Below are 57,671 nucleotides of genomic sequence, written 5' to 3'. Positions count from 1 at the left end.
ATCGCAAATATAGGAATATCAAAACTCTTACTCAATGTACCTGCCACAAAATATGCTATATTGTAATCCACAAAACTATGAACGAATCCACCAATTCCCATTAGAACAAAAACTGTATAGAAATAACCATCTGTGTAATAAGTATCTGGCATATTGCCTAACAAAAAGAATAGACTAACGACTAACATTTCGACTAGAGAGTGAATGATGCCAATAAATAAGTTAAAGGTCTGAAAACGTAGATTGGTCAATGAAAATTTTCCATTTACAAGTGTTATATCAGGCCGTCTTTGAAGAAAATATGCACCAATCAAAGCAAAAACAATATGAGAAAGGGCACGAAACGCAATAATGACTGGTGCGGATAAAAAGAAACCAAACGCTGCCCCTAATGCTACTGCAACGGCAACCCCTGGTGAAAAAAACATTGCGATAAATAATGGGACATGACTAGCCAGTGTAAATGAAGCTGGCGGAATCATAATTTTCGGCATAACCAATGGAATGATTATCCCCATCGCAATTAGTAGAGCTGTAATGGTTAACTGTCGAACTGACTTTTTTTTCATAAGCAAAACTCCTCCTATCAAAGTGTCAAGACACCTGATTTAAATTCATTTTACTCCGCATGACCACGAACTGTCAAGACACATACTTCCGCTCTTGATTCACCTAAAAATGACAACTAAAAAAGGCCCTTCTATTGTCTGTTACCGACTTTAATAGACAGGACTCTCTTTTTTGTGTTTACTTGCTACTCCTTTTCTCATAAAAAATTTCTTATTAACCTTTTGACACTAATTACACCCCTAGCTGAACAAACGACAGACAATAAAGATGGCTAGTCTCGTTAAATACTCGTTAAAATCTATTGCTGATTTTAATGAGAAACTTTATTTTCTATAGCCAACTGATTACTTTAGCGGAACAACCATTTGTTTCTCACCATCAAAATCTAAAACAACATTTGGCAATTCTGCCGCCTTGACCTCTGTTCTATTTGGCCGAATAAAGACATCTCCTTTTTTCGTATAAGTTAAATGTATGCCCGTAGACTTTTCCCATGGGAAATTACGTAGAGCTTGCACCGTATACGTATCAGAATCTGAAATTTCAGTACCTACGCTCCAACTTTTATCCTTATAGTCAATTGCAATATCTGTCACCCCATTATTATCTGTTACCACTTTCACTACCGCATCCTCATAGGAACAAACTTCACTTTTGGAATAACAATTCAAAAATACATATCCCCCAGAAATAACAAGAACTATACTTCCAAATAGATAAATAACTCTTTTTTTTGTACTCATTTGTCCATCCTTTTCTTATTTGAGATTTTCAATCAATTTTTTCTTTTTGACACTGGTTACGCCCCATAAGGTTGACAACAGACAGGTAACCAGAATAGCGCCCAGTAACATCAACTGAGTATCAGAATCAAATAGTCCTGTGAAATAGGTGCCATAAGAACTTGTTGACAGATACAGCTTATTAAAAAGTGCCACCACACCCAATGAAGACAGGTAAATAGCTGCTAACTGGAGGGTGATTTCCCAACCAATAATAAATTTTACTGCCCGTTTGGAATAACCTAAGCTAAACAAGATGGCCAATTCTTTTTTCTTATGATGAATATTCTGTTTATTCAAAAATACAAATATCAACACCATTAGGATAACCATTCCTAATAAGCCAGCAAACATCACCCATAATAACTGATGGTAAATAAGAGCAAAATCCCCTTGAGTTAATGCATATCTAGATCTTAGCTGATAGTATGGAAATAATTTTTGAATCTTTTCTGACAACTTGGGCATATCTTTTTTGTCCTTAGCAACGATTAACAGGCCGCCTATCCCTGTGCCAACACTTTTTTTATAGGAATCGTAATCTTTATATATATCTGCCAAATATTTAGTCGTCTCCTCATTGTCTCCACTGAAATTTTTGGCATCTTCATAAGTATTTTTACTAAGCTGATTTGATAATCCCGTATCTTTTATTTTTCTAGTGTACACAGCAAATGCATTCGTACCGGATAATCGCATGGTAGGAATCAAGGTTCTTCTATAGTCTGTCACGTAACTTCCCGAAATAACGTAAGATTTTTTTGTGAATTTGTCTTGGTCATTTTTGACGTCCAGTGATACCCTACCATCACGCCCAAACTCATTTTTCGCCTGCAAATACACCAAATAGAAGTCAGGAACCAAGAGCTCATCCTTTTTTTGGGGTAAAGAACCTGACGCTAATTTTATGTGATTTGGGTTGTAGTAATCAATATTTTCACTTGACAAAAATAGACTTTGAAAAGTAAAATTCACCACATCTGGCGCACTGGAATAACTAGATAATTTCTTTAATTCATCAGGAAAATCTGCTGCTGAAATGTGCTGTTGCAGCTCGTTACTCTCCTCATCTACAATCGATGATGATGAATCAAAGGGAATCGTTTTTTTTACCTCGGTGATGTGTTCGATGTCATTGATATCAGCCTCTGAAAAAAAAAGTCTATGACCATCTGTTGAACTATTAATCTGCTGCTTATTCAATTTGTTTGCATAATCGTTGGTTAAAGTATTCGTTTCAACATAAATCACCGTTTCATCCAAACCTTTAAATAGTTGAGTAAATGAATCTAACGATAGTTGTTTATAGCCTGTAAAAAGAAGCATAAAAATTGATAAAATGACTAGTAGAGGAATGCCCGTTAAAAACAGTTCTCCAACTGTTTTTCTTAAATCAGTAAAGACATACTTAAATAAAACAGATATTGGCGTTTTCTTTTCTGTATGCTGTTGTGAGATACAATCATCGAAAGGCGAATTCGGTTGACTCTTTTCCTCTATTAGTTGTTGATTGGCTAGCCGATAAATATTGTCTGAATAAGGTAAAACACGGTCATCATGAGTAATGATATAAATGCTAATCCCTTGATCCTTGATTGTCTGTAAGTAGTCCATTAACTCTGTCGTATTCTCAGAGTCCAAATTTCCTGTAGGCTCATCCAACAAAATAACCTTTGGTCGATTCAACAGTGCTCGAGCAATCGCCACACGTTGTTTTTGCCCACCACTACAGTTCTTTACCACAGTATCCTTAACCGAATTCAAGTTGAGAAGGTTTAAAAGTTGATCTTTTCGTGCCTCATAGTCAGAGTCAAATAAACGATTGGCAAAATAAAGATTCGCATCCACAGAAAAATTCTCAAGAAGTTTAAAATCTTGGTAGACCATCTGGATCTCCCGACTTCTTAAATCATCCCACTGGCTATCATCAAATTTTCTCGTATCTTTTCCGTCAATCAAGTAGGTTCCTTCATATTTTTGGTCAATCCCAAACAATATATTAAGTAAAGTCGACTTACCTGTTCCACTCTCCCCAACTATCGCCGTTATCTCTCCATGGTGATTAAATACATTTGAAACGCGGGAAAAAATTGGATTCGTCCCATACGATTTTGAAAGTTCTTTAAACTCTAGTTTCATTTTTTATCCTCTCTTTTGCCTTAATTTACTTGAAAAAGAATTCTTTTATTCTATTTGGCTTATATTTTTAGCCAAATTTCTTCAATCATATGCTATGGGTATAGTTAACGCTTTCACATGAACGGTAACACACTACTTGTTCTTTCTCATGACAATCTGATTAGATAACACACATTTTTAAGGCTATTTTGAGAACAAAATAATTAATAGTCAACTAATGGGAAAATTCCTTATTAATTAGCTTTAAAACAAAAAAAACGAGCGTGGCACAGAAGCAACTCCTTCTGTCCTCACCTCGTTTAATTTTTTTATTTTTGACTAAAATTTAGTCTTTTTTCATTAGAGTAGCTACTGCCTGACTTATCGATTCCGCTCGAGTAATTGCTGAGATAACGGAAATGCCAGAGACAGCGGTGGCTAAAACTTCTTGGCAGTTGTCTAGGCTAATTCCACCAATCGCCACGACCGGTTTCAGAGCTTTTCGCGCATAAGTATCTAATGTTTTTACACCAATCGGCTGCACCGCATCTGCTTTAGAGATTGTGCCAAACACCGGCCCCACGCCATAATAAGTAATCTCTGTTAATTGATTGGCTTTTTCGATATGTTCGGCTGTTTCACATGACAACCCTACAATCTTGCCTGCAAACAAACGAAGAACCTCTTGGATTTCTTGATCAGATTGACCGACATGGACCCCATCAGCACCAAGTTTCAAAGCTAATTCAACGTTATCATTAACCAAAAATGGAACATTATAGGCTTGACATAGTTCTTGACATTTTTTTGCCGTTTCTTCTATTTCTGTTGGGTCGTTTAAACTTCCTGCCCCTTTTTCACGAAATTGAAAACAAGTAATTCCGGCTTGAAGCGCCTCTTCCAAAACAGAAAAAAGCGTGCCTTGAACAATATCTTGGGTCCCTGCAATAAAATAAACCTGTAACATTTTTTCTATCTTATTCATGACCCTCAACCTTTCGATAGGCCCAGTGATTGGTCGGCCCATTGCCATGTCCAACAGAAATCCCATCTTCAATTGCTGCTTGAATATAAGCTTTGGCCGTTGTAACCGCATCTAATACACGTTCTCCTTTTGCTAATTCTGCAGTGATACAGGCAGAGAATGTACAGCCCGTGCCATGGGTATTTTTCGTATCAATTCGTTTTCCAGCGAGCCACTTCACTTGACCATTTTCAAGCAACAACATATCTTCTGAAATCGCCCCTTCAATATGGTGGCCCCCTTTAACTACAATATTTTTAGCGCCCATTCGTTGAATCAGCTTACCTGCTTCAACCATCTCTTCTCTTGTTGTTATCGTTTTGCCAATTAACACTTCGGCCTCTGGTACATTGGGGGTCACCACACAGGCCAATGGTAATAGTTGTTCTTTCACTGCCCGTACTGCCGTCTCCTTTAAAAGCGCATGCCCACTTTTCGCAATCATCACCGGATCAACTACTAGTGGACCAAACTCGGCCGTCTTCAGAAACTCTGCAACCACTGTTGTGATTTCGGCGGTGAATAACATACCCGTTTTGACAGCGGAAATTTTGAAATCCTCTTTAATACTAACCAATTGTTCCTTTAACGCCTCAATTGGCAAATCAAAAACATTGGTTACGCCCTTCGTATTTTGAATAGGTAAAGCAGTCAAAACGGAGGTTCCAAAGACTCGACGCTCTTGAAAAGTCTTCAAATCAGCTTGCATTCCTGCACCGCCACCACCATCAAAACCGGCAATTGTTAATGCTTGTGTTGTTTCGTTCATCTTAGTCAACCCTTTCTATTCGAGCATTTATTTGAACTAACGCACTATCCATTTGACTCAACTGATCTAACAAACGCGTTCGAAATGTTCCAACAGACAGCACTGGCAATCGAGCTGCAACTAATTCACCAGCCAATGCATACATCGCACAAGCAATAACCACCTGTTCAATGACTGACGAGTCTGTCAAAGCAAGATACGCGCCGCAAATACAAGAATGAAGGCAGCCCGCACCTGTCATAAATGGAAAATAATCCGTCCCATTTTTAACCAAATACGTTTTCTTTCCATCCGTAACAATATCTTCTACGCCACTGACAACAACAAAGGTCTGATATTTAAGAGCCACTGTTTTAGCCATCTCAATAATATCGCCATCACCTGAACCAGCATCGACTCCCTTAGCCGACCATTCAGCCTCGGCCAAGGTGGCAATTTCTCCTGCATTGCCGCGAATTAATGTTGGTTTAATCAACTGAAGTAAACGAGTCCCTTGCTGTTTTCGATAAGTTGTGGCGCCAATTCCCACTGGATCAAACACAACTGGTTTTCCTAAACTCTTCGCTGTTTTCCCAGCAAGTTCCATCGCGGCAATCTGTTCATCATTTAGCGTCCCCATGTTCAAGACAACCACATCAGCAATTGTTGCAACCTCTATCATTTCAGGAACAGCACTAGACATAAACGGTGAAGCACCAATTGCCAAAAGTCCATTTGCAGAGTCATTGGCTACCACAATATTAGTAATGTTGTGAACTAACGGGTTTTGCTTTCTCATTTCATCAACTAATTGGTAAGGATACATGTTTGTTACTCCATTCTTCTTTTTGATAGCCCATTTCCCAAAAATATAATTCTTCATAGCTACTTATGAGAAAGGCTTGTTCCATGAGTTGAACTTCATCTTCTGAGGCGACTGCTGCCAATCGATTGGTTAAGTTTTTCTGCGCTTCAACAGTCGTTTTGTACGCCTCACTATCATAAGTTTCAATCCAACGCTGATACAAAGGAGTGGGTGAACCGTTTAAAATCAACTCCTCACCAATCTCTTGATAGAGCCAGTAACACGGGAGTAATGCCGCAACTATCCGGCCAACGCTTTTAGATTGCGCCTCTTTATACATATGAGCGATATAGTGATACGCAGCCGGCGCAACCATTGTCTGTTGAATTTCTTCTTCGGTAATCGCTAACTCCTTAAAAAACGTTTCGCGAACAGAAACCTCTGAGACTTCAATACCAGCAATATTATTCAAAAACAGCTCTTTAATTTCCGGGTTATCTGCACATTCAGCAGCTAACTTATGGATCTCTGTGAATGCATTTAAGTAAAAATGATCTTGAATCAAATAAAAACGAAACTTGTCCTCGGCCAATTCCCCACGCTGCAGCTCTTTAATAAATGGGTGCTGCATACTCTTTTGCCAAATGGGTTCAGCCTTTTTTCTAATTTTTTCTGTAAACAATTCAATCCCTCCTAAATTTTTTTAGGGAAAGATACCGCCAATCAGTTAGAGATTTAATGTGGTAAATGTTTGCGCGTGTGCCACTACGGGAAAATTGGCTGCTAAGGCTGGTTCAACAGTATCGAAATGTGCCGTTTCGTTTTATCGCCTTGCGCTTACCATCCCACTAAAAGGTCCTATAAAAGTGGGACTGGCTGCTAGAGCTATTTTAAAGGTTCGCGAACTGTTCCAGTTCGCCTTATCGCTCCGCGCATACCATCCCATTAGATGGTCTTACAAAAGTGGGACTGGCAAATAAAGACACTTCTTGCTGAGGGTTTCCTCACATGAAGTGTCTACAAATTACCTACTGATTTTTAGACTACTTCCCTACGCAAGTCTCAACTTACAGGTTCAAAGGGTCCGTTCAGATGAACATCTCAGTCAAAAATGACTCCCCTAGTAACTGGTTTCATTATAGCACAAAAAAAGAATCTAGCGTGAATAGTTGCTAGATTCCTATATCTAATAATCAATAAAAATACTCTATTATTTGAATTAATTTTGAAGAGGAAACATACTTAACAAACGTCCCTAATCATAAAACTTTCTGAATCGTTTATTTGGTAGCTTCCATTGCATTACTTAACGCTGCAAATTCAGCCAAAGAAAGTGTTTCGCCTCGACGGCCAGGATCGATTCCAGCGATTTCTAAGCTATTGGACAACCAAGCTTTGACTTCTTCTGTTTTGCCATATGTTTGTTGTAAATTATTCCATAACGTTTTTCGGCGAGACTGGAAGGAGGCCTTCGTTAGTTTGAAAAATTCTCTTTCATCCGTTACCTCTACTGCTGGCTTCTCACGTTTGGTTAATTTTAAAATGGCTGAATCCACATTAGGCTGTGGAATAAAGACTGTTTTTGGCACGATAAAGGCAATTGAAGCTTCCATATAATATTGGACAGCAATCGTTAACGAACCATAAGCTTTGGTTCCAGGCTGTGCAGAAATACGGTCAGCAACCTCTTTTTGCATCATTACAACCATTTCAGAGACAGCCAAATCAGATTCTAAAAAGTGCATCATGATGGGTGTCGTGATGTAGTATGGTAAGTTCGCCACAACTTTAATTGGCAGCTCTTCAGAAAAATTTTCTTTGGTCGTCTCAATCAAATTGGCCTTCAACACGTCTTGATGAATGACCTTGACATTCGGATAACGGTGGAGTGTATCTGCTAAAACCGGAATCAAGCGGTCATCAATTTCAAATGCTAAAACTTCTTTGGCATTTTTTGCCAGCTGTTCGGTCAATGCTCCGATTCCCGGTCCAACCTCAACCACATTTGTTTGTTCATCAATCTGTGCTGTCTCGACAATCTTGCGTAAGATATTCGGCTCTGTTAAGAAATTTTGACCCAAACTTTTCTTAAATTGAAAGCCATGTTCTTTTAAAATTTCTTTGGTTCTCGACGGTGTTGCGATTTCTTTATATTCAGTCAAATTGATTCCTCCACTATTTTCATTGCCGCTGACAGTTCAGTAGGCGTAATCCGAAACATATCTAATCGTTTTTCTAGCTGTTTGCCATTCGTATAACCAATCCGAAGCTCATCGCCTAATAGTTCTCTACGCAGCTTCGCTTTATTCCCTGCAATCAAACCATATCGAAGTAAATCTTCTCGCGTGATCCGAGTCTCAAGATTCTCTCTGTCCGAGTCCTCCACATCACAAGGTGTTACGACTTTTCGTAAAGCCTCCAAAATCGCTTCGTTACTTGCATGCTCAACACCTAAGCTATTGCCTCGCTTTTTCGGTGCCGCTTCTTTTCTCGGCAAAAACGCATGCTTGGCATCAGGAATCACTTCCATAATTTTCTTTCGGATTTTTTCACCAGAAAAATCTGGATCCGTAAAAACAATAACGCCACGAGTTTCTTGTGCATGTTCAATTTGCATTAAAATATCATCATTAATAGCTGATCCAATGGTTTCAATTGTGTCCGCTTGAACGACCTCTTGTAAACGCCGAGTATCATCTTTTCCTTCCACCACGATAATTTCTTCTATTTTTATTTTGCTCATTTGTTCTCCAATCGAAACAAACGATGCGCATTTTCTGTCGTTTTCTGCGCAAGCTCCTCTAAAGGAATATTTCGTAATTCTGCAATCTTTTCGGCTGTATAGCGAGTATAGCCAGGTTCATTACGTTTTCCACGATAAGGAACAGGTGCGAGATAAGGTGCATCCGTTTCAACCAAGAGCTTATCTAATGGAACGACCATTGCTGCTTCTTGGACCTCGACTGCTTTTTTAAAGGTCACGACGCCACTAAAGGATAGGTGCATGCCCAAATCTAAGAATCGTTTGGCCCACTCAGCATCGCCACTAAAACTATGCATAATCCCGCCAATGGTTTGAACCTTCTCGTCTTTAAGAATTCGATACGTATCTTCTAGCGCTTCACGAGTATGAATACTGATTGGCAAATTCATCTCTCTGGCAATCGCCATTTGCCTACGAAATACACGTTCTTGAACCTCTTTTGGATCCTCCATCCAATGATAATCCAAGCCAATTTCACCCAACGCCACAACTTTAGGTAACGTTAACTGCTGCTGCAAACGTTCTTCGATTTCTTTGGTGTAACTACCTGCCTCTGTAGGATGCCAGCCAATAATACTATAAATAAAATCATAGTCGCAACTCAGCTCTAACGATTTTTCAATAGTTGGCGTATCAAACCCGACGACAGCCATCTCCGTCACTCCTAGCTCAAGTGCCCGTTGAATCGTTTCTGGAATATCATCCGCAAATTGTTCTGCATTTAAATGTGTATGTGTATCAAAAATCATCCGATTCGTCTCCTCTATCAATGAGTTCCTTCCTACTTTATCATATTTCGTACAAAAGCTGAATGCTCGTCTGTTGATTTGATGAAAAAAAGTAAGGATCGAGGTAAAAATAAATACCACTGTACAGATTGTTCTCAAAAAATAGTAATGTAGTTATAGTAGCCACACAAAAAAGAGCAAGACACTTGTCCTACTCTTTTTGGCTCTATACATTTTGACTATTTATCTTTCTTTTATTCTTCCACTGAAACAGGAACAAATTCAAATTTGGTAACATCAACCAACCCTAAGTCAGTAATTTTAAGGCTAGGGATAACGGCTAACGACATAAAACCTAGTGTCATGATTGGATCCACCTCTTCGGCAATACCTAATACCTCATGTGCAAGTTTGTCGATAACTTCTTGCTGTTTCACAACCTCTTCCCCAGTTAAGTCACTCATTAAACCACCCACAGGTAAAGCAAATCGACCGATGACTTTTCCGTCGTTTACTAGAATTACGCCACCGTCTTGTTTTTTTAATTCTTCAATTGCCAAAGCCATATCTGCATCATTGGTTCCTGTCACTAATAAGTTGTGAGAATCATGCGCAATCGAAAGCCCAATAGCTCCTTGTTTGATTCCGTAATCTTTTAATAAGCCAACAAACACATTTCCTGTGTTGTGATGACGTTCGACAACCGCAATCTTTGCAACAGGCTGCGTCTCGTCGTACACAAAATTGCCCTGTTCATCGCGAGCCACCTGAACAATCGCTTCATTTGTTAAGGCTTCTGTTTGAATCACGCCGATTGCACGAGCAGTATTTGAAGTCAACGGTAGGACCAACTTTGCAACTGAAAAATCGCCAATATGAACGCTAGATTGAACAGCGGTTGTCGCTGCTCGTGTAACAGGCACCACATATTCTCCATTTACCGCTACTTGTTTGCCATCGATATATGTTTCTTCAACCGAAAATTCATGTAAATCAGAGAAAATAATGAGATCCGCTTTTAAGCCTGGCGCCACTGCACCACGGTCTGATAATTGACAACAGTCAGCTGTATAAATTGTCGCCATTTGAATCGCTTGGATAGGGTCTAGGCCTTCTTCAATACAAATTCGAATACTGTTGTCTAAATGTCCTTTTTCTAGAATCGTCTTTGCTTGAACGTCATCCCCACATAAAACACAGCGACGCGCATTTTTAGCAGTCACTCCTTTTAGTAAGGTACGTAGATTTTGAGTAACTGAGCCTTCACGTAAGAAGACATACATCCCTCGAGCAACCCGATCTTGAAGCTCCTCCACCGTTGAACATTCGTGATCATTTGCAATTCCAGCCGCCACATAAGCATTCAACTCTTTACCGTAAACCATTGGACTATGCCCATCAATACGTTTGTTCAAGTTTTTGGCTACTAATAGCTTCTCTATAACGGCCTCTTGTGCGTGAATGACTCCTGGGAAATCCATGAATTCGGCCAAACCTTCTGCTTTTCCTTCTATTAAGGGAGCTTTCATATCTGCCGCTGTTAACACAGCGCCAGCGTTCTCCATATTTGTTGCTGGAACACAAGAGGGTAACATATATTGAATGTCTAAAGCCGTATGTTGGGCAGCTTCAACCATATAATCTAGCCCTTTTAATCCTGCGACATTAACAATTTCATGCGGGTCAGCCATAACGGTAGTGGTGCCATGAGGGACTAACAAACGACCAAATTCTTCTGGGGTTACATAAGAAGATTCTACGTGGATATGTGGATCAATTAAGCCTGGCGCAATGTATTTTCCAGCTAAATCACGAACTTCTTGGCCTTCATAAGAGCCGCCAATTCCAGCAATCTTCCCTGCAACAATTGCCACATCTCCTTCTAAAGTGGTTCCTTGATAAACATCAATAATTACCCCGTTTTTCAGTACAAGATCAGCAGGCTTTCTTCCCGCAGCAACATCAATCAGCTGTGTCAATTCTTGTTTATCCATCCTTTTACCACATCTCCTTTATCAAATTCGTTCTCACTCGTTGTTCAAAAATCATTCTCGCTTGAAATAACACAATCCATTCTATTGATAGGTTGATTTACTAAATTTGAAATAAATGAATTCCGTCCACTTACACAAGAATTAGCGCCAAAGAACAATTGCTTATTTTTATTAGAATAAATTATAAACGCCCTTACAGAAGAAAACAATACACAACCAGTCTAGCAAAACGTTCGGATTTACTGATTAGCGATGAAAAACGCTTATTTTGTAAGACCTAGGCCTTCTTCCACTCATTTCAAGCCGTAAAAATAAGTTTTTTCTAATTTTTTGACACAAGAAATGAAAACGAATAAAACCCGAACAATCTTCTGAAAAAGAAATAATGTTCGGGTTTTACTGATAAACGAGGGACGTTTAACCCTCGACTTTTTCTACTTGACGTGTCGGACCTACACCCATGTGCTTGATGCCAATGCCTGTAAATGCACTGACCAAGGAAAAGACCGGTGAAAACAAACTAAAGAAAACAAAGGGTAAGTAAGTTAGGGTTGGTACGCCAAATGTGCTCGCCACAAAACTTCCGGCAATCCCCCAAGGAACTAAGTAATTAATCACGGTTCCACCATCTTCAAGCGTTCTTCCCAAAACAACTGGATCAAGGTTCGCTTTTTTGTATACCTCTTTAAAGGCATTTCCGGGAAGAATCACAGAGAGAAATTGTTCGCCGATAAAAATATTCACGCCAATACTTGCAAGTAAAGTTGTCGAGATGAGACGCGCTGGTGAAGTTAATTTCTTAGCAATCACTTCCATGACCGTTGTGACCAGGCCAGCTTCCATTAACAACCCGCCCAATGACAACGTTAAGATAATCAAAGAAACGGTTGGCATCATACTTTCAATTCCTCCACGAGAAAGAAGCAAATCAATTTCTTGATTTCCTGTAGTAGAGACAAACCCGGCATCAATCACTGAGCCTAGGCTTGCAATCGAAGTTTCTGGATGTTGAATAAAAATCATCACCACAGCGACACCAATATTCAATAAGATCGTTAAAATAGCTGGGATTTTCTTCCACGCACAGATAAACATTAGCGCAATTGGGATAAACGACCAAACAGAAATCGTGAAATTAGCATCCAATACTTGGATCACTTCATCAATTTTTGCTAAGCTAACCACTTGATTATTCACACCCAAAACGGCAAACAAAATCAATGAGACAAAGAAAGCCGGCACTGTGGACCACATCAAATTTTTAATGTGTTTGAACAGGTCTGCTTCAACAATAGCAGCAGAGAGATTGGTTGATTCTGATAATGGCGACATCTTATCACCGAATACGGAACCAGAAACAATCGCTCCGACAACTAAGGCAGGATTCAAACCAAGCGTCGTTCCTATACCAAAAAAGGCAATTCCGATAGTCGACATCACCGTAAAGGCGCTCCCGACTGCACTTCCAACAATCGCACAGACGATAAAGACAGAAGGGACAAACCACTTCACACTAATAATTTTAAACCCAACTACCATCAATGTTGGAATAATCCCTGCTTGTATCCAAACAGCAATTAATGAACCCACCAAAATAAAAATAAAGATTGGAATAATTCCAGGCTTTATGCCATCAATAATTCCTTCATGAATGCTTTCAAAGGGCAAGCGTTTAACCGTCATGTAAACCATCACTAAACCAATGGCAAAGAGAATGGCAATATTGGGCGATATTTTGAAACCAACGACACCGATTGCAATCGTTGCAACGATAATTATTAACATAATACTAGCCTCTAAAATAGATACGCTAGGTTGTTTGACTTTTTTCATTTATTTTTCCTCACAATCAATTTTCGTTATTTTTTCTATTTATTGATTGGTGGAACAATATCGAATAATCCCTCCGCAGCCCCCATCACAGGTCAGGCTGTTCCTACATGCAGCACTGCCTTTACAGTGATGATTCCACTCACAATTTCCAGTCCATTTCCGTTTGCCACACATGTTCACACACCCTCTCTTATCCATAAAAATTCGCCCTTAGCATTGATTAGCTAAGGGCGAATTTCTCCACGGTACCACCTTATTTTAAAGACAATCTCTTGTCCTTCTCTTCGTATTTAATTGTGATTAAAATTTTAGTGTACTTCGTTCAATAGATTTGATCGATTCACAGCAACCATCGACTTTCTGAACATTGAATCTATTTCCTACTGCGCTAAAAAGTTTTAAAGCTTACAAAGAAGAATATAACCAAATGATTCAATTGTCAATAGGATTGCTCAATTTATATTTTCGTTATTTTTTAATCGGATTACTATTCACGGCCGAATTAAGAAAGGAATACTCGTATATCAGGTTACCTTTAATAAAAATGAAGAATCGCATCCAAAATTCCTTCTTCTTTTTTATTCGTAAATCTTACGGCGAGAGGTAAAGGAATGGGACTAAGCACAGCCTTTTACCTCTCTTTAAGTTATGAAATCTGTAGAACTACTCAAAGCAACTGCGAATAGTAACTTAATCGCTTGCCTGTGTAGGATTTCTGTTAGTAGTCGTGCACCGATTTCAACGGTCTTTCATTCACTTACTACGTTTAACCTCAGGAAACACAAAACGTATGAAGCCTTGAAGCGCTCCATACGTTTTCAATACTATGTGCCTACTCTATCTTTTTTACCTAAGTTTCTGTTTGCTATTCACTTTCCACTTCTATTAACTGGTCTTTTAGCGCACTAAACTCTTCACGTAATGACTGAATTTCGCTGTACAAACATCGCAATTCTTTGGTCAGCTCTCCAGTCGTTTCAGCACTCATCATCAAATCTTCTGCATGAGTCATTAATAAAGACATCCAAACCGTTTCACCATTTGCTTCTTTTTGGACGAGTTGTCCATGAACCTGATGCGCTTCGCGATAAAACTCTTGTCCTTGCGTCAAAAGGTGTTGCCCTTCTTCTTCCTCTGCATTACGGAATTTTTGTAGTGCTTCAAAATAGCAGCTTCGTGCAGCTCCAGCATTGGAGATTAATTGAAAACAAACCAATTCTGTTTCTTCCATCCACTAACCTCCTATCAACGCCAATGCTTGATCTAATGTTTTGTTACCGTCCATCATGCCATATGAGCGCATGTCGATGGCTGCAACTGGACAAGATACTGCTGAAGTTACTTCTCCTTGTCGATACGATACTTGAGGTCCTAATAAAACACAGTCTGCATCATTTGCAACCGTTGCTGCAGCATCAATCGGATGAGCATCAATCGCTACCTCCAGCCCTCTTTGTGCTGCTGCTTTTTTCATATTGTTAACTAGTACACCTGTAGACATGCCACCTGCACATAATAAAATAATTTTTTTCATCTTCTCAACACTCCGCTCTTTAGGCTAATTCTTCGCCCATAACTGGGGAAAATTTTTCTTGTTTTGCTAATGCTTCTTGTTCTGCTAACGCTTTTTCTTCTGCCAATGCTGCCTTATCTTGTGAACGCATGAATGGAATATAAATAATCACACATAAGAAAAATTGGACTGCTTGAGCGACGATTCCTTGCCAACCGTTGATTAAAAACCCACCAAAGATTACAGGGAAACCTGTTGGAATTGAGACCCCATTATGATACGGTAAGAAACCAACAATTGTTAATAGATAGGCTGACAATACCGAAACAGCTGGTGTCACCATCAAAGGAACCAACATCCGCATATTCATAACCTGTGGAATCCCAAATTTGATTGGCTCAGAAATCCCAAACATCGAAGGAATCAAGCCGACTTTTCCGACTGCTTTTAACTGCTCTGATTTACAGCCGAAGATTGCTAATAGGGCGACCGCGAATGAACGAGCACCACGGTTATTTAAAATGAAGCCAATCGTGAATAAATGAGGTAAAGCAGCACCCGCACTGTAAGCCGCTAAGTTATCCAAGCCAGGCTGATAAAAGACTAACATTAAGACTGGATATACAGCCAACACACCATGAATCCCAAAGAACCATAAGAATTCGATGAACGCTACAATGATCATACAGGTAAAGACATTTGCCCCTAATGAAGTTAACGGCGCTTGCACCCATGTATAAATCATGCTAGTTAATGTGCCATAAGGAGTCATACTCATAATCACATAGATTGCACCCATAACAGTTGAAACAATCACTGCTGGCACAATTGCGGCAAAGGATTTGTTAACAATTGGTGGCACAGAGTCCGGCATTTTAATCACAAGGTTTTTCTTCACACATAAGATGTAAATACGTGCGCCTAATAATCCACCAAACATCGCTACAAACATCCCACCTGAGCCAAGTGTTTCCATTTTTAGAACTTTTGTTTCTTCTAACAATGAAATTGGACTCAAAATTAAGAAAGAGACCACACTCATAAGTCCTGCATTCAACTGATCGGCTTTTAATTGTTCTGCTAGCTTATACCCAACTAAAAATGCTACATATAAAGAAATTACATCAATCGTCATGGCATTAATCTGAGTTAATAAAGCTTTTAGCCCAATCTGCTCCATGACTTGTTGCGTTGGGCCGACATTGATGGCATTAATCAGTGAAGCAATCGAACTAATCATCATCACTGGCATTAAGCCCATCATTGCATTAGAAATTGATCGCATGTAAGTGTTATTTTGAATCTTTACTGCCCCGTTTAAAATAGCATCTTTTACGTTTTTCATTTGTTTCCCCTACCTTCCTTTACTTCTCAAGATATTTTTCTCTCAACTGTTCAATCTGTGTTTCAGTCATTCCCAGCTCGTTTTTAACGTATGCTTCAATCCCACCATATTCCTCAATCATCTCTAAGGCTGTTAGTAAAAATGAGGCATCTGCTTCCTTAAAATAGCGAACTGCTTGAACAAAATCAGGATTGTTGGTTTTTTCCATCAGCTCTTTTAAGCTACGTTCATTTTTTTCTTTCTTGTACACATTAGTGAGTAAATAATCGTGCATAATATCTTCTTTTGAGACACCCAATAATAAATGAATCAGTGCAACCCCGTATCCTGTTCGGTCTTTCCCACCTCGACAATGCTGAACGACACCTTCTTCACGATCATCCAAATAAATCTCCAACATTTCTTTATAGACTTCTTGGCTGCGTTTTGAACGAACAAATTCGCGATTCTGCTCAGTCATTAAAAATTTTGCCAATTCAGCTGTCATATTATCAAAATCAACTGGCTTATCTTCTCCATCCTCTGAAGAAGCCAGTGCCGCGATATCTGCAATCGGGTCAAGATACACCACGCGTGCATTGCCAATCGGTAAGTCCTCGTTATTCAAACGCTCCTTCTCATTGCGGTAATCAATGATTGTGGTTAAACCTAGCTCGGCTAACTGTTTTTGATCTTTCTCAGTCAGCTTACTAAGTTCATCCGCACGATATAATTTCCCTTTAATCACCTTTTTTCCAAAACGCGTAGGATAGCCGCCGAAATCGCGGAAATTATAGGCACCTTCTAATTGAATCTTCTCTTTATTCTCTGTCTTCATCATTTACTCCTTTATCACTGACATAAATTCATCAAAATTTCTTGCTTGAATCATCTGCTGCATCTTCACTGGAGATGAACATAACTGAATTAAATGTTCGGTTAGTGGTTTGCTTTTCAGATGATCTTTTTTACTTATCAATACTAGAAAGACAATGCGAACGGAATTCTTATACCAAAAAACAGGTTTTTTCAGCGTACATACGCAGACCGTTGTTTTGGGACTAATCAAGGCATTCGGATGTGGAAAGGCAGCATTTGGCAATAAATCGGTGCCAAAGTATTTTTCTCGCTCTTCCATCAACGCTTCAAAACTCTCTGGTAGGTCCATTTTTTTACGAACTTCATGAGATAAAAACGCTAACAATTCTTTTTTGGATTTGAATTGACGATTGGTGAAATACAACGCTTCACTAAAATAAGAATGCAGCTGTGAAGCCGTGACCTCTGTCGCCAAGACCTTCTCAATTTTACGGATTGTCTCTGGTTGTAAAAAGTATTCAAAGTTAAACATTGGAATACTTCCTTTGTAGTCGACAGAAGCTGTCGTAAAAATAAAATCATACTCGTTATTTTGCAAATATTCTTCATAATCTCGTTGTTCACAAATGGTGATGGAATCAATGTAATGATGAAAATATCGACCAAATTTAACTTTTAGTAACTCACCTGTTGAGCGACCTAACTCATTAATTACAAGAATGCGTTTCTTAGAAATTGAGCTTGCTTCTCTATTTAAAGAAACATCGAAATGCATCGCTAGATAACTTAACTCATGATCACTTAGCGTTTGATGATGTTTACGAAAAATTGTTTGTCCTGCAATAATAGCCAAATCATAGGCCATCACACAATGAACCTTGACTTGATCCAATAAGGGATTCTTTAGCTCGATTCCCATGTGTAATCGATCAATTAACGGAGCACAATGAATATTCAACATCGTTTGTAAATCTAGGTCATGAAGTAAATCCAAATGTTTTTGTTGTTTAATTTCAAGAAGAATCTCATTTACCAATTCATTAACTTCTTTTGAGGCAACTTGTGACTCTTCTGATGCAGCAATTCGTTTACCAACAATTTGACCTAACACATAATTGTGTTCGCTTTCAGAAAATTGTACATCACACATTTCTTCCAACCGATCAATGATTCGTTGTCCGAGAATCTCTTGTTCATTGTTCGTTCGCCCTTCGATTGGAATACTTTGCTCAAGATAACAGCCTTCTTGCATCCGCGTCACTGCAATTTGTAAATGGTACGATAAATTATTCAAAATATTTTCAGAAATCGGATACGCTTGTTTGGCAAATTCCTCAGAAATAATTCCTTTAATGATGCCAAGTAGCTCAGAAGCCGTCTCACCAAACAATTCCAAACTGTTATCATGTACTTTTAAATGATATTTTTGTACATAATTACTGGCTAAAAATCGCCGTAAATCAAACTCATTCCCAGCTATTTTCATACCATAGTAAGGCTTTGACTCTAAGGTCAATTGGTAGTAGCCAAGGATTCGTCGAAGTTCTTTTAATTCTTGCGATAACTTACTTTGCGAAATAAATAATTGCTCACAAATAGTTTCGGCTTTGACATAGTCTTCTTGGTTAAGAAAAAATTCCGTTAACTGTTCCAATAGATCTTCTTTTCGATTTGTTTGCTCTTTAACCCTCGAAAATTTTTCTTGATTAATGATTTGAAGTTCTAACCCACGCCCTTTCTTGATTTCAATCCAACAGCCGTTTTCAGCCTTTTGTTGATTTAGTTCTGTCACATACCGACGAACCGTTTTGGAGCTGACGCCTAATTGGATTGCCGCCATTTCACTTGTCATACCTGTTGTTGATTCACTCAAGAGTTCAATTAAGGATAAGCTTGTTTTTTCCATTTATCTTTACCTCACCTATATTGTAAGTTTCTTTCTCCTGGACCTCCATTTGCAGAATGTCTTTTATGCTTCGGAAGTTTTTCATAAGGAGTTGTCAGATGTACAGTTATTTAAATTAACACTTTCCTTTTTCATTATCAGGGTAAACCATATAAAAAACCACCCTTTTTCAATTAGAAATAGCAGAGAAAAAATGGCAGTAAAAACTGATGTTATTTTCATCGTAATCTGTTCTATAAACCGCTAATAATCAATAAATATTTGTATAATTATGAAAATATAGGAAGATTCAGTCATTCTATTATTGAGTGGGAACGATATAAAATAAAAAGAAGTGTGTAAAAAAAGCCCTATTGGACTTTTTCTACACACTTCTTTTTAGAATTCCAATGAAAAAACCATCCCTTTTTTGTCAGGACTAGCTTTGAAGTTATACTGCCAGCCATTTCTTTTCGCTAGTTGACTAACAATATACAATCCTATGCCCGTTCCTCCATCTTTTCTGTTTCGAGCATAATCAGGGCGATAAAACGGCTCAAATACTCTAGAAGCCTCCGTTTCAGAGAGTGGTTGGCATTGGTTAAAAAGCTCCAGTCGATTAGCTGTCGTCTTGATAGAAATCGTGGACTGCTCATCTGAATAGCGTAAAGCATTGGAAAAAATATTATTCCAGATTCGAATAAAATCCTCTTTCACACCATAAATTTCAAAGTTCTCAATTGTGTGTATAATTTTTTTTTGGTCTTTTTTAGCTAACACTTCATAGACTAAAAAGTTCTCTTCATAGATCTCTTGTAGCATAAATGTTTCACTGACCACTTCTGAGGTAACACTATCAATTTTAGAAAGCTGTAGAATTTGATTAATCAAGGCCTCTTGTTCAAAAACAATTTTTTGGCAAACAGCTAGATATTTTTCGTAATCTTTATACGGACCTACTTGATGAATCATTCCCTCTAACACACTATTCAGGGCCGTTAATGGCGTCTTCAACTCATGAGAAGCACTTCGCATGAACTCCGCTTTACTTCGCTCGAGCTCTGAGACCTGGTGATTTTCTTGATCTAATTTGTGAATCGTATTTCCTAGGCTCGTGTAAAGATAATTAATGTTCTGAGCCAAATCATTAATCTCGTCTTTGCCGCTCACAGTAATCAGCTGAGCATCACGCATTTCTTGCATCTTTTCAGTCATTTGAATCACTGTTTTAATCCTTCTAGTAGAAAGCCAAGAATATACAAAAGCCCCTAGGCCACCAATCAACATCCCAATCCCAAGCGTCCATGGATAAAGTGCAAACAGAACATCTTTTGCGTCATCAATCGGCTGCAAAGAATAATAGACGTGGAGGTAAGCTACCTCAGCATTCTTAAAGGTGATTTTTTGTTCCGTTTCTAGAAAAGAGTCCGCCTCGCCTCGCGCCTGGTTAACTGGCACAACATATTCAGTCGTTTCTCCAGAAGTTGTATCCTCTACCAACCGCTCATCTAGATCAAATCGTTGGGGATTACCTTGGATTTTAAAAGCATTACTCGCATAAAAGACTTCTTTTTTTTCGTTGGTAAGCTCAACAGAAAAACTAAACTTAACACTCAAAGTTGTCAGCTCTTCTTCCAATGTCGGATTCCATTCTTGTCCATCAATCTTCTCTTTAACCTTTTTAGAAAACTGATTAAGTTCCTTTGTTTTTTCATTTGTATAGTACTTAGGCATCATTAAATATAATCCGGCAAAGGCTAATGTAACAACAATCGTAATAATGACCGTCGTATACAAAAAGTATTTCGTTCTAAGCTTCATGTGCTTCTCCTTCGAATAGATACCCAATTCCTTTGACTGTTTTAAACGAGAATGCCGGGATTTTTTTTCGAATATTTTTGATATGTGTATAGATTACCCGATCATTCGGGAACTCATCGTACCCCCAAAGTTCATCTAAAAGCTGTTCACGGGTCACCACTTTTCCTTTTTGAGCCATCAATTGATAGACGATACTGAATTCTTTTTTGGTTAAGAAAACAATTTTTTTATTGACCCAGACGGTTTTTCGTTCATTATCACAAACAATTTCTCCGCTCTTAAGAACGGCTTTATTTTCGCTAGGTGTTTGATTGCTACGTCGAAGAATTGCCTCGACCCTTTTTACTAATATACTAGGAGAAAATGGCTTCGTTACATAATCATCGACACCGTTTAAAAAGCCGACCGTCTGAGAATACTCATCACTTAAAGCAGTCAGCAAGATGACTGGAACCTCAGAAGTTTCTCGGATTTTTTTCAATAAATCAATGCCATTCATTTTAGGCAACATAACATCCAAAATCAACAATGCATACGCCTCTTTTTCAAGGGACTCTAACGCACTTTCCCCATCAAAAAAGGAAGCTACCTGAAACCCAGCCTCCTGTAAAAAGGCTGTCGTCACTTCATTGGTGGTCTGATCATCTTCTACTACTAAAATTTTGTTCACATAATTACTCCTTTATTCATATCTCAATGCTTCTATTGGACTTAGTTTAGCTGCTTTAATAGCAGGTATTAATCCAAATACTATACCGATTATAATTGAAAAAAGCAAGCTCCCCAATACGGCGCCAATTGAGACAATAAAAGGAAATCCCATAGACTGTGTAATGATTTTCCCAGCGAATAAACCAAATGAAATGCCTACTATCCCCCCAATTAGAGTCAGAAGAGCAGATTCAAACAAAAATTGGGATAAAATCCATTTTTTTCTTGCACCTAGCGCTTTTTTGACACCAATTTCTCGTGTTCTCTCCGTTACCGAAACGAGCATGATATTCATGACGCCAATCCCGCCAACAATCAATGAAATACTGGCAATTCCGGCTAATAATAAAAATTGTGACCGATTCATTTCCTCCATGCTTTTTTCATATTCAGAGTTATTGACAATCCCAAACCCATAATCCGATTTTGGTAATTGAGCACTTAAAAGCTTACCCACTTCTTCAGCCGCTTTCTTCGCTTGGTCTACCGTTTCACCTTGAACCCAAATTTTGGGCGCTGGATCTAACTCATCGGAAAGTGCATACTTAATAGTCTCAGGCACGAATAAATCATTCGTACTAAAAAGTACACTCGCTGCATAGGCTTCACTTCGAACAACTCCTACCACTTTATATGGCTTGCCACCTATTTCAATAATTTTCCCTAGTCCTTCTTTATTTCCAAACAACTTCTCATACGTCCGTTCTTCCAATACTACAACTGAACTTACTGAATCAATATCTGCTTGTGTCAGCTTACGTCCCTTTATTAAACTATGCATTTTAATATTAAAGTAATTCGGTGTCACCGCTCTAACTTTTGTTCCAACCGACTTATTTTGGTAATACGTTTTTACATCCTTTTCAAAAAATATAGCTAGTTCTTTAACCCCTGCTATCGATTTGTACTTGGCCAACGTTTTTTGGCTATATTTTGGCAGGTAGCTCGGCTTGTTCTCCTTGCCTGTAGGTCGCCCACCTTCTTCAAACATCACTTTTGTATCGTATTCAACTAACATTGAATTGTCTGATCCGCCGACGATTTGCCGCTTCAAGTTTTCTGTATTTCCTTCAATGATACAAAATATTGCAATAATCGCTGAAATTCCAATGATGACCCCTAACATGGTTAAAATGGAACGCATTTTGTGTGCCCATATTGATTGTAGAGCCAATAAAGTATTTTCTCTCATTGAATCCCTCCATCTCTTAGGACAATTTTTTTATGCGTATACTCTGCAACTTCTTGTTCATGGGTAATCACAATAATCGTTTTTCCTTGTTGGTTCAATTCTGTAAACAACTCCATGATTTTACGACTGTTTTCTGAATCTAGCGCGCCGGTTGGTTCATCCGCCAAAATAAAATCCCCTTCTGTTACCAGCGCCCGTGCAATCGCTACACGTTGTTTTTGACCTCCCGATAATTGGGCAGGATACATATCTTTTTGATCAGCTAGACCCATCTTTTCTAAATATTTTTCAGCTCGAAGATGTCTTTGATCTTTTTTTATTTTGCCATAAATCAGTGGCAACTCGACATTTTGGAGAGCGGTCAAACGTGGCATCAAATTAAAATTTTGAAAAACGAAGCCAATATGCTTATTGCGAATGTCTGACAGCTCATTTTCAGATATCCCAGCAATATCCACACCGTTCAATTGATAGGTCCCTGACGTTGGCAAATCTAAGCAACCGATAATGTTCATTAAGGTTGACTTTCCTGAACCTGAAGGCCCCATGATTGAGACATATTCCCCTCTTTCAATATACAGATCAATTCCTTTTAGTACTTGCACGGGTTCTATTGCCTGCATATAAGATTTTGTTACCTCACTGAGTCTTAACAACGGCTCCCACCTCCATTTTCTCCTCGACTCCTTTTACTGGAAGCGTCACCTGGTCATTCATAGTCAGGCCTTCTTTTATAGCCCACAAAGACTCTTTTGTTTTATTCTCAATGACCACTTTTTGTCGTTTCACCTTATTATCGACAATTTTCCAAACATAATCTGACTCTTTTTCAGTAAAGATATACTCTCTTGGCAACTGAACCTTCGAGTTTTCTTTTGGCTGTGGACGAACAAACACATGCCGTCCTAATGTCGGGTATTTGTCTGCCTTATCTAACATGACTTTGAAAGGATACTTCGTCATATTCGGGTTTTCATCTTGACCATTTTCTGAATCGTCTTTGGCTTCATTACTGATATCGCCTATTTCAACTAATTTTCCGCTCCACTTTTGCGTATCGTCATTCCGATCAACGACCTCTACTTTGGCATTCAACTGTAATTGTTCTTTTTGAAATTCATCGATTACTCCTTTTACATAATATGTAGACAAATCAACTAATTCGATGATTGCTTTTCCAGCCGCTTCGTCCGTTTGATTGAGTAGACTCTCATCCATTTTTTTCACCACGCCATCAGCCTCAGCCACTTGATCTTTGTTCTCAAACTTTTTCTTAACCGTCTCTAGTTTATATTGTGCCTTTTCTAAATCAATAGTTAGTGAAGAAGCTTCGGATTGGGTGCTCAATATCTCTGCATTCAACTGCGAAACAGCCTCTTTTGCGGTCTCTCTTTCTGTTTTTAAACCTTCTTTTTCTTCTTCTGTTGCTTTTGAAATTTTATAGTCAAGATTGTTTACTAGCGTTTGTTTTTCATATAAACTATTTTGCTTATTCGCTATATCTGTTTCTTTTTGGCCTATTTGTTGCTGTAATTGAGTAATCGCAAACTCTGATTCTTGGATTTCAAAATCTCCATCTGGATTTTCGTACGTCAATAATTTTTGACCTTTTTTTACGGTATCTCCTAACTTAACATGAAGCTTGACGACCTTCCCGCGGCTACTATCCACTAAAATTTTTGACACTTTTTTCGGCTCAATAGCTCCTGTCAGTAATAGGCTCGATTCTTGATTATTTTCAACACTCAATTCCTTAACTGAATACGGAATGATTGTTGTTTCTTCTGCTCGAGCATCGCCACTATGCTGTAACCAAAAATATCCAGCTACCCCACAGATAGCTATCATTGCAATTCCACTAACCCACTTTACTTTATGACTTTTTTTCCTCATAGGTCCACCTTTTCTTTACTATTTTAAAGAAAGAGGCAGGCTCAAATCTCAAAAAGATTTTCCCCTGCCTTTTTCAAAGATGCTTTTGATAGAAAATTCGTTTGCATGTTCCTTTTTCAACCTAACAAAAACAGCTTACATTACTCCTCTTCGTCTGGACTATTATTTCCTTGAATAACCCCCCCATCTTCTGTTTTATACTCAGTTACTGCCTCGCCATTCTCATTAATTTTTTCTTCACCATCACCTAATTTACTTGGATCAAAATTAGTTTTTTCCTGTGACTCAGAATCTGGATTTTTATCATTACCGCAAGCAGTTAATGACAGTCCAATTGTTACTAATGCAAATAAGCAAATAATTTTTTTCATAACTCATTTCCTCTTTTCATTTGGTATGTATTCATCTTACAAAACTCATCTGTAGCTATGATGAAGTCAATCTGTAGTTTATGTGGAGTTTGGGACAGAAGCGTTTAACTCCGAGAACCTGATAAATACTGTGCAACATCCTCTCACTCTTCGTTGTGTTTTACATCAATTAAAGGAAATTTACGAAAATGATAAGAAATACGAAAACCTTTTTCTATGTCGATTAATTCTTACTTGGTGCTCTACAGTTTTTACACAATACTTTATCTGTCCCTCCTCCCATATACAGCAAATAATTCTTTCATTTTTGCCAAGCGTTCCTGTCTACATTCGAGCAAAGTCAACCCATTATTTTTACTTTCCACTAGCTTGACTATCTCTTGAAATGTTGAATCTGCTTTTTCCATTATTTTATTTTGGACCAAGTTCAACTTTAATCGTTTATTAATTACCCAATAATTATTGAAGCAAAGATTGTTTTTTTTTCACATATTGGTATAATCGGGGTGCAAGAGATATGGCCACCCCTCTATCTTATATATCTATTACTAGCTATATTTTTCTAGTTATCGTTAACCGATTTCACATCCCTAATAGAAAGAAGGTTGAAAAATGGAAATTAAAAACAATCAAACCGTAGCCTATGAGCAAATCAAAGAAATGATTATGACGAATCAACTACATCCAGGTCAAAAGATTTCGAAAAATAATCTAGTGAAAGTAACTGGTATCGGGGATACACCCGTCAGAGAGGCTATACTAGAACTTCAAAAAGATGGTCTTTTACTGGTAGTCCCACAAAGCGGTACTTATGTTTCAAAAATCAAACTAGCTGAAGTGGATCAAGCAAGGTTTGTTCGTGAAAACATTGAAAAACTGATTTTAACTGAGGTCTGTGATGTCATAGATGATACACAGTTAGCAGCATTAGACACTATGCTTGCTGAACAACAAGTTTCTTTTAATAAGCGAGATACTAGCAAGTATTTTACTTTAGACGAAGAATTCCATAAAAATTTTTACATAATTACAGAAAAACCCTATATTTGGAACTGGCTACAAGTATTGAATATCGCATTAAATCGATACCGTTTTCTCCGACTAGACTTTGAAGATCTTGGCTGGGATAACATACTTGAAGAGCATCAAAATATTGTCCAACAAATAAAAAACAAAGATAAAGACAAACTTGCTGAAGCAATCTCTCAGCACATCCATAAAGTAGAAGAAGACTCCCGAATCGTTGTCGACGCTTTCCCAAATTACTTTGAAAGATAAGTACGATCAATAAATAAAAGAAGAGTCTTATTTCTACTTTGAGTCTATGACATTATTGCTAAATTAATGCTACAGACTCTCTCTTTTACAAATGAATTCCCTAAAGTAAGAAGGCAACCAAAACGCCTCCGACTAGAGGGGCAAGACTTGAAGAACTCAAACTCTTCGCAAACTCTGACCAATTATTGTGGTACATTGAATAAACGATTCTAGGAACTAAATCTCGAATAGGATTAAACGAAGCTCCTGTAATGGGACCAACGAAATAGATTAGGTTGCCAATATACAAACTAATGAATAATGAGCTTAGTGGGAAAAACTCAATAATCGATAGCCACTGACCAATGAGTAGCAATAATCCAGTACCTACCATTTCTATTACAAAAATCCAGTAGGTATTTGGACAATTTGCTACTGTAGCATATGAATGGATTTACCCTTTGCTGAAGGTAGGTTCAATACGATGACAGTTGCACTTGCTGAACCAATTATCTCTCCCAGTAATCCCATTAAGAATTCGATTGAATAACATCCGCTATTCATATATTCATTCAATAAAAAATCGGGTTCATACTTGCTGAAGAAAAAAGTTTCCCTACTAAACTCCCAATGAGAACTGCAAGTACCCAATATAAAGAAACTCTTATTTGACTAGGGTTGGTAGATGCTTGGGTTAATCCCAGTCCAAAAAACAGCAAAATAAACGTATTCACTATGTTAGGTCTCCTCTAGATTCTACTTCTCAATTTCTATCTAATTCATTTCTTCATAACGAAAATAATCAAAATCAGCAGACAAACGTTCTCCTGTCAAATCCACACAATGTAACGATCCTCGTCCAAATAAGCGTAAAAATCCTAGACGCTCTATTAGACTTCCTATCTATTCATTAATTTTATAAAAGTGAGGCGCTTCACTTAGCCCTAATTCGATCCCTTTAAGAATTATTTTACTTCCACCAATGCGCTTCTTTTCTTTATGAGAATATTCTTGGAAGAGATTCCATAAAAACAGATGATTGGTAGGCCTAAAATCCCATACCATATTTGAAAAAATGTTTTATTCCATCGTTATCCTGGAATAAAGATGGGTTACAAGCTTAGTTCATAAATATAGGGTCTGTCCACTCATCATCAATCGTTTCACAAGTAACTAAATAATTGCCTACATCTTTGGAGACATCTCCCTCTACTACCTATACATCTGAAAAATCACCAAAAAAATGCCTCTCTGAATAAGAGAGACACAGAGCTCAAATACCTCCTGAATCCGGATTTCCCAACCTATAATTGAGATACTCGATTTAGTGGGCGGCCAACTAGATGCCAATGAATCAGATTTTTGGAGTGATGAATTTGAACTCCATGAACCCATTCGAAAGTTGAAACAGCTATATAATAATTCATCGCCTACACATTAAACCTGTATTTTGTATTTTTCTACTGAATTTAGTTCCATCATTTAATCCCAAATTTCAAGTTCAAGTTAGCCACTTATTGAAATTCATTGGTTATTTAGTTTTTGTTGGTTATCTAGTAGCTAAAGATAGCTCCGATAGTTCGTTCAATAGACACTCACGCGGAGTGGCGTAACCCAATATTCTTCTCGGCAAATTATTCATCCAATCCTGTACACGACGAATGGTGGTCAACGCTACGTCTTCCATGCGTGTTCCTTTAGGTATGAAACGGCGAATCATCCCATTGTGATTTTCGTTGGTCCCTCGTTCCCATGAAGAATAGGGATGGGTGAAATAAACTTCTGTAATATCTTTGAGAAGTGTGGATAGACCAGTGAATTCAGTACCATTATCTGAAGTAATCGTTTTGAAAAGTACTTCGAAATCATTGCCCGCTGCTTCTTTTAAAGCGGTCAGTGCACGATTAACTGGATCAGCTGCTTTTCCATCGATTTTGATAATCACTTCGTAGCGTGTTTTACGCTCGGTTAATGTAAGCAATGCTTGGTCTTTGCCAATGCGCAGTCCGTTCACTGTATCGATTTCCCAATCGCCGAAGCGCTCACGTGTATCGACAATATCTGGACGTTTTTCAATTAAATCACCGAGAATCTTTTTGTTTCGTCTGCTTTTTGGCTTATTGGTCTTCCGTCGAACTTTGAGATGGAGATCAATGTTCTTCGTTTCCATCAAACCGAAATCGATATAGTTGTATAGGGTTGTGGTACAAGGGATCGTTTCATTAGGAAACAGTTCTAGTTTCTTTGCACGACCAACAACGACATCTGGTGATTGCTTTTCTTTCTTCATCTGATGATCGGCATACGCCATGAAATTCGGTGAAGCGACCCACTTCGGTTGTTTACGGGAATTCGCACGTGCGGCTTCGTAAGCGGCTTGGCCAGCATCTGCGGAATAAACAAACGATTCATATTCGTAGGTTTTACCGTTTTGGACTTGGCGCCTGATTTGGCGAACCGTACCGTCTTTTACTTCGCTATGAATGGTTTGAGGAGCACGAACCAGTAGTTTCGCGATTGCTCGATTCGAAAGTGGTTCATCTAATTGTTTCCAGGCTTCAATTTTATTTCGTTCTTCATAATCAAGGTGTTTGCCTTTGCGTAAAAATGTGGTATTCTCAGTTTGCGTCATTGTCATTTCATCCTTTATTGATTGTATAGGAACTTCAATAATACATGAAATTGGGCAATGACGTTTTTTTATTTTATGAAGTGGCTAAGTTCATTTTAAAATTCGCCTCCATCATTTAATCAGAGATAAATTTAAACCACTCAAAATTAAAATTTGAACCTGGTAAAAAGATAAATTCAATTGTACACTTCCCTTTAATCGGCTTTGGAAATACATATGTTTCTATCTTAGACTCTTCACTTCTCTTTACATCTATTAAATATCTTTCTTCTGATAAACTCGTGCTAATCTTTAATTGAATAGAGTTACTTTTCTTTAAAGTGTTTCCAAATATTTCTATACCTTTAGCCCCTTTTTCACCAAAATCGAACTCATTAAAAGTAATAGTCACATTATTTCCTATTTCACGGATTTCATCTTTGGTAATAATAAAGCTATCGCCATAAATCTCATCATTAGCGATTGCATAGTTCTTCATAAAGCTAGGGTCCATTTGTTTGAATGTGAACTCTTTTAAATGAACTTTTTGCTTAAATATAAAAGTTATCGTCTGCACTCCTGTTAAAATTTCAGGTAACTGATAAGATTGCTCTTGGTACGTATTCCAGATTGACCCTTTGGTATAAGTTACTTTATCAATAACTTTACTATCCCAATCACTTGGATATCCCTTATAAATTTCTATTACAAAGGGATCACTTTCTAAAGAAAATAGAGAGAGAGTTAAATTATCAGTCCCTTTCTTACCAAAATCGATTTCATCAAAAGTAACCCAGCTTTCACCATCTCTAAGTGTTGCAACACCACGCTCATTTCCATTTGTTAATATCACGTTGCTACGACTATATCTTCCACCTGATATTGGTTTATATGGATTTATCTTGCTATCTTTTAAACCTGTAAAAGCGAGAGGTAATGAAGCATATAAATCCAAATGTTTTTTTCCATTTTTGACACCACAACGAACAATAATCTCTCCATTAGCTATGGGTTTGATTATGGCTCGATTTCCTTCAATTTTCCAACTGATAATATCGGTATCTATCCCTCTTTCATCCGTCATACGCCAGACTAAATCGCATGTAGTCGCATTACTAGGTAAGTATTGAGCAGAAACAACGATTTCTCCATCTTTTTTAACTTCAGAGCTGAGAACTATTTTCCGAACAGATATGTTTGGAGAGATGCCCACATAAGGTATTTCATCAAAGCAGCGATTGCTACCAATTTCTATCAAAGCGTCTTGACTTTCCAATTTAATGCTACTTTCCGATATTCCCTGACTACGACAAATCACTTCAATGGTTCCTGATTGATCGTATCCCCCAATCATTAACAATAATTTCCCGTTAAACAATCGTTTCTGAGATGTTTTATATTGTGAAAAATCAGTGCTATCACCATTATCCATACCTAACAATCGGCCGGGACCTTTAACTTCAACTGAAATGTCATTGTTTGCATTTTTCACTTCATTTCCTTTTTCATCAATCCCAGTTACCTCTATAAAACAAATATCGACACCATTGGCTAGAAGTTGATGTTTATCAGGTTTCAATTGAATTTTGGTCATTTCACTAAAGGAACATTGTTTATCAACTGCGATAACTTTTCCTTTTTCATCATAGGCCACAGCCTTCAATTCCCCTGGATAATAGTTAATCTCCCAATCATGTAATAGCCTTTCACCATGTTTAGGATCATTTTCAACTTTTCCTAATGATTGATTATTAAAGAATAATTCTATTTGAGGAGCATTACTACAAACACGAACATCTATTACCTGCCCTTCAGTAAAGTCCCAGTATGGGAAAAGATGAACCATTGGCACTTTTTTGTAATCAGTCCATGCTGCTTGAAAGGTGTAATATGCATCCTTGGGAAATCCAGCAGTATCAATTTGTCCCAAATAGGAACTTTTAGTATTGTAGGGTGTGGGTTCTCCGATATAATCAAACCCTGACCAAACAAATTGACCCAATGAGTAGGGAGTATCCCGATCGAATAAAATACACGCTTCAATGCTTTCTGCGCCCCAGCTTGTTCGACTATTTCCTAACGCAGAACATTGAAAATCATCATCCGCTAATGTACTAAGCTTTAACGGAAAATGATAAACATCACGACTCTGTGCAACCGAGGCTGTCTCGCTTCCATAAATAATCCAGTCCGGATATTTTTCATGATGACTTGCATAAATATTTTCAGCATAATTGTATCCTACCGCATCCAATAAATCAGCTGCCTTTTGTGTGCTCCCCCAAGGCAAATAATTTGAACCAAAACTTATCAAAGCATTATGCATCGGATCAAACTTCTTTACCTGTTGAATTAATTGTTTTGTCGTTTCAACCCCATCTTCTCGTCCATGCGTGTCATAAATTTCATTTCCAATGCTCCACATAAACACACAACAATGATTTCGGTCTCTCTTAATCCATGCAGCGATATCTCGTGCATACCAGTCACTAAAAAAGCGACTATAATCATTTACGTTTTTAGGATGCTTCCAAATATCAACAAATTCTGACTGTACCAAAAATCCCATTTGATCTGCCAATTGATAAAATTCTTTTGAAAATGGATTATGTGCTGTTCTAATAGCATTAACACCCATTCTTTTCAGAATTCCCAACTGTCTCTCTATAGCTGCTTTATTTGTAGCCGCACCTAGTGCACCTAAATCATGATGTTGACAAACTCCTTGAATTTTTATATGTTCTCCATTCAAAAATAGTCCCTCATTGCTACAGACAACAATCTCTCTAAAGCCAATTTGATGCTGAATCATTTGTTCGGTTTCATCTGTTTTAAACAGAGTGATTAATTCATATAAATGAGGAGCATCTGGAGACCAGACATAAGGTTTATTAATGCTTATTGTTTTTTCCCACCTATCTTCTCCTGGCTGAACATTTACGTTTATGCGTTTCCTATACAACTCGTTATTCATATTTTTTAGACAAATCTCTAAAACACCTGACTTAGGTATCTCTGTATGATTTACCAATAGATGCTGAATAGTTAAAGCCCAGTCAGTGTCCAGCCCTATAATCTTCTCGTGATGTAAGTAGTCTTCGTTTGGATGTATGTGCACTTTATTCTCTCGATGAAGCCAAACATTTCGATAGATTCCTGCCCCTGAATACCATCTAGAATTAGGGAACTGGTGCTTCACTCTGACAAACAATTGATTGGTTCCCTCATTTACTTGTGGTATAGGAAGAAATAAGGGCGTATATCCATATGTCCATCTCGCAATCTGATGGCCATTCAGATATATTTCAGCATCCATATAAATCCCATCGAATTCCAAATAAAAATCATGCGTATCTATGTCTTTCAGTTCAAAATACTTGAGATACCAGCCTTCGCTTGTACGATACAAATTATTGACATCACTAATCAACCAATCATGAGGCATTTCGACAGCCAAAAATTTTTCTTCTGAAGAAATAGCATTTTCTAAATTAAACTTTGCAGTCAATGGTTTCTCTATAAAGCGCCAATTATCCAAAAAAAGTTGTTTCATATACTTTCCTCTACTTTCATTCACTATGGCATTTATCCATTCAGTTTAGTAGTTCGCTACAACTATTCACATATCTTGTTTTTTTATCCTTATTTCTTTAGTAATTCATCACAAAAAACTCCCTGGCATAGATCTTTGTGTCAGGGAATTTAGTCAGTCTCCTCTTAGCAACACTGAGAAGAGTCCATTAGATTATCATTGATTAATTTAATTTATAAGTCGATTTTAATTTTTCAACTTGTTCTTGAGTTTTAGTAAACACATAGTCTGTTGCGTCATCTAAAGACAGATCCTTTAATTGCATATTTTCTAGCGCATCAGATAAAATGGTCTGTAGTGTAGCATCCTCATAAAAAACCGTTTCATTTAAAGCTTCAACTGTTTGAGAATAGTCATAACCTTCCTTGATTGCTCCTTCTACAAGCCCTGCATCGATTAACGTTTGAGCCGCTACTTTGGAAGCTGGTACACCACGAGTAACACCCAGAGTTTCATTTGCTTTTTTTCCATTGATAAAATCGTTGATAAATTTGCCTGCTTGCTCAGGATTCTTTTCAAATTTACTTACAGCTAATAAGAATGACGGCTTTGCAATTGAATTAGCCCCTTTTGCGCCATCATTTTTCAGCATATCAGCAACGATTAATTCTTGTTTTGCCTCTTTTAATGCTTGTTCATTTCCTGCAATACCACCCGTCCATTCTAAGACACCAGCATACTCACCACTAATAAATTTTGGATTTTGTGCTAAAGACACGGGTTCAGTACCCACATTTTCTAAGTAATCTTGACGTGTATTGAATGCTCCAGCTTCAACCATTTCCATATACCACTTCAAAGCTTCTTTATACTCTTCTTTTGTATAATTCATGTTGCCTTTTTCATCAAATTCTGTTTTTCCAGTCATTTGCTGTAAATAAATTCCCGTTCCAAAACGTGGTGTTGGCAAGACTAAAGGAAATGATCCTTCTGGAAATTTCTTTGCAGCCTCTTTTAATTCATCCCAAGATTTAGGAATCTCAGCCCCAACCTTTTCAAAAGCTGTTTTATTAAATAGTACAGATACCACATTTTTTCCTAGAGGAATCCCATTTTGAACGCCATTAAATTGCCCTGTTTTTAAGAAGTCAGGATCATAACTTGATAAATCGATTTCTTTAATCTTACTAAGGTCATAAAAACCATCGCCATTAGGAGAAAAGCGAGCAACTTGACCACGATCCAATTGAATAATATCAGGCGTTGTAGACTCTCCACCTGTCAACATGGTTGTAACCTTCTCTTCTAACGAACCAAATCCAACATATTCTGCCTTAATCTTAGTTTTTGGATTTTCTTTTTCAAAGTCCTTAATCATATTTAATGTCGCTTGGTGACGATCATCATTTCCCCACCACCAAAAACGTAAAGTTACCTCACCATCTTTTGAAGCACTTTCTTTCTTTCCTGACCCACATGCCGATAAACCTGCTATCATTGTCAACGCTACCATTACTGAAATACCCATCTTTTTCCAATTTTTCATAATCAAATACTCCTTTTCTTGTTATAGTTTATTTTGAGTGAAGATTTGCTCAAAATATAAATCTAAGGAAAATCTTTTTTGAAGATTTTTCCATATAAGTAGATTCAAGAATCCACCTATAAATATGATGTAAAATACTGCCATAAATCGAATTGAAACCAATGAGATACCAATATAAATCATATTAATAAATGTTATATATGGTAGACGATAACTCAGCATCAAACCAGATATTAATTTTTTTGATACTGGTAGTCGTTTGGCTTCTGCCCTTGCTTCAATCAAAAAGATGTATAGTAAACCATTAATCAAAAATGCGGATGTAATCAAGACAGCGAGTAAGAAAAAGCTCGATGCATCCTTGTGTATTAGAATACTTACATCAAGAATTATCAGTAATATTGCTGCTGTGGCACTTAATAACATATGAAAATGCGCCTTCAGAATCTTCAGGTATTCTTTACAAAATCGTCTAATTGAGTACTCATCTAATTGCGGAAGAATATGAAATTGCATCATGATACTTTGCATCATTAAGAAAATTGGCAGAATAAAAAATACAAGATTATTTATCGTTGGTTGAAAGAAAAATAAGACCACCAATCCTAATAAATTAGACAAAATGAAATAGGTACTTACCACAAATATCTGGTAAAATGACGTAATCCCACCTACAGTCCATTTACTCACATTCTCTATAACGTGTTTCATGATTTCCCCCTCTTTCTGACTTATCCTTTTATACCAGAAGATGTGACTCCTTCAACAAAGTATTTTTGAGCGCTAAAAAATAGAATTAATGCCGGTAATAATGAAATTAAAGACATAGCTAATATCTGATTCCAAGCAACTACCCCTGAAGAGGTATCAATACTCATCTTCAAAGCCAACGCAACGGGGTATTTATCTACTGATGAAACATAAATCAATGGCCCTAAGAAGTCATTAAAGCTCCAAACAAATTGGAAAATGATACAAGAAATTAATGCAGGTTTTAGCTGTGGCAACAGGATTCTCCAAAGAATTTGAAATGAATTACAACCATCCATTGTTGCTGCCTCGTCTAAGTCTCTAGGAATAGAACGTAAAAATTGGATTAACATAAAGACAAAGAATGGTTCTTGCGCGAATACAGTTGGTGCAATCAATGGAATGTATGTGTCCAACATATTAAATTGCTTCCAGAAAATATATAATGGAATTCTCGTAACAACAGCCGGTAAAAACATGGTCGCCATCAATAAGGCAAACAATACATTTTTGAACTTAAAGTTAAATCTAGCAAATCCATAGGCTGTTAATGTGGAAGAAATCAAACAAAATATAATTTTTGGAACAACTATTTGAAAAGTATTCATAAAATAAGTAGTAAATGTATATTCGGTACGCGTATTCCAGCCTTCAATATAGGGGGTAAAATCAATACGTTTTGGAATAAAACCGATCTCTGTGAATATTTCAGTGTTTGTCTTAAATGAAGCTCCTACTAACCATAGGATTGGGTAAATCATAACAATCGCCACAATAGTTAGTATCAAATAACGGAGTGCAGATGAGAGTTGTCTCTTTCTTTTTTCATTTTTTTGTCGCGTGTTATAAGATGCCTTTACTTCCATTATTTTCCACCTCCATCAGAATAATAAACCCAACGTTTCTGTGAGCCAAAAATCACTAATGTTACTGCTACAATAATCGCAAACAATACCCAAGAAGCAGCGCTGGCGTAGCCCATCTCAAATGATTTAAATGCTTTGTCATAAATAAACATAGATGTTAGATACGTCGAGTTTAGAGGGCCTTTCCCAGTTACCAGATATGGACCGTTGAATTCTTGTAAGGCATTGTTTAACTGCATAATTAAATTAAAGAAAATCGTAGGCGTAATTAACGGAATCGTAATAGTGAAGAACGTTCTAAACTTCGATGCCCCATCCATAGAAGCAGCTTCATATAAATCTTGAGGTATTTCTTTTAATGCAGCTAAAAACAGTAGCATAGAAGACCCGAATTGCCAAACCTTTAGTAATACGATTACGATCATTGCCCCTCCAGGAGTTGACAACCATGAAACTGGCGATAAGCCTAGAGTTTCCATAAAGGTATTAATAAAGCCATCAGGTTGGAACATAAAACGCCACAATATAGCAATTGCCACATTCCCCCCTAATAAAGAAGGAATATAATAAGCCGTTCTATACAAATTGATTGCCTTTAGTTTAAAGTTCAAAATAAAAGCGATAAATAGTGCAAAAGCTAGTTGAACAGGCACAGTGATGACTGTGTATTTTAATGTAGCAATTAATGAGTTAATAAACTCTTGGTCTTTAAACAACGCCATATAATTTTTAAGCCCAATAATTGTTGGCTCTGCAATCATGTTATAATCCGTAACACTGTAATACAATGAACTCACAAACGGCCAAATCGTTAATAAGCAAAAGCCGATAATCCAGGGTAGTATATATAAGTACCCCATTTTTTCATTTCTCATCTAGTTTTCCCCCTTCTAATAGCACACTCGGATTTCAATTTTTTTCTTTTAGTATCAGTTGCAATTCAATTGTCTCTGCCACTTTCCGGCCACCTCTATCATTCAAATGTAACCCGTCTCCTGAATCATAAATTGCTGATAGTTGAGAAGGATCTTCATCCAAGCACACTGCTCGATCGAAATCAAAATATCTATCAAAACTGGAGTTGTTTCTTATCCAATGATTGATTTCTTGTCTATAACCTTCTAATTCCTCAGAAAAAAATATTGATTTTCTAAATGGCATTAGCGTTCCAACAAAACATCTTACTCCGTGAGAATGTGCGATTTCTGCGTACTGTTTTAAACCCTTAATAACATTGATTGTTGAAAACACAGACTTTCCAGAATCATTTTTGGCAGTTAGAATATCATTAATCCCATGAAGAATAATCACAGCATCAACTTCGCCTTCAGAAAACACTTCCTTTTCAAATCTGTATAATCCAGGAAGACCGTGTCGATTATATGGGTCGAAATTACTATCTGTTCCTGAAAGAATCCGACTTCCTCCAATACCACGATTGATTACTGCTGTGTTTCGAATTGATTTCTCAAGAAAAAGTTGTTTCACTTGATCAACTATGTAGCCTTGTTGAATAAGTGAGTCTCCGAAAAAAACTATTTTATTTGTTTCTAGCTTCTTTGGAACGTATACTCCTGAAATACCATATATATACTGCATCTTATGATTCTCTGAAACCATTCGAAACAGATTAACCTGCTCTTCAAATTTCTGATCCACTTTATTTTTTACTTGAGTGCAAGCTGTGGAGTAGTGAACAATTCCCCCAGTTAGCGCAACTGGTGCTGCTAAAAAGGTATCAATTTGAAGTACCTCTTTGGGCTGTATGTGATATTCGATAGGTTCGCTAAGTAATTCTGTTCCTGGAAGAATAGTAATATCTCTTTCTCCTAAAACAGATACCAAAACTGGTTGAGGTTTTGAATCACAACACACAGTCACACTTGAGAAGATAATCGGCTCTATACCATATTTATTGGAAAACTTAATGCGTATACTCTCACTCGTATGATTTAGCGCTATTCTTATTTGCTGATGGTCATTCCAGATTTTGGATGGCCAAGAGCGATAATCTTGTTGGTTATCACTCCAAATCTCTGTCCATTCCATTTCCTACTCCTTAAGAATAAATTTTTCGCCCTTGTTGATCAGGTATGCCAGATTTACGATAAAAATAAGTATTAATTTGATCACGCCATTCCACTGCAACCCTATATTGTTCCTGTAATAATCCTTTGACATTCCTATAAGATTCTTCATCCAATACACCCTCTAGGCTCTCCCAAGTTTCTTGATAATTTTTTACTCGCTCAACTCCTAGAAAGTGATTATCATAGATATCTTGTATCAATGTTTTTTTATTTTGTAATACATAATCATAGTTCACATGATGGAACCAAAGTAAAAATTCATCTGGACATGTTTTTAAATTATTATATTCATCGCATCTTGCTGCTGAATATTGAGTAACAAATTTGGTGCCTTGAACCGTTCGATTATTTCCAATACCCTCTCGATCAGCAAAATGATAGGTTCCCCAACGGTCATACTCATAGCCATCAATATCGGGTCCATAATGATGATTGGGCTTACACATAAACCCCACTCCATTTGGTGCATTGTACAATGCATAAGTTTCTCTTGAACTTGTTAATATCTCTGTGATTTTCTCATGTGCTTCTTTAGAAACTGAAAAAGTTAGTGTTGTCCAATTAGAAGCAATCTCTTCACTGGACAGTTGATTGTCCCAAGCTAACTGACCGTACGCATATAGATTACTTTGCATCAGCTTATGATGGGTCCAATTATTATCCATACCTACTACACCAACAGCACATATCCCAGAATGTTCCTTAACAGGAGAATTATTTTTTAATAATTTTTTGACGATACTTGGGTTATAGTCATATTTTGTATCAAAATCTAAAACCTCTTTCCACACTGGAACTTGATAATAAATTGCTTTTTGCTGTCCAGTATATTCTTGGGTTAATTGAAACTCAATAATGTGATTCGTCTTTCTCAAAGCACCAAATAGTGGAGATAATGGTTCTCTAACTTGGAAATCCAGCGGCCCTAGCTTGATTTGCAAAATAACATTATCATCAAACTTACCATCTAGTGGCAAGAAATTGTCATAGGCTGCTCGCGCACGATCAATTTTTCTATTTCTCCAGTCTTGAATACAGTCGTAAACAAAACAACGCCATATACATAAACCACCATATTTTTTTAAGATACGTCCAAACATATTTGCTCCATCATCATGCCCTCTACCATATTTAAATGGACCAGGCTCACCTTCAGAGTCTGCTTTTACAACAAAACCACCAAAGTCAGGAATTACTCGATATAATTTAGCGATAATATCCTTCCAAAAATTCACTACCTCTTCATCTAATGGGTCAGCAGTCTTTAATCCACCTATCTTTTTTGGCGAAGCAAAATTAATAGAAAGGAATGTTTTAATTCCATAAGAAGCAAAGATATCATTTAACATTTTTACTTCAGGTAGGCTTTCTTCCAAAATCAAGCGTGTCTCAATAGCATGAACATTCACATTGTTAATACTTAGTGCATTAATTCCTACAGAAGCTAACAGGCGTGCATATTGTCTGACTATGTTATAATCTTTCCGAAAGAGATTATCATTATAAAAAATAGATTTTCCTGCATATCCTCTTTCAATGGATCCGTCCATATTATCCCAATGGTTTATCATTCGAAAGGACTGATCAGGGATTGAACGGATTGGTCTTTCTATCGGCTTATTTAATTGTAATAACTCATATAATTTAAAGATGCCGTATAATAATCCCTTTGTTGTAGTTGCCTGGATCTTCATTTGACTGCCTTTAATTATTTGAAACCCCTCTGCACCTAGCTCTACATCGTCTACCAGTTCTATATTTATAGCCCCCGTATTATTGACTTCTTTGATTCCTTCAAAAAGTCGCGGCATTTCCTCTCGAATAGTCGAAGCAATAGGCCCTTCAGCTTTCAAGGTATATGTTTTTAGTTCGAACATATCAACTTTCTTTTTTAACCAACACGCATCTCTATCTATTTTCATACTCTTCTCCTTTTTCTTCATATCGAAAATAATCAAAGTCAGCAGGTAGTTCATAGCCAGAGTAGTCAATATTTACTACTCCTACGAATGCACCTGTGAAGAATCCCCCTGAAGTCTGCAAAACGTAGTCATCTGACAAAACTGCCGCATCAAACGTAAACGGTAATTCATTCCAACTGTTTCCATCAAAGGAATAAGAGTACGTATAAGAATCTGTATGAACTGTCGTTTTGAAATAGACAGATTCAAGGGATTCTGGTACGGCAATCACACGATTTTTCAAATAGCTTGTAAATCGCCCGCGATTGTTTTCAACTACTTCAATAACTCGACCTAGCTCTTCGTGCCAAGTCAGGTGAATCATTGACCAGTGTTTCGAATTATAATAATTTGTCAATCCTGCCATTTGCTGATACGTATATGGACGATAATCGACTTTAGTTTCCGCTTCAAAATTAAATGCTTGCCATCTTCGAGCCACTAATGATACTTCGTTCGTGCTCGTGAGAGAATCGCGTCCAAATAAGCGAAGATATCCTGGACGATCAGTCAATGAACCTAACCTTCTCGTAAATGGAATTCTTAATGTATTAAAATTGATATTTAACTTAGTTTCATCAAAATCATCTTTAACTTCTTGTACAGGTGGATAGGCTTGGGCATAAACATTTCTAGGTGCCTCAACGATTAAAGAACCTTGCCGTCCTCCAACAATATGTGGCCACCCGTTTTCATCCCACTGAACTTTTTGAATAGCCGTTTCACGCCCTAACGTACACCAACCTCTTGGGGCATGTGAAGATTCAGTTTTATGATTCCAAGGTCTACCTGTTAGGTGAGCAAAATACCATTCTCCATCAGGCGTATCTACCAGTGATCCATGTCCACATTTTTGTAATGCATTGTCCCCATCAAAAAAAGCCGTCAAAAATGTCTCATCCTGAGTTAAATAAGGACCGAATAATTCCTTCGACCTAGCAACCACTTCTTGATGTGCATAAATCGTTCCACCTTCTGCTGCAAATAAGTAATACTCATCATTAATTTTATAGATGTGTGGCCCTTCAGTCAGTTTCACATCTGTTCCTTTATAAACAATACGTGCTGTTTCTGGTAGTAATCTTTTTTCCTTTACAGAATATTCCGTTAATTTAATTCCGTTAAATGGATGATGATACTCTCGATGATCCCATTCCATTTGTACTAAATACTTTTTATCCTCATCATGAAATAAAGAAGCATCAAAACCAACTCCGTTTAATTTTATTGGCTCTGACCATGGTCCGCAGATATCATCTGCCGTAGTTAAATAATTTGTACAATCTTTAAAAGCCCCTTCTGTTACTTTGACATCTGCATAAACTAGCCAATACTTCCCATCAGCATAAGATAAATCTGGTGCCCAAACTCCTCCAGAGTCGACGTTACCACGCATATTCAACAACTCCACACGATTAAGTGGATGACTCACTAACTGCCAATGTACAAGATCCTTGGATTCATGAATCTGCACTCCGGGAAACCATTCGAACGTCGAATTTGCAATGTAATAAGTATCTTTAACCCGGATTATCGACGGATCAGCATTGAAACCTTTCAGTATTGGATTAATAATTTTCATTTTGAACCCCTCTTTATTTATATTAGGTTGATTTAGGTTGATTTGTACGATAAACTTACTTACAAAACTAATATATAAGTTTAAGTTTAAACTGTCAAGCGCTTTCAAATAATTATTTTCTATTTTTTTGAAAGCATCACAAAGAAAATAAAGGAGAACGTTATGATATCAACAAAACATTCAATAAGAGAAAAAAATGAAAGTAGTATCCTAAACGCAATTATCCATAACAAAGAAATCTCTCGTGCTTCATTATCCGAGTTAACCAGTATGAACAAATCATCTGTTTCATCTATCATTAAATCCCTTCTCGATGACGACCTAATATTAGAAGCCAGAGTTGGAGATGCTTCAACACAAGGGGGACGTAAACCAATTATGTTGCGGTTTAATGGGCAGTCAGCACTAGTTATCGCCTTTGATATAGCTTCAAATTACATTGAGGGTATGTTAGCTTATATCGATGGAACCATCATAAACAGTATTTCAAAAGACAATTATGCACTTTCTTCTGGAAATATTATTGTTGAAATGAGTCACATAATTGATCAGTTTATTATAGACCAACCAGAAACTACGCATGGGATTGTTGGAATTACGGCCGCCATTCATGGGATTGTAAATAACAATCTCATCGAATTTACACCTTACTATGACCTAGCAGACTACAATCTTCATAGCTTGATTAGTCAACAATATAATATTCCTTTCTTCATCTATAATGAAGCCAACTTAGCTGCCTTGGGCGAATATACCTTTTCTTCTGAATATAATAATTTAGTTAGTTTGAGTGTTCATAAAGGGATTGGCGCTGGCATAGTAAAAAATGGCGCCTTAGAGGTTGGTGAAAACGGACACGCTGGAGAAATTGGCCACACAATCCTTTTCCCACAAGGGCGCCATTGTCCTTGTGGGAATTCAGGCTGTACTGAACGTTATGCCTCAAACTCTGCTCTTTATGAAAAAATTGCCAAAATTAAAAACTATCATTTTGTTGATGCAACAGTTATTCAAAAATTGTGGTCAGAAAACGACTCAGAAACTATTCGTGAAATCGAACAAACAGCGAAATATATTGCTATTACACTGAACAATATCATCATGCAAAATGATCCAGAGATTATCATTTTAAATAGCTATCTGTATCGAAAAATCCCACAAATTGTAGAAATGATTATTAATGATCTCAATAGTCATTTCACAAAAAATATTGTTATTCGTAATACAGTTCTAAACGGAAAAGCGACTTTATTCGGTGGTATTGCAATAGCCGCACAAGAATTTTTGAAAATAAAACAGCTAAAGCTTTATCCTCACAAAATTCTAACCACCTAATCCATTTTCTCCTCCAAAAAAAGAGTCCGTCTGAGCCGCTTTTCAGCAGTTTCTCAGACAGACTCTTTTTTTGTGCATACTCGTAAATTGTCTAATTACTTTATTTATACTTATCTTCTAATTTGCTCATCCATAAACCCAACCAAGCACCTAATAGGAACAAAATGATACTCATGATTAATGTGACGACGTTTGAGCCAGAATAATCTGCCACAGGAGGAATCACAATTAGAAGCGTTGACGCTGCAACGATTCCAATAATAAAATGGTACACTTGTGAATGGAAATGTTCTAGCAACCATTCCATTATTTTTGAGAAACCTAAGACCACGATAATCCCACCAATCGCAATCGGTAAGAATACGCCCATAATATCAAAGGATTTAAAGCCTTTTAACATTGGATCATATAGGCCTAAGACTAACAATAGATTAGATGGGCTAAGACCTGGAACTAAGACACCTAATGCGATTAAACCGCCCGCAATCACAAACCCGAAAAAGTTTGCTGGTAACGTGCCTAATAAATCGTCCATAAAATAAAGGAAACAAAAGCCAATTACTAATGTACCCACAAACCAAATCGCATCGATTGGCCGACGCTCTCTCTTACTTGTTGATTCCTTTAATAGAGCCGGTAATGTACCAATAATCGCTCCTGCAAATCCCCATAAAACGACAATTTGAAAATTAGCCAATAACCATTCTAGAGGTTTTGATAACACACCAATCCCGACGATTCCACCAATTCCAACAGGTAAAAAGAAGAGGAAATTTTCTTTAAAATTTCTCGTTAAATGTGCCATAAAGCTTAACATTCGTTCATAAATTCCTAAAATTGCTGCAAGAACCCCGCCTGAAACTCCGGGTAAAATAAAGCCTAATGCAATAACAACGCCTTTAATAAATCTTGATAAGACACTTTCTGTTTTCTGTTTCTCCATGGTACTCTCCTTAATTGAACTGTTCGTTTGCAGATTGACTGAAACTTTCTAGCTATCATCTTTTTTCTGCAACAATAGTATAACTATACTTGAGTCAGGCGAATTTATAAAGCCCTATTATACAAAATTTAAGAGTTTGTTTTTTTACGGTAATAATACACAGGCACACCCAAAAGTGTCACACCAATCCCGATTAGCGCTAAAAGTGTTTGAGTGATTAATGTAGCAATCAGAATAAACAAAGCTCCGGCAATCGCCACGAACGGCACTAATGGATACAAGGGAACTTTGTAAGGTCGCTCCATATCTGGTTCTCGTTTTCTCAAAATGAAGACAGCTAAAAAAATTAACACGCTGAATAACCACATGACAAAAACCAACATATCCGTTAATAAATCAAAAGTACCCAGCTGCATCATCACCAACGCAATCACTAATTGGACGATGGCAGCTATGTAAGGTGCCACGAATTTTTTTGAAACTTTCCTAAACTGCTTACTAAAGGGGAGTTCATCAGCTAACGCCATCGCATACGGCACGCGAATCCCCGTCAAAGTATACCCATTCAACGCACCATAAACTGAAATCAAAATCCCCAACGTAACAAGCTTTCCACCGCTTGCACCAAAAATCACTGATGATGCTTCAGAGGCTGCATTTAAGTTCCCTGAAATAGCTTCAACAGGTAAATTTTTGAGAAAGGCTAGATTGACAACCGTATAGATTAAGGTAACAAAACTTAGACCTAAAATAATTGCTTTGGGCAAATCCTTGGCTGGACGTTTCATTTCTCCAGCCATCGCACCAACACCAAGCCAACCATCATAGGCAAATAATGTCGCTAACAAAGCCCCACTTAATCCTTCAAAAAATGAGACACCCTTTCCTGCTTCAATCGGGAATAGCGAGACGTTAACCTCGCCACTCGTTGTTAATCCCATCAAAACAATAATCGCAATGGGGATTAGTTTGATGACTAAAGTCAAAGATTGAACTGTCGAAGCGACTCTCGTTCCTAATAAATTCAAGCCCGTGATTGAGACGGCCGATAGAATCCCAATCGGTAATAAAAAACTTGTTGGTAAATGAAATAAATTCACAAATTGTGTGCCAAAAATAATCGATAATGCCGCAATATTGGCTGGAAAATAAATGAAGCCTTGCGCCCAGCCTAGTAAAAAACTAGGTAACTTACCATACGCCACTTCAATATATTTTACTGCCCCACCTGTTTCGGGGATAGCCGTCGCTAACTCCGCCACTGTTAACCCTGCACAAATCGTTAGGATTCCGCCTAAGATCCAAGCAAATATGGTCAAACTCGCTGATTGTGTATGTCCCACTACAGCTGCTGTTTTAAAAAACACACCCGCACCAATCACCGTTCCCATCACGGTAGACAATGCGCCAAATAAATTAATTTCTCTCTTTAATTTATTCTCCATAAATTCCAACCTTCCCTGTTTATAAATGTTAGTATACCTGTTGAAACAGCCCATTTCCATCTAAATTACAAAGAAAACGTTTCCTTTAAGTCGTAAAGATAAATCATCCTTGAGACTGAGGGAAAATCAATCATTTCCAAGTATACTTCAATTATGAAATCACAAATAATCAGTCAACTCTTTAGAAGACGAATACAAATAAATAACTTGAATGAAAGGTGCGATTAGATGAAACCTAAGCAAAAAGAGTTTTCGGCTCTATACAGCTTAAGAAAAAGAGAAACAAGTAATTCCCAGAAAATCAAAGCACAACAGAATACGATTTGGCATTGGGGAGCCTTGTTTTTATTTGCTTGTTTAGTCGTTGCTTCACCTATTCAACAGTTATTAATTGTTCTGGTTTTTGTTACTTGCAGTGCCATCATTAAAGGTCCTTTCATGATTATCTTGGGGACGCTCTATGCTTTTCTAGTCGGCTTGTTTCCGCCGATTGCATTGGCCATTTCTTTTCTATTTTTTATTCTTCAAATAGGTGAGTTGGTCAAAACATGGCGAGTATATCTAGTGGGGAGCTTTTTCTACCTCTATCCCTTACTCACGATGTTCCTTCGTCAATTCTTTTTTGCACAGACGCAATGGTTTCTATTTGCCGCCCTACTGCTTGGGCTTACCGCCTGTCATTTTCTTTTAAACTGGCTCTATAAAGAACGCGCACTTAGTCGTTCTGTGGCACTCTTTTTGTTTGGACTTCCTTATGATTTTCTCTTACTATTGTTGCCACATTCTTTCAAGAAAAAATACAATCTTGGAAAAAAATCAATGGTTTCTCCTCAACTAGATAGATAACAAGAACCTCCTATTTTCGGCTCAATAGACAAGCTTAGGCCGAAAAACAGGAGGCTTTTTTTATTTTCCGTTCCGCCCATTTTGTCGATTAGACGGCTGTTTCAAGTTGACTTTAGATGTATCCATGAGCGCGTCCTAATTGTGCCTATCACTCACATTTCTTATGCAACTGAGTTATTTGTTTTACTCGTGTACCTATCTGTTGAAATCGCCAATGACTGAGTTCTTTTGCTATTTGTTTTAATAATTTTCTTTGATCTGCAACTTTTTGCGTACTATATAGAGAGGTTTCATACACCACTGTCAGCTTGGAGAATGCCTGATTAAGCTGAGGAATCTGTTCTTCAACTTTCTGAGCATAGATTTGTAATGTTTGCCCCTCCGCACGTGGAACTAGACGATTTAACTTTTTCAAAAGATAGAGATAGCCGGTGTTCAAAGGATCTGCTGAACTCATTACACGCAGACACATCATCCAAAAAATTTGTTCTCGATACACTAGACAACTCCCTACCGCAAAACAAATAATCAATCCCACAACCAATAATGGTCTCATCGAATGAGTCGTTATATTGGTTGGTTTTGTTTCATCTGTCAAAGGCGTCGACTGCGCTTTACTGCTAGTTGTACTTGTAGACTCAGGTGTTGTCCTTTCAGACGAGCTATTTTCGGACTGCTGTGTCGTAGAAGACGTTTGATTGGTTCGACTGAGCTCTTGCAAGGGCTGTGTAAAGGATGGGGTTGGCTCAAAAGGTAACCAACCATACCCATCAAAATAAACCTCTACCCATGAATGCGCATCTGTGTTACGAACGGTGTATTTAACCGCCTCTTTGTCTGTCTCTGATTGAGTCACCTCACCTGGGGCAAAGCCTTTTACCCAACGCGCAGGAATCCCTAATGTTCGAAGCAAGATCACCATTGATGTTGAAAAATTATCACAATAGCCAACTTTTGATTCAAATAAAAATTGGTCCACATAATCCTTGCCTTTGTTGGTGTAAACAGCATCTATTTTCGAGTAACGATAATTTCCTGAGCTTTTCAAAAAAGATTCTATCGCAGTCACTTGGTCGATCATCGTTTGTTTGCCTTCAACTGTTTTCTGCGCTAACTCATGCACACGTATAGGCAACTCCTCTGGTAGCTGCAAGTACCTAGGCACCTCTTCTAAAGGTTTAATCGAGGAAAGCTCCTCATTGGTATAGCGCAAGCTTTGTATGTCCATTTTGATGACTCGTTGCTCTGAATAATTAATAGTATCAACGCGTCTTGTATCAGGATAGTAAGTAAACCCCTCTCCACCCTTTTCGATGCTCAGAGTTGTTTTGCCATAGGGGATGGGAACATATGCTGCAGACTGGTCGAAATGCAAACGAATCGTCTCCTCAGTCGTTACCTGTCCAGCATACTCCGAATCATCCACTTCCATCTCGGTAGCTAGTGGTTTAACAGTGGCAGCTGCCTCTGCATCTCCACTATCTATCCAGCCTAGCCCCGTATAAATGGTTTTGCTATCGATTCGCCAATAATAGTTTGAGGCTTGCGCTTTTGGTAGTGAGGTTTTCTGTGTTGCTTCAAATACGACTTGATGATCCTCCAAAATCGGGCCACCTAATTGTTCACTATTCTCGCTATAACCTGTTCTTATTGTGATTTGACGACCGCTTTGTTGAATGTAGTTATAGAATTCTTTTTCCTGTAAAAAATTTCGGTAGCCCGTACTTTGTTCAAAAATTGGTTTCTTAAAAACTTCATTAGGTAGGAAGATAGACACTACTGTCAGTGCACCTAATAAAAGACCCATTTGCCCCAAACTTTTCAACCGAATCTTTTCTGATTTTTGCGTTCGAGTCAGAGAATATTTTTGAAAAATTCCGATAGCCATCACAAGAATGATAGCCACAGAAAAATCCTGTTCATTTTGAATCGCTAGCATCAACAGATAGAGAACAATCATCCCAATACTTATGACTACTTGCTCATATTCGACTAAAAGCTCCATTAATAAAATAGACACCACGATCAGAATAACGACCACAACTGTTGTAAACTGATGACCGACTCCTCGATGAAGAAACAGCTCATACACTTGGTCTAATTGACTGATAAATGAATCGAGCCAACGAGTGAAGCCTCCCTTAGGAAAGGGAAAAAGAAGAAGCAAGTTAATAAACAAACTGAGCACATAAAAAATGAACCGAACAAATTTGGAAGGAAATAATAACGCAGTTGCTGCTATCAACCCAATACCAAAGTACTTCGCTAGTTGATTGTCAATAGTATAAATGACAAAAAACTGATGAAAGGCCAGTACAAAAGCAAGGTAGCTTGTGCAGGCTAGAATAAATTTACTTTGACTTCTGCGTTTCACGAACTCCCTCCCACTCTTTTATTAACTGGCGATAGACAACCACTGACATAGATTTAGAATCAATCATTTCTGCCAAATCGTCAGTTACTTCTGGAACAAATAAACAGATTCGCCTATTTTTCTTCTCAGGTATCGTAACCAATTTTTCTAGCGGTTGAATGTCTGCAAAATTTTCTGGAGAAGCATGATTTGAGGCGTTGAGTTCTTCACCTATTAAGAGAAATTCGACATGTTGTCGGTAGGCCATAAAAATTGTATAAAACAAACTCAAGGTTTCTTCAAAATACTGACTTTCTACCCCATAAAAAACAAAGGTCCACTTAACTGGTTCAAGCTTTTCATATTCTCTGAAAATCAGCTCTTGTTTACGACTAGAGAGCTTCCAATCAATCTGTTTAAGCGAATCTCCTTGCTGATACGCACGATAATTCCTCAGCAGATACGTCTGTTCACCTGAATGCTCCTTGTAAACTAGACCAGAAATGTTGGTCAGTACAGATTCCGCTGATGGATGAATTGCTGGCAAAACCAGGCAATCAACAGCCAGTTGACTGACCTTCTTTTTCTCAAACCAACCGAACAAATCACCACTAACCTGTTCCACTGACAATTGTTTTTGCCAGCCTCTAGCTGTTGGAATCATAGATAGCTCAACTTGCGTTTTTTGCCCATAATAAGAATCGATGGTTTGTCTTTTTTTCTCTGTTGGTACCTGAAGAATCAAATGTGAAAAAAAGAGCGGAATCGGCCCTTTTCGTTTGACGGTTATTTGAGAAGTTAGTCGCTCACCGACTGAGGCTACTCGTGGAACGCAAAGCTTCAATTGGAGCAAACGTAAAGGACTAATCAGTGAGAGAAGCTCGACTCCTGCAACTAGTGAAGCAAACACTAGCACGGCCCAACCAGTATCATTGGTAAACGTGATTGCATAGAAAAAAAGGATTATATAAGCGAGGCTAACTAAAATCAAGCGTCCAATCATCGTTTTTTTTCGCATTACTTACTCCTCACAGGCACGGGAACTTCCTCAATGATTTCCTCTAAAATTTCTGGTAGCGTCTTGTTCGCCACTCTTAATGATTTCAAAAGAACGCGATGGGAAAACACAGCTGGTAAAATCATTTGTAAGTCCCGCGGTGTCACAAAAGTCCGTCCTTCTGTCAGCGCATATGCCTTGGCGCCTCTGACAAACGCGATACTCCCTCGCGGACTAATCCCAAGCTCAATTCCTTCATGCGTGCGACTTTTATGAACTAAATCCAATGCGTATTCAGCAACCACTTCGTCGATATACACTTCATCGACTTGTTGTTTCAATTCAGTTAATTCAGAGAAATCAATCACTTGTCTAATAGCTTCTGCTGTCCTTGGGTTATTTTTCATCAGCTGCAACTCATCTTTGGCTGTCGGATAACCAATTGCTAGTTTGAATAAAAAGCGGTCTAACTGCGCTTCAGGTAAAGGATACGTCCCTTCATAATCAATCGGGTTTTGAGTGGCCATCACAAAAAAATGATCAGAAAGTGGGTACGTTTCTCCATCTATGGTTACCGCTCCCTCAGACATTGCTTCTAACAAAGCTGCCTGCGTTCTAGGCGAGGTTCGATTAATCTCATCAGCTAACAAGATCGACGTAAATATTGGCCCTTTTCGAAAATCAAATTGGTTCGTCCGACTATCAAAAACAGAAACACCTAGGATATCACTCGGTAATAAATCTGGCGTAAACTGAATCCTCGAAAAGTCACCGTGAACGGCCTTGGCAATCGCCTTCACCATAACTGTTTTCCCGACACCAGGCACATCCTCTAACAAGACATGCCCTCCTGCCAATAGTGCCGCTATTGTTAATTGCACAACCTTTCGTTTTCCCAATACAACCTTTTCCACTTCATCAATTAAACGTGTAATTTTTAAAAAGCTTTCTCTCTCCACAACACATTCCCCCCATTTTTAGCCATCTCTCTATTTATTAATCAAAAATTTGAATTATCTGAAAGTTTGATGTGATTGACTCATTTTACCACGGAATTTATGCTACAATCCAACCGTTATTAAATTGTAACAAAAAAATCATCTCCGCTAATTGATAGTAGAAGAAATGATTTTTAGGTATTGAAATAGCACAGTAAGGCGAGCTTGCTTCCTTTTTACCGCTCTATTGCTATTCATTTTATTCATCAAAGATAGTTTTTTTCAGCCAGCTTTATCCTCTCGCGAAACTCTTGACTTGGCGTTACTGGACCAAACCTTGTTCTTCTAGCACAGACCCATATGTCGCCATACTTCCCACGTAAACATCTGATAATTCCTTCTTATTAGAAGCTTCTGCCACCACTTTAGAGATTTCTGCTCGGTTTGTTTGGAATTCTTCTTGCGCTAAAAGGACTTCCAGATACTCAATAGTAAAGTCAAACTCCGTCGTTTTTTCAGAGAGTTTAGTTGTTTTCTCTTGATAAAGCTTAGTTAAGACTACGGCGGAATCCTTTCTTGAAAGAAGCTCCTCTAAGCCGTTATATCTCGCTCTAACCGCCTGCATTCCCTCATGTAAAGAATTAAATGTGTAGATATCCATTAAATAAGGATATGCCAATACAAGCTCTGCTAATTCTTCTGTAGACAATTCAGCAAGCTCCTTTTCGGTCAATTGATAAGGCTCTCTCAACTCATCCACCGTCGCATCTCCATCCGTTAATTCTGCCTCTGTAAATACAGGCGTCTGTTCAAGGAGATCCTCATATTTGTTTTTCTTTGACTGAAACAATCCGGAAACTTCCTGCGCATTGACAACTACTACTCCGAGAAGTAACGTACCTGCCAAAATCCCCGCCATCAAAAATTTTTTACTCATACACTATCGCCTCTTTCTTTTTTGCCAACAAATACTTGCCCACACTTTATTTCCTTTTATTCCCTTATGAATTTTTTTATGTACTTTATAAATAACACAACGAATGGATATACGATAAACCCGATTGGAATAAGTAGTATGTTCGTTTCAAAAAAAATAGATTCACTTACGATACCGTTTATCACACCACCATTGATGAGTAGCCAATAACCGCGACTAAGAATTTGTAATACAAAGATCATAACTAACCCAATAATTGCCGGAATAAAATTCTTATTTTTCATGATTTCTCATCTCCCATACTAGTTTTGTTAAACTTATATCTACTCAATGACCTTTCGTTTTGACTATTGCCTCATAAGTTCGACTAAGCGTCTTCCCCGAGTAAAAGCTTCATTAAACAAATAATCAAACTACCTGTGATAAATGTATAAACGATTGGAGAGACTTTTGGAAAAATATTGGCATAAGAAAGAAGACACAAGGTATGGTCAATAAACCGACTAACAGTCTATTTTTTGTTTAAATATAGTAACCCATATAACCATTTTTGACTTTTTGTGTTCTTATTAATCTAAGGCCTTTATGCTTTTTAGGAGGTTTAGAAGCAAACCAATACCTCTCAGTAATAGACACAGGTGTCACTCCTATTGGCTGTTCGTTGCTTTTTTCTTCCGCACGAACTATACTTCCCCCACATGATGCGACAGTAACTACTATACTCAAATAGACTAACATTTTTTTCATGTAACCCCTCCTCGTAAGAATTAAGTTAAGGATAACAGAAAAATCGACCAATCTATCAAAAATTTCCTAAACGACACCAATCCATGCCTTAACGTTTATTTCAGTAGTCTGAATTTCCGAGCAGAGGCCAAACAAGTTTCTCCATTTGACATCACCACTTCGCGATTTTTTCGATCAATTGTCACAATGTTTTCCTTATTCACAAGGTACGATTTATGTATACGAACCAACGAGCTAGATAACTCTTCCAACTCACCCAAACTACTATAAAAATCGATTCGACTATTTGTCATATGTAGACGTACCTTGTGCGAGGCTTCGATTGTTTCAAAGAATAGGACATCTTTTAAAGGAAAAATTCTAACTTGATTGTTAATTTTTAACTTGATGCGCGCCTCTTCTTGTATTGTTTCTGATAGGTAATATTCGTAAACTCGAAACAGGCAATTATGAATCCGTTGTTGCAGGCTTTCTAGTTGATCCTTGATGATATAGTCCATCGCTTCAACTTTATAGGTAAAAGTTAAAAGCATCAGTTCACTATGTGTGGTCACAAAAATAATTCGACTATAAATATCCTTTTTTCTAATCTCAGCGCCCAATTGAATGCCGTTCATTGATTGCTCAAGGTCTATATCTAGGAAATAAACACCTTTATTCACTTCCTGTTTATCCATATAGTCTAAAATTTCATAGGGATCATGGGTCGATAGAGCGAGTGTCATATCATATTCTTCAAACATAATATAGTTTCTAACAATCCCCTCTATACGTACCCGTTGAATAGGATCATCTTCACAAATAAATATAGGAATCATTTAATCCACTCCTTTTGATAGAATTATTTTTTGAATAAAGGCCTCAGCAGTTACTTCTGTTTCAATCGTCAAATTCTTTTCTCTTTGACTTAATTCAGCCAGATTAGCGAGCCCTAATCCTCTGTTCTCTCCTTTTGTTGAATATCCTTTAACAGCTAATATATGTAATGGTTGAATCGTATCTCTTATAGAATTTTTGATAATAAATAAATATTCGTCCCCTCTATCAAATAAGCCAACCTCGAGTTTTCCCTCACCTAAGTACAGCACTTCCTCTATGCTATTATCCAAGATGATTCCTAGTACGCGAATAAGTACAATAGAATCCACAGGGAGTTTTTTCGGAATAATATCGGGTACTTCAATCTGAACAGAGATTTCATTTTGTTTGGCAGATAAGAGCTTCACAGCAAGGATACTTTTGACTTCATCAGATTGAATATTCATCAGCTCTTGAATAGAAAAGGTCCCTATATCCAACGATTCCTGTGTCGGCTGAATCGTATCTTTGTAATAGGTTGCTAGTTGTTCCATATCATTTAACTGAATAAAATAATCGAGTGAAGAAAGAATATTCACATAGTCATGACGAAATTTTCTTAACTCATTGTATTGATTAGTCGTTTCCTTAGCGTACTCATTCATGTATTTAACTTCCAACTTTTGTTTTTCCACCTCTAAGGTTAGCTTTTGACTTGTAAAAGTTGATTGAATATAGAAATAAATTAATATGGAGAAAGCCAATAAAGTGACGATACTTAGCACATTCAATCGGTCATCTCCCCAATAAAAAACATAAATTTTGTAAATTAGCCATAAGACATATGTAATTACGAAAGAGATAGCGATACTTTTCTCGTTATTATTAAATTGTACCCGTGGAATCAACCATTTTTTAACTAGTAGGCTAATGATATAGATTGCCAGATAAAGAATAATTTCCGATAACGTTAAAGCAATAGGAATCGACAAATGAGCATCCAATAAGTAGTCCACAAATTTCGAGTTAGCGAGAGCCAATATATGTGAAATTAAAAAGGGAGTTAAGACAATAATTGTTGATAAATACACATTTCTTTCTTTTTGAGTTAAGACAGTTAGTAAAAACAGAAAGAAAAAGAAGAATAATTCGCTTACAAACGAATAAAGGCTAGGCATTATTCCAGTAAGAACAACCATCAATAATAGTAGTAACCGATTTTTTTGCCTCTTTAAGATTGTTTTGTTCAAAATTAAATAAGAAAAAACAAGATTTAATAAGTTTGAATAGTGTATGTAAAAAAAGAAAAAAACTTGACTCACCTCCAACGTTCAGGAATGCCTATACGTTTCTTTTCTATTTATTTTTGACATTTAGGATAGTTTTTGTAGAGATTAGGAACTAAATGGTTTTTAATAACCGTTCCATTTTATCATAAGTATAACAAATAAATGGAAGAAGGGGTTTAAATGAAAAAGAAATTATTTAAAAGGGCAATATTATTACTCAGCCTGAGTATGCTTAGCTCAGCAAGTATCCCTGTATTTACTTATGCTAATGAACTTGAATCACAAAAAGAAGTAGAAGAAGTATATCTAGAAGATATACAAGAACATGCTAACTTTCCCGTAATCCTAGATGAAAATCTTAATATTGACTCGATTACTGACTTTATTTCTGAACAAGTAGTTGAAGATAAAAATATTGAATTTACTGATGATGGAGTCTTGATTGATGGAAAATTCTATACTCCAGACGAATTTGATAAAATTTTGGAAACCATGGAAGATCCTACTGAAGTCGAAATTAAATTAACTGAAAACCCAAATCCTCAAACTAGAGCTTTTTACATCCCTGCAATTGGTTATGCTACAACTTGGATTTATGCAGTGCCTGGGGTTGGTCAAGTAGCAGTGGTGGCAACAGCTACAGTAGCTGCTGCTTATGGAAGCTATATATTTGGCAGAGCTGTTATAAAATCTGGTCATTGGGCTTACACTAAAGTTAGAAAACACGTTAACGCTCGAACAAGACCTAAAAAGAAATCAACTACGACTTATAATTATCAAAAATCCGTTTCAAAAAAAGACTATATTGCTTATAAATTCAAGATTTCAAATAAAATCTTAGATGGAAATGGTAATGTTGTGATTGGGGATTTCAGAGATAAATACGGTAAGCCACCTAGAAATACTGATGGGAAATCAAGTAAAAGGTTCAAAAATATCAGAAATGGCCGATATGACATTCAAAAAGACAAAACAACTCATAAAGGACGTTACAAATTGAACAGAGATGGCAAGAGAGTTGGAACAGTAGATGGTGATGGTAGAATCACGGGAGATTAGTTAAATTGAAAGGAATTTTTATTATGAAATTAAAATACGATTGGACTCTCTCTTCTGATGATGAAATGAAAATCAAATTATTTATAAACAGTGAAAATTGTCATGAGTTTGTCATCAGAGATCAGAATGATAGTGGCGCTTTATGCTCATTTATAATATCTAATACTAGTTTTGAAATACAAGAATTATCATGGGCTATTGCTCTCACTATTGATTGGAAAGAGAAAACTATATATTTAAAGGGTACTGACGAAAATAAAAATGAGTAACATCCTGATATCAAAGACATGAGTGTTAGTCTACAGAGCTAAACTATTTGTAATGGAGGCAATCATGAAAAAGTATGGGGCTACTCTTATCATTATTTCGTTGATTATTTTACTTGTTTTACCTAGAATGATATTCCCAGATAGTGAGGAAATTGATCCAACAGGGTTAGTTAACACGATTCGTTTTACAGCAATGGCTCTAATTATTTCAGCGGTTGGAATCAAGTTACTCTTTAAAGAATAAACTCTCCCTCTGAAAAGCAAAAAATAGTTCTCTACTCAAAAAAAGCTGAGTCCCTTCATTTGGGACTCAGCTTTTTAATTACTCTATCGTTAATCTAAGCAATGATTGAACCGTTTGGCATCCCTTTTGGTGCGTCCACGATTTCAAGTTTCCCTTCTGCAGACTCTGCTGAAAGAATCATTCCTTGACTAATTTGACCACGCATCTTACGTGGTTTTAAGTTCGCCACGATGACAACTTTTTTCCCAATTAAGGCACTTGGGTCTGGATAAAATTCTGCTACTCCTGACAAAATTTGGCGGTCTTGATTATCACCCGCATCCAATCGGAATTGAAGTAACTTATCTGCGCCTTTCACTTTTTGACAGTCCATAACCTCTGCCACCTTCAATTCAACCTTATCGAAGTCTTCGTATTTAATTTCTTTTTCTTTTACAGAAACTAATTCGGTTTCTTCTGGATCCCACTTGACTTGTGCTACTGAGTTGCCCGCACCTTCAGCCATTTTCTTTTGGATATAGGCAACCTCCGTTTCTAATTCAAGTCGAGGGAAGATTGGTGTTCCTTTTGCTGTCACTTTTGTATCACTAGGGAATTCCCCAAAGTGTAACCCTTGAAGACTCATTTCTTCTGGGTTTAAGCCTAGTTGATTGAAGATTTTGGCTGGCGTTTCTGTCATGATTGGCTGTAAAAGAATTGCGACAATTCGCAAACTTTCTGCCAAATGAATCATCACACTGTCCAACTCATTCTTTTTCTCTTCCTCTTTTGCAAGAACCCAAGGCTGAGTTTCATCAATGTATTTATTGGCACGAGAAACTAGATTCCAAATCTCAGATAAAGCAATACTAAACTCCATTTTATCCATTGCTTCATGATAACGACCAACCACATTGGCTGCCGTTGTAGATAACTCGCTATCAAACGGTGTCACTAATGAAGCATATTTAGGCACATAACCATCACAATACTTGTTGATCATCGCAACAGTTCGGTTCAATAAGTTCCCTAAGTCGTTCGCCAAATCATAGTTTACACGAGCGGCAAAATCTTCTGGTGTAAAGATTCCATCGCTACCAAATGGAACCGCACGTAATAAATAATAACGTAACGCATCCAAGCCATAACGCTCAACAAGCATCTCAGGATAGACCGTATTCCCTTTTGATTTAGACATTTTGCCGTCTTTCATCAATAACCAGCCATGTCCATAAATTTTCTTCGGTAATGGGACATCTAACGCCATCAACATAATTGGCCAATAAATCGTGTGGAAACGAACGATTTCTTTTCCGACCATTTGAACATCTGCAGGCCAATATTTTTGGAATAACGTATCATCATCAGAGCCATAACCTAACGCTGTAATATAATTAGATAAGGCGTCAATCCAAACGTAAACCACGTGTTTTGGATCGTTGGTTACTGGAATTCCCCAGCTAAAGGTCGTTCTTGAAACGGCCAAATCTTCTAAGCCTGGCTTAATGAAATTATTAATCATTTCATTTTTGCGTGACTCAGGTTGAATAAATTCTGGATGCTCATTGTAATAATCAAGCAAACGATCTGCATATTTGCTCATCCGGAAGAAATAAGATTCTTCTTTCACTAATTCTACTTCATGACCACTTGGCGCTCTTCCGCCGATGACCTTGCCATCTTCATCTCTGTATACTTCAGCAAGCTGAGTTTCCGTGAAAAATTCCTCATCAGAAACAGAATACCAACCTTCGTACTCGCCTAGATAGATGTCCCCTTGTTCTAGCAAACGATTAAAGATTTTTTGAACCGCTTCTTTATGATAGTCATCCGTTGTACGAATAAATTTGTCATAACTAATATCTAATGTTTTCCATAACTTCTTCACATCGGCCGCCATTTTATCCACGTACTCTTGTGGTTTGACCCCTAGTGATTCCGCTTTCGTTTCAATTTTTTGTCCGTGTTCATCAACCCCAGTTAAATAAAACACATCAAACCCCATTAATCGTTTGTAACGGGCCACTGCATCACAGGCAATCGTTGTATAAGAATTCCCAATATGCAGTTTGCCGCTTGGGTAATAAATTGGCGTAGTAATATAAAAAGTTCCTTTTTCAGCCATATTTGATTTATCCTCCTTTATCGCAATCTGCGAATTCGTTTCCTTGCTAGTATACCATAAATTTTTATTTTATTTCGTCATTTTTCTTAATTTATACAACATTTGAAACGAATATCCTCAGCAAATTAGGCGTTTTCACCCAACATTCGTTCTGGTTTTACCCAACTATCATATTCTTTTTCTGTCACATATCCTAAATCTAAGGACGCTTGTTTTAATGTCAATTTCTCGTTAAATGCGTGTTTGGCGATTTCAGCCCCTTTGTCATACCCAATGT

The 57,671-nt window shown here is 37.4% G+C and carries 52 protein-coding genes and 1 riboswitch (2 of these 53 only partly in view); of the genes, 6 read left to right on the top strand and 46 right to left on the bottom strand.

Annotated elements, in window-relative coordinates; genetic code table 11:
* The 23 genes from IGI37_RS03795 to IGI37_RS03685 form a co-directional block, all read right to left on the bottom strand.
* Positions 1–569, bottom strand: partial view of a hypothetical protein gene (locus IGI37_RS03795; protein WP_438760093.1) — the 5' portion only. Its footprint begins 61 nt before the window's first position; 569 of the gene's 630 nt are visible here — the first part of the coding sequence; its start codon is at positions 567–569; its stop codon lies beyond the left edge, outside the window.
* A 345-nt stretch (positions 570–914) separates the two neighbouring features.
* Positions 915–1,313: a hypothetical protein gene (locus tag IGI37_RS03790; protein ID WP_438760092.1), complete on the bottom strand. Its 399-nt coding sequence runs from the start codon at positions 1,311–1,313 to the stop codon at positions 915–917.
* Positions 1,314–1,328: 15 nt separating this feature from the next.
* Positions 1,329–3,491, bottom strand: coding sequence for an ABC transporter ATP-binding protein/permease (locus tag IGI37_RS03785; RefSeq protein ID WP_438760091.1), 2,163 nt, complete (start codon positions 3,489–3,491; stop codon positions 1,329–1,331).
* 325 nt (positions 3,492–3,816) lie between these two features.
* Entirely contained in the window at positions 3,817–4,455 is a 639-nt protein-coding gene (gene thiE / locus IGI37_RS03780; RefSeq protein ID WP_438760089.1) for a thiamine phosphate synthase, read from the bottom strand.
* A complete protein-coding gene (gene thiD / locus IGI37_RS03775; protein WP_438760088.1) occupies positions 4,448–5,263 on the bottom strand; it encodes a bifunctional hydroxymethylpyrimidine kinase/phosphomethylpyrimidine kinase in 816 nt (271 codons plus the stop codon). The genes thiE and thiD overlap by 8 nt, the downstream gene beginning before the upstream one ends.
* A 1-nt stretch (position 5,264) precedes the next feature.
* Positions 5,265–6,068, bottom strand: coding sequence for a hydroxyethylthiazole kinase (gene thiM, locus IGI37_RS03770; RefSeq protein ID WP_438760087.1), 804 nt, complete (start codon positions 6,066–6,068; stop codon positions 5,265–5,267).
* Positions 6,046–6,729 (bottom strand): thiaminase II, encoded by a 684-nt coding sequence (gene tenA / locus IGI37_RS03765; RefSeq protein ID WP_438760086.1) that lies wholly within the window; start codon positions 6,727–6,729, stop codon positions 6,046–6,048. The genes thiM and tenA overlap by 23 nt, the downstream gene beginning before the upstream one ends.
* A gap of 349 nt (positions 6,730–7,078) precedes the next feature.
* A riboswitch (TPP riboswitch) is annotated at positions 7,079–7,179 on the bottom strand.
* A 148-nt stretch (positions 7,180–7,327) separates the two neighbouring features.
* Positions 7,328–8,209, bottom strand: a complete 882-nt coding sequence (gene rsmA / locus IGI37_RS03760; protein WP_438760085.1) for a 16S rRNA (adenine(1518)-N(6)/adenine(1519)-N(6))-dimethyltransferase RsmA — start codon at positions 8,207–8,209, stop codon at positions 7,328–7,330.
* Complete coding sequence (rnmV, locus tag IGI37_RS03755; RefSeq protein WP_438760084.1) at positions 8,206–8,790, bottom strand: ribonuclease M5; 585 nt, start codon at positions 8,788–8,790, stop codon at positions 8,206–8,208. The genes rsmA and rnmV overlap by 4 nt, the downstream gene beginning before the upstream one ends.
* Complete coding sequence (locus IGI37_RS03750; protein ID WP_438760083.1) at positions 8,787–9,560, bottom strand: TatD family hydrolase; 774 nt, start codon at positions 9,558–9,560, stop codon at positions 8,787–8,789. Before IGI37_RS03750 ends, rnmV begins: the two co-directional genes overlap by 4 nt.
* 233 nt (positions 9,561–9,793) lie before the next feature.
* Positions 9,794–11,533, bottom strand: a complete 1,740-nt coding sequence (ade, locus tag IGI37_RS03745) for an adenine deaminase (protein ID WP_438760082.1) — start codon at positions 11,531–11,533, stop codon at positions 9,794–9,796.
* A 417-nt stretch (positions 11,534–11,950) separates the two neighbouring features.
* The gene (nhaC, locus tag IGI37_RS03740) at positions 11,951–13,366 is read right to left on the bottom strand and encodes a Na+/H+ antiporter NhaC (protein WP_438760081.1); all 1,416 of its coding nucleotides are present in this window, start codon (positions 13,364–13,366) and stop codon (positions 11,951–11,953) included.
* Between the two features lie 865 nt (positions 13,367–14,231).
* Complete coding sequence (locus IGI37_RS03735; RefSeq protein ID WP_438760080.1) at positions 14,232–14,597, bottom strand: PTS lactose/cellobiose transporter subunit IIA; 366 nt, start codon at positions 14,595–14,597, stop codon at positions 14,232–14,234.
* A 3-nt stretch (positions 14,598–14,600) separates the two neighbouring features.
* On the bottom strand, positions 14,601–14,900 hold the full coding sequence (locus IGI37_RS03730) for a PTS sugar transporter subunit IIB (protein WP_438760079.1): 300 nt from the start codon (positions 14,898–14,900) through the stop codon (positions 14,601–14,603).
* A 19-nt stretch (positions 14,901–14,919) separates the two neighbouring features.
* Positions 14,920–16,224, bottom strand: a complete 1,305-nt coding sequence (locus IGI37_RS03725) for a PTS sugar transporter subunit IIC (RefSeq protein ID WP_438760078.1) — start codon at positions 16,222–16,224, stop codon at positions 14,920–14,922.
* A 19-nt stretch (positions 16,225–16,243) separates the two neighbouring features.
* Complete coding sequence (locus IGI37_RS03720) at positions 16,244–17,041, bottom strand: tyrosine-protein phosphatase (protein WP_438760077.1); 798 nt, start codon at positions 17,039–17,041, stop codon at positions 16,244–16,246.
* Positions 17,042–17,044: 3 nt separating this feature from the next.
* A complete protein-coding gene (locus IGI37_RS03715; protein WP_438760076.1) occupies positions 17,045–18,928 on the bottom strand; it encodes a BglG family transcription antiterminator in 1,884 nt (627 codons plus the stop codon).
* A gap of 378 nt (positions 18,929–19,306) precedes the next feature.
* Entirely contained in the window at positions 19,307–20,728 is a 1,422-nt protein-coding gene (locus IGI37_RS03710) for an ATP-binding protein (protein ID WP_438760075.1), read from the bottom strand.
* Complete coding sequence (locus IGI37_RS03705) at positions 20,718–21,398, bottom strand: response regulator transcription factor (protein WP_438760074.1); 681 nt, start codon at positions 21,396–21,398, stop codon at positions 20,718–20,720. Before IGI37_RS03705 ends, IGI37_RS03710 begins: the two co-directional genes overlap by 11 nt.
* Positions 21,399–21,410: 12 nt before the next feature.
* A complete protein-coding gene (locus tag IGI37_RS03700) occupies positions 21,411–22,631 on the bottom strand; it encodes an ABC transporter permease (protein ID WP_438760073.1) in 1,221 nt (406 codons plus the stop codon).
* Positions 22,628–23,287 (bottom strand): ABC transporter ATP-binding protein, encoded by a 660-nt coding sequence (locus IGI37_RS03695; protein WP_438760072.1) that lies wholly within the window; start codon positions 23,285–23,287, stop codon positions 22,628–22,630. Before IGI37_RS03695 ends, IGI37_RS03700 begins: the two co-directional genes overlap by 4 nt.
* The gene (locus IGI37_RS03690; protein ID WP_438760071.1) at positions 23,271–24,524 is read right to left on the bottom strand and encodes an efflux RND transporter periplasmic adaptor subunit; all 1,254 of its coding nucleotides are present in this window, start codon (positions 24,522–24,524) and stop codon (positions 23,271–23,273) included. The genes IGI37_RS03695 and IGI37_RS03690 overlap by 17 nt, the downstream gene beginning before the upstream one ends.
* Before the next feature lie 140 nt (positions 24,525–24,664).
* A complete protein-coding gene (locus IGI37_RS03685) occupies positions 24,665–24,895 on the bottom strand; it encodes a hypothetical protein (protein WP_438760070.1) in 231 nt (76 codons plus the stop codon).
* Between the two features lie 612 nt (positions 24,896–25,507).
* Here IGI37_RS03685 and IGI37_RS03680 point away from each other — a divergent pair.
* The gene (locus IGI37_RS03680) at positions 25,508–26,173 is read left to right on the top strand and encodes a GntR family transcriptional regulator (RefSeq protein ID WP_438760069.1); all 666 of its coding nucleotides are present in this window, start codon (positions 25,508–25,510) and stop codon (positions 26,171–26,173) included.
* Between the two features lie 100 nt (positions 26,174–26,273).
* Here the strand turns inward: IGI37_RS03680 and IGI37_RS03675 are convergent, their stop codons facing one another.
* The 11 genes from IGI37_RS03675 to IGI37_RS03625 all read right to left on the bottom strand — a co-directional run bounded on the left by IGI37_RS03675 (position 26,274) and on the right by IGI37_RS03625 (position 41,090).
* Positions 26,274–26,606, bottom strand: coding sequence for an aquaporin (locus IGI37_RS03675; protein ID WP_438763574.1), 333 nt, complete (start codon positions 26,604–26,606; stop codon positions 26,274–26,276).
* An 850-nt stretch (positions 26,607–27,456) separates the two neighbouring features.
* Positions 27,457–27,579, bottom strand: a complete 123-nt coding sequence (locus tag IGI37_RS03670) for a family 43 glycosylhydrolase (RefSeq protein WP_438760068.1) — start codon at positions 27,577–27,579, stop codon at positions 27,457–27,459.
* Between the two features lie 122 nt (positions 27,580–27,701).
* The gene (locus IGI37_RS03665) at positions 27,702–28,784 is read right to left on the bottom strand and encodes an IS30 family transposase (protein WP_438760067.1); all 1,083 of its coding nucleotides are present in this window, start codon (positions 28,782–28,784) and stop codon (positions 27,702–27,704) included.
* Positions 28,785–28,899: 115 nt separating this feature from the next.
* Positions 28,900–32,316, bottom strand: coding sequence for a glycoside hydrolase family 2 TIM barrel-domain containing protein (locus IGI37_RS03660; RefSeq protein ID WP_438760066.1), 3,417 nt, complete (start codon positions 32,314–32,316; stop codon positions 28,900–28,902).
* 202 nt (positions 32,317–32,518) lie between these two features.
* Complete coding sequence (locus tag IGI37_RS03655; protein WP_438760065.1) at positions 32,519–33,841, bottom strand: ABC transporter substrate-binding protein; 1,323 nt, start codon at positions 33,839–33,841, stop codon at positions 32,519–32,521.
* A 21-nt stretch (positions 33,842–33,862) separates the two neighbouring features.
* A complete protein-coding gene (locus IGI37_RS03650) occupies positions 33,863–34,552 on the bottom strand; it encodes a hypothetical protein (RefSeq protein WP_438760064.1) in 690 nt (229 codons plus the stop codon).
* Positions 34,553–34,572: 20 nt separating this feature from the next.
* Positions 34,573–35,457 (bottom strand): carbohydrate ABC transporter permease, encoded by an 885-nt coding sequence (locus IGI37_RS03645; RefSeq protein ID WP_438760063.1) that lies wholly within the window; start codon positions 35,455–35,457, stop codon positions 34,573–34,575.
* Positions 35,457–36,332, bottom strand: a complete 876-nt coding sequence (locus IGI37_RS03640) for a carbohydrate ABC transporter permease (protein ID WP_438760062.1) — start codon at positions 36,330–36,332, stop codon at positions 35,457–35,459. Before IGI37_RS03640 ends, IGI37_RS03645 begins: the two co-directional genes overlap by 1 nt.
* A gap of 34 nt (positions 36,333–36,366) precedes the next feature.
* Positions 36,367–37,506 (bottom strand): GDSL-type esterase/lipase family protein, encoded by a 1,140-nt coding sequence (locus IGI37_RS03635; protein ID WP_438760060.1) that lies wholly within the window; start codon positions 37,504–37,506, stop codon positions 36,367–36,369.
* Between the two features lie 10 nt (positions 37,507–37,516).
* The gene (locus IGI37_RS03630; RefSeq protein ID WP_438760059.1) at positions 37,517–39,469 is read right to left on the bottom strand and encodes an alpha-glucuronidase; all 1,953 of its coding nucleotides are present in this window, start codon (positions 39,467–39,469) and stop codon (positions 37,517–37,519) included.
* Positions 39,456–41,090, bottom strand: coding sequence for a glycoside hydrolase family 43 protein (locus IGI37_RS03625; RefSeq protein ID WP_438760058.1), 1,635 nt, complete (start codon positions 41,088–41,090; stop codon positions 39,456–39,458). The genes IGI37_RS03630 and IGI37_RS03625 overlap by 14 nt, the downstream gene beginning before the upstream one ends.
* A 162-nt stretch (positions 41,091–41,252) precedes the next feature.
* On the opposite strand from IGI37_RS03625, the gene IGI37_RS03620 reads away from it, so the two are divergent.
* A complete protein-coding gene (locus IGI37_RS03620; RefSeq protein WP_438760057.1) occupies positions 41,253–42,425 on the top strand; it encodes an ROK family protein in 1,173 nt (390 codons plus the stop codon).
* Positions 42,426–42,525: 100 nt separating this feature from the next.
* Here the strand turns inward: IGI37_RS03620 and IGI37_RS03615 are convergent, their stop codons facing one another.
* Positions 42,526–43,368: a DUF368 domain-containing protein gene (locus IGI37_RS03615; RefSeq protein ID WP_438760056.1), complete on the bottom strand. Its 843-nt coding sequence runs from the start codon at positions 43,366–43,368 to the stop codon at positions 42,526–42,528.
* A gap of 128 nt (positions 43,369–43,496) precedes the next feature.
* Positions 43,497–44,813, bottom strand: coding sequence for an APC family permease (locus tag IGI37_RS03610; RefSeq protein ID WP_438760055.1), 1,317 nt, complete (start codon positions 44,811–44,813; stop codon positions 43,497–43,499).
* 228 nt (positions 44,814–45,041) lie between these two features.
* On the opposite strand from IGI37_RS03610, the gene IGI37_RS03605 reads away from it, so the two are divergent.
* Positions 45,042–45,659, top strand: a complete 618-nt coding sequence (locus IGI37_RS03605) for a hypothetical protein (protein ID WP_438760054.1) — start codon at positions 45,042–45,044, stop codon at positions 45,657–45,659.
* 148 nt (positions 45,660–45,807) lie between these two features.
* Here IGI37_RS03605 and IGI37_RS03600 read toward each other — a convergent pair whose 3' ends face one another.
* The 8 genes from IGI37_RS03600 to IGI37_RS03565 form a co-directional block, all read right to left on the bottom strand.
* Complete coding sequence (locus tag IGI37_RS03600) at positions 45,808–48,033, bottom strand: DUF4129 domain-containing transglutaminase family protein (RefSeq protein ID WP_438760053.1); 2,226 nt, start codon at positions 48,031–48,033, stop codon at positions 45,808–45,810.
* Entirely contained in the window at positions 48,011–49,030 is a 1,020-nt protein-coding gene (locus IGI37_RS03595) for a DUF58 domain-containing protein (protein WP_438760052.1), read from the bottom strand. The genes IGI37_RS03600 and IGI37_RS03595 overlap by 23 nt, the downstream gene beginning before the upstream one ends.
* Positions 49,030–49,968, bottom strand: coding sequence for an AAA family ATPase (locus IGI37_RS03590; RefSeq protein WP_438760051.1), 939 nt, complete (start codon positions 49,966–49,968; stop codon positions 49,030–49,032). Before IGI37_RS03590 ends, IGI37_RS03595 begins: the two co-directional genes overlap by 1 nt.
* A gap of 301 nt (positions 49,969–50,269) precedes the next feature.
* Positions 50,270–50,884 carry a hypothetical protein gene (locus tag IGI37_RS03585; RefSeq protein ID WP_438760050.1) on the bottom strand — a complete coding sequence of 205 codons (615 nt, stop codon included), beginning with the start codon at positions 50,882–50,884 and terminating at the stop codon, positions 50,270–50,272.
* Between the two features lie 56 nt (positions 50,885–50,940).
* Positions 50,941–51,168: a hypothetical protein gene (locus IGI37_RS03580; RefSeq protein WP_438760049.1), complete on the bottom strand. Its 228-nt coding sequence runs from the start codon at positions 51,166–51,168 to the stop codon at positions 50,941–50,943.
* Between the two features lie 238 nt (positions 51,169–51,406).
* Entirely contained in the window at positions 51,407–51,631 is a 225-nt protein-coding gene (locus tag IGI37_RS03575) for a lipoprotein (RefSeq protein WP_438760048.1), read from the bottom strand.
* Between the two features lie 95 nt (positions 51,632–51,726).
* A complete protein-coding gene (locus tag IGI37_RS03570) occupies positions 51,727–52,449 on the bottom strand; it encodes a LytR/AlgR family response regulator transcription factor (protein WP_438760047.1) in 723 nt (240 codons plus the stop codon).
* Positions 52,450–53,751 (bottom strand): sensor histidine kinase, encoded by a 1,302-nt coding sequence (locus IGI37_RS03565; RefSeq protein WP_438760046.1) that lies wholly within the window; start codon positions 53,749–53,751, stop codon positions 52,450–52,452.
* Positions 53,752–53,898: 147 nt separating this feature from the next.
* On the opposite strand from IGI37_RS03565, the gene IGI37_RS03560 reads away from it, so the two are divergent.
* From IGI37_RS03560 to IGI37_RS03550, 3 genes are all read left to right on the top strand, one after another.
* Positions 53,899–54,777: a hypothetical protein gene (locus IGI37_RS03560; RefSeq protein ID WP_438760045.1), complete on the top strand. Its 879-nt coding sequence runs from the start codon at positions 53,899–53,901 to the stop codon at positions 54,775–54,777.
* Positions 54,778–54,782: 5 nt separating this feature from the next.
* Positions 54,783–55,046 carry a hypothetical protein gene (locus IGI37_RS03555; RefSeq protein WP_438760044.1) on the top strand — a complete coding sequence of 88 codons (264 nt, stop codon included), beginning with the start codon at positions 54,783–54,785 and terminating at the stop codon, positions 55,044–55,046.
* A gap of 64 nt (positions 55,047–55,110) precedes the next feature.
* Positions 55,111–55,290 (top strand): hypothetical protein, encoded by a 180-nt coding sequence (locus IGI37_RS03550; protein ID WP_438760043.1) that lies wholly within the window; start codon positions 55,111–55,113, stop codon positions 55,288–55,290.
* A gap of 94 nt (positions 55,291–55,384) precedes the next feature.
* Here IGI37_RS03550 and metG read toward each other — a convergent pair whose 3' ends face one another.
* Together metG and IGI37_RS03540 are read right to left on the bottom strand one after the other, a co-directional pair.
* Positions 55,385–57,415, bottom strand: coding sequence for a methionine--tRNA ligase (metG, locus tag IGI37_RS03545; RefSeq protein ID WP_438763573.1), 2,031 nt, complete (start codon positions 57,413–57,415; stop codon positions 55,385–55,387).
* A 104-nt stretch (positions 57,416–57,519) separates the two neighbouring features.
* A protein-coding gene (locus tag IGI37_RS03540; RefSeq protein WP_438760042.1) for a class II fumarate hydratase crosses the window boundary here: on the bottom strand, positions 57,520–57,671 show its 3' portion. 1,222 nt of this gene lie beyond the right edge of the window; only the last 152 of its 1,374 coding nucleotides appear in the window; its start codon lies beyond the right edge, outside the window; it ends in the stop codon at positions 57,520–57,522.

The sequence above is a fragment of the Enterococcus sp. AZ194 genome, assembly GCF_051713825.1.
GTDB lineage: Bacteria > Bacillota > Bacilli > Lactobacillales > Enterococcaceae > Enterococcus_K.
Note: the sequence above shows the minus strand (reverse complement) of the source record. Positions and strands in the feature narration are given on the sequence as shown.

Excerpts from the sequence above, each read along its gene's own strand:
- IGI37_RS03690 (WP_438760071.1), bottom strand. The coding sequence starts at position 24,524 with ATGAGGAAAAAAAGTCATAAAGTAAAGTGGGTTAGTGGAATTGCAATG.
- IGI37_RS03610 (WP_438760055.1), bottom strand. The coding sequence starts at position 44,813 with ATGGAGAATAAATTAAAGAGAGAAATTAATTTATTTGGCGCATTGTCT.
- IGI37_RS03710 (WP_438760075.1), bottom strand. The coding sequence starts at position 20,728 with ATGAAGCTTAGAACGAAATACTTTTTGTATACGACGGTCATTATTACG.
- thiE (WP_438760089.1), bottom strand. The coding sequence starts at position 4,455 with ATGAATAAGATAGAAAAAATGTTACAGGTTTATTTTATTGCAGGGACC.
- IGI37_RS03735 (WP_438760080.1), bottom strand. The coding sequence starts at position 14,597 with ATGGAAGAAACAGAATTGGTTTGTTTTCAATTAATCTCCAATGCTGGA.
- IGI37_RS03670 (WP_438760068.1), bottom strand. The coding sequence starts at position 27,579 with ATGAATTATTATATAGCTGTTTCAACTTTCGAATGGGTTCATGGAGTT.
- IGI37_RS03660 (WP_438760066.1), bottom strand. The coding sequence starts at position 32,316 with ATGAAACAACTTTTTTTGGATAATTGGCGCTTTATAGAGAAACCATTG.
- IGI37_RS03720 (WP_438760077.1), bottom strand. The coding sequence starts at position 17,041 with ATGAAGACAGAGAATAAAGAGAAGATTCAATTAGAAGGTGCCTATAAT.
- IGI37_RS03620 (WP_438760057.1), top strand. The coding sequence starts at position 41,253 with ATGATATCAACAAAACATTCAATAAGAGAAAAAAATGAAAGTAGTATC.
- IGI37_RS03630 (WP_438760059.1), bottom strand. The coding sequence starts at position 39,469 with ATGAAAATAGATAGAGATGCGTGTTGGTTAAAAAAGAAAGTTGATATG.
- IGI37_RS03580 (WP_438760049.1), bottom strand. The coding sequence starts at position 51,168 with ATGAAAAATAAGAATTTTATTCCGGCAATTATTGGGTTAGTTATGATC.
- IGI37_RS03685 (WP_438760070.1), bottom strand. The coding sequence starts at position 24,895 with ATGAAAAAAATTATTTGCTTATTTGCATTAGTAACAATTGGACTGTCA.
- IGI37_RS03715 (WP_438760076.1), bottom strand. The coding sequence starts at position 18,928 with ATGGAAAAAACAAGCTTATCCTTAATTGAACTCTTGAGTGAATCAACA.
- IGI37_RS03640 (WP_438760062.1), bottom strand. The coding sequence starts at position 36,332 with ATGAGAAATGAAAAAATGGGGTACTTATATATACTACCCTGGATTATC.
- IGI37_RS03665 (WP_438760067.1), bottom strand. The coding sequence starts at position 28,784 with ATGACGCAAACTGAGAATACCACATTTTTACGCAAAGGCAAACACCTT.
- IGI37_RS03650 (WP_438760064.1), bottom strand. The coding sequence starts at position 34,552 with ATGAAACACGTTATAGAGAATGTGAGTAAATGGACTGTAGGTGGGATT.
- IGI37_RS03750 (WP_438760083.1), bottom strand. The coding sequence starts at position 9,560 with ATGATTTTTGATACACATACACATTTAAATGCAGAACAATTTGCGGAT.
- rnmV (WP_438760084.1), bottom strand. The coding sequence starts at position 8,790 with ATGAGCAAAATAAAAATAGAAGAAATTATCGTGGTGGAAGGAAAAGAT.
- thiM (WP_438760087.1), bottom strand. The coding sequence starts at position 6,068 with ATGTATCCTTACCAATTAGTTGATGAAATGAGAAAGCAAAACCCGTTA.
- IGI37_RS03560 (WP_438760045.1), top strand. The coding sequence starts at position 53,899 with ATGAAAAAGAAATTATTTAAAAGGGCAATATTATTACTCAGCCTGAGT.
- IGI37_RS03645 (WP_438760063.1), bottom strand. The coding sequence starts at position 35,457 with ATGGAAGTAAAGGCATCTTATAACACGCGACAAAAAAATGAAAAAAGA.
- IGI37_RS03615 (WP_438760056.1), bottom strand. The coding sequence starts at position 43,368 with ATGGAGAAACAGAAAACAGAAAGTGTCTTATCAAGATTTATTAAAGGC.
- IGI37_RS03585 (WP_438760050.1), bottom strand. The coding sequence starts at position 50,884 with ATGAGTAAAAAATTTTTGATGGCGGGGATTTTGGCAGGTACGTTACTT.
- IGI37_RS03605 (WP_438760054.1), top strand. The coding sequence starts at position 45,042 with ATGAAACCTAAGCAAAAAGAGTTTTCGGCTCTATACAGCTTAAGAAAA.
- IGI37_RS03655 (WP_438760065.1), bottom strand. The coding sequence starts at position 33,841 with ATGAAAAATTGGAAAAAGATGGGTATTTCAGTAATGGTAGCGTTGACA.
- IGI37_RS03700 (WP_438760073.1), bottom strand. The coding sequence starts at position 22,631 with ATGAGAGAAAATACTTTATTGGCTCTACAATCAATATGGGCACACAAA.
- thiD (WP_438760088.1), bottom strand. The coding sequence starts at position 5,263 with ATGAACGAAACAACACAAGCATTAACAATTGCCGGTTTTGATGGTGGT.
- IGI37_RS03635 (WP_438760060.1), bottom strand. The coding sequence starts at position 37,506 with ATGGAATGGACAGAGATTTGGAGTGATAACCAACAAGATTATCGCTCT.
- IGI37_RS03730 (WP_438760079.1), bottom strand. The coding sequence starts at position 14,900 with ATGAAAAAAATTATTTTATTATGTGCAGGTGGCATGTCTACAGGTGTA.
- IGI37_RS03790 (WP_438760092.1), bottom strand. The coding sequence starts at position 1,313 with ATGAGTACAAAAAAAAGAGTTATTTATCTATTTGGAAGTATAGTTCTT.
- IGI37_RS03570 (WP_438760047.1), bottom strand. The coding sequence starts at position 52,449 with ATGATTCCTATATTTATTTGTGAAGATGATCCTATTCAACGGGTACGT.
- IGI37_RS03595 (WP_438760052.1), bottom strand. The coding sequence starts at position 49,030 with ATGCGAAAAAAAACGATGATTGGACGCTTGATTTTAGTTAGCCTCGCT.
- IGI37_RS03785 (WP_438760091.1), bottom strand. The coding sequence starts at position 3,491 with ATGAAACTAGAGTTTAAAGAACTTTCAAAATCGTATGGGACGAATCCA.
- IGI37_RS03625 (WP_438760058.1), bottom strand. The coding sequence starts at position 41,090 with ATGAAAATTATTAATCCAATACTGAAAGGTTTCAATGCTGATCCGTCG.
- ade (WP_438760082.1), bottom strand. The coding sequence starts at position 11,533 with ATGGATAAACAAGAATTGACACAGCTGATTGATGTTGCTGCGGGAAGA.
- nhaC (WP_438760081.1), bottom strand. The coding sequence starts at position 13,366 with ATGAAAAAAGTCAAACAACCTAGCGTATCTATTTTAGAGGCTAGTATT.
- IGI37_RS03725 (WP_438760078.1), bottom strand. The coding sequence starts at position 16,224 with ATGAAAAACGTAAAAGATGCTATTTTAAACGGGGCAGTAAAGATTCAA.
- IGI37_RS03550 (WP_438760043.1), top strand. The coding sequence starts at position 55,111 with ATGAAAAAGTATGGGGCTACTCTTATCATTATTTCGTTGATTATTTTA.
- IGI37_RS03680 (WP_438760069.1), top strand. The coding sequence starts at position 25,508 with ATGGAAATTAAAAACAATCAAACCGTAGCCTATGAGCAAATCAAAGAA.
- IGI37_RS03575 (WP_438760048.1), bottom strand. The coding sequence starts at position 51,631 with ATGAAAAAAATGTTAGTCTATTTGAGTATAGTAGTTACTGTCGCATCA.